This window comes from Mesorhizobium sp. CA7 (assembly GCF_020165015.1).
Taxonomy (GTDB): domain Bacteria; phylum Pseudomonadota; class Alphaproteobacteria; order Rhizobiales; family Rhizobiaceae; genus Mesorhizobium.
This window is the reverse complement of the sequence record NZ_JAIUHH010000024.1, coordinates 1-55,826: the sequence shown is the minus strand read 5'-3', so window position 1 is coordinate 55,826 and position 55,826 is coordinate 1. Positions and strand designations below refer to the sequence as shown.

Here is a 55,826-nt window from a genome sequence, read left to right as displayed (position 1 = left end):
GCCCAGTATTTGTCGGTGATGCCGAGCCAGCCATTGGTCGACTTGCTGGGCGTGTATTCCTTGTCCTTCTCGATCTTGGCGTATTTGTATTCCTGCAGCCCCTCGCTGCCGGTCACGCCGATCAGGCCCTCATGCAGCACATAGGTGCTGGCGACGGCCGGCTTGTCGAAACGGGTGACGCGCCCGTAATTGTACAGCGAGACGGCGGCCGTTCCGGAATTCTGCACCGTGTCGGAAACGGTGAACATGTATTCGTTATCGATCGAGATGGTGCGCTTGAACGTCAGGCCCTTGTCGTTGGTGAAGGTCAGCGTCACCGGCGTCGAGGGCGTCAGCGTCGGATTGCCGTCGACGCTCCACACCGTATCCGCGCCGGGCACAGTGCCGGTGGTGTCGTTGCCGACGAAGCCGATCTCGGCGAAATAGCCATTGGGCAGCGACGACGGGTTGAGCAGCTCGATCTCGGGCGAGTTCTTGTCGACCGTCTCGGTGTAGTGCTTGAGCCTCAGGTCGTCGAGGCGCGTGCCGGTCAGGTTGATCGAGCCCTCGAGGCTGGGCGTGTCGATCTTGACGCGCTTGGTGGCGGCAATCGCCTGGTCGCGGCTGGCCGCGGTCACGCTGTCGCTGCCGGGCGCGCTGGGGATGGCGCCGGCGGTCGGGGCCGGCGTTCCGGCCGCGCCTGGATTGGTGCCCTGCGCTTCCTTCTTCTGCGCCTCGACGCGCTGTTGCTCGACGCGTGCCTGCTCGCGCTGCTGTTCCATGCGCGGGTTCATGTAGAACACCTGCCAGAGCGTCAGGATCAGCACCGACAGCGCGATGGTGATGAAGAAATTGCGGTTGTTTTCCATCGAAGCCCTTGGCCTATCGTGTTCCGCGCAGCCGGCGGGAGAGCTCGGCCTTCAACTGGCCGAACGGAATGGCAAGCACGTCTTCACGCCCGACGATGACATAGTCATTGCCGGGCGCCATGTCATCGGCGGCATGAACGCGCACGGCTTCCCTCAGCCGCCGCCGGACGCGGTTGCGCACCACGGCGTTGCCGACCTTCTTGGTGACTGTGTAGCCGACGCGCGGCGCAAGGTCATCGCCGCGGTCGAGAACTTCAACGAGAAAAAGCCGCCCGCGGCGTTTCTCGCCGCCGCGCACAGCCAAGAAATCCGCGCGTTTCAGAAGCCGCCCGGGAGTTTTCCCCTGTGGCTTGCCGGGTGCGGGCAACGATCTCGTCTTTCGTTCAGGCGCTGAGCCGCTTGCGGCCGCGGTTGCGACGGGCGGCAACGACGCCACGGCCACCCTTGGTGGCCATGCGGGCACGGAAACCATGCCGGCGCTTACGGACGAGCTTGGACGGTTGGTAGGTACGCTTCATTTGTTTTAATACCGCGGGGTGCGGCCCTTCTTGATTCTGTCACTGTGCAACAGGAGCTTTGCCGGGCCGGCCTAGGCGCGATCGAAACCGCGCCGGGACGAATGGCCCGAGCGTGAGCGGGCTTATAGAAAGAAGGTCTTTGGAAGTCAATCCGCCCCGCCGCGAGGCATTTTTCGCGGAGCCGACGATGAAATTGGCAAAAAAGCCGCAAATCGCATAGTCTTGGCCGATCAAGCCTTTGTGAATGCGCGTCAATGACGAGTGAAACTCTGCCCACGAACGAAAAGGCACAGCCGGCGGCGGCGAATTCGTCGCGCCGGGTGCCGTTGTCGCGCGGTCTGTCGACCAAGCTGCTTTTACTCACCATCGCCTTCGTGCTGCTGGCTGAAATCCTGATCTTCCTGCCCTGGATCGCCAGCTACCGGGTCAACTGGCTGAAGGAGCGCCTGAGCACAGCCGCCGCGGTGTCGATCGTGCTGTTGCAGGGCGAGCCCAACTCGCTGTCGCACAACGCCCAGAACGATGTGCTGATGGCGATCGGCGCCAAGGCGATCGCCGTGCGTGACGGCGGTGTCTCGCGGCTTCTGGTGGTCGCCGACATGCCGCCACAGGTCGACGCGCACATCGATATCGCCAATGTCGGCCTGATCAACGGCATGACCGGCGCGCTCGACACGCTGTTCTTCGGCGGCAAGCGCATGCTGCGCGTCTTCGGCCCGGTCGGCGACAGCGACAAGGAATTCGAGCTGATCATGCCGGACTACCGTTTGCGCGACGCTATGCTGAGATACTCGCGCAACGTCGCCGTCGTCTCGCTGCTCATCTCGCTGTTCACCGCCATGCTGGTCTATGCGGCGATCGACCTGATCATGATCGGGCCGATCCGCACCATGACGCGTTCGATCCTGGCCTTCTCCGAGGCGCCCGACGATCCCGGCCGCGTCATCCGCCCCGCCGACCGCGCCGACGAGATCGGGGTCGCCGAACGCGAGCTGTCGCAGATGCAGGACCGGCTGCAGAAGATGCTGTCGGAGCAGAAGCATCTCGCGGATCTCGGCCTGGCCGTCTCCAAGATAAACCACGACATGCGCAACATCCTGGCGTCCGCGCAGCTGATGTCGGATCGCCTGCGCCAGGTGAAGGACCCGACGGTGCAGGCCTTCGCGCCGAAGCTTCTGCGCGCCCTCGACCGCGCCGTCTCCTATTCCGAAGGTGTGCTTCACTATGGCCGCACGCAGGAGCCGGCGCCGTCGCGCCGCCGCGTGCGGCTGCGCCAGCTGGTCGACGACGTGCACGGCCTGCTCGACATCGAGGACGGCATCGAGTTCATCAACGCCATCGAGCATGCCTTCGAGGTCGATGCCGATTCCGACCAGCTGTTCCGGGTGCTCACCAATCTCTGCCGCAACTCCGTGCAGGCGATGGCAGCCGACACCGAAAGCGCGGTGGTGCGCCGGCTGGCCGTCGCGGCCGAGCGCCAGGGCAGCGTCAGCCGCATCACCGTCACCGACACCGGTCCCGGCCTGCCGCCCAAGGCGCGCGAGAACCTGTTCGCCGCCTTCCGCGGCTCGGCGCGCACCGGCGGCACCGGGCTTGGCCTGGCGATCGCGCACGAGCTGATCCGCGCTCATGGCGGCACGGTCGAGCTGGTCGAATCGATCGGCGGCCGCACCGTCTTCGCCGTCACCATTCCCGACCAGCCGGTGCGGCTCGACCAGGCGCGCAATGGTTTGCGCCGCCCGGCTTGAGCCCACCACCGCCTGCGGAGCCGCTTGTCGGTAGCGGCGCGCCTCGATCGGCATCGGCAAAACCACCTGCGACAAAACTTTTGCCGGATCGGCTTGCTTTTCGCAAATTCAGTCGTTAGGGAACACTCCACATCGCGGCCGGCCTTCTCGACCGGATCGCGGGGCCTGTGTCATGCACGGCCTGTTGCGCGCCCGTAGCTCAGCTGGATAGAGCACCAGACTACGAATCTGGGGGTCAGGAGTTCGAATCTCTTCGGGCGCGCCACTTCGCAATACGCTATTGGCGCCAAAATCGGCCGGCGCTTCGATTAACCAGTCAGGTTGTCGAGTTAAGTGCACTGGACTGCACCCGTGCGTGAGACACGCTAACTTCTGTGACAGGTTGTCCCTGAGGATGACCGATGACGGAATGGCGATCCGGACGTTTCCGACGGCGTACAATTGAAGGCGATCAAGCGTGCGGAAGGCGGCGAAGGCGTTCTGCCTGTGGCACGCAAGCTCGGGATATCGCGCAAGCTCCTGCATGATTGGATCAAGGCGTGGAAGGCCCTTGGGCCTGAGGGGAGTCTAAGCAAAAAACGGATGCGGAGCGTCTCCCGTCCCTTTCGCCTTCATAACCGCCACGCACTCATCGATCTGCTGATCGGACATGTTCAGCCCGAATTCGCCACGCAGCACGTCCCTGAATTCGATCTCGGTTGCGAGCCAGCGCTTCTCCGCGTGCCCCTCCGCGTCGCGGACCGTGACACGCGCATTGTACATGGTGATCCGACTCCTGTTCGGTCCCGGCTTCGCCACGATGATGTTGCCCTGGTATGGCGCGTCCGGGTGGGTCGCGGTGTACCAGTTGGTGATCTCGTATTCGCCATCATAGCGCGGGTAAGGAATGACCCGGTAAATGTGCTGCCAGCCACGGTTGAGCAGCGCCTGGAGCGTCAGCTCGCCGCCGACATCGATAAAGCGCATGACCTCGTGCGGCGTCTCTTGTTCGATCTGCGGCGCAAGCAAGAGCGCGCAGGTCGGCGCGAGGTTGCCGAAGCCGACATCCGCAAGATAAATTCCCTCCGGCAACTCCACTTTTAACAGCATGTGGATGGCCGGGCGCGGCGCATCGATCGCCAGCCCGCGTACGACACGCCCTTGCAGGCTTGTGATCCTGTAGCCGAGCGACCAAAGTCCGGCCCGGAACAGCATGTTCTGTTCAAAGCAGTATCCGCCGCGCTTGCTGGCGATCATCTTGTGCTGAAGCGAAGGCACATCGAGCTTGGGCGGAAGCCCGAGCATGATATCCAGCGTTTCGTAGGCGATTGAATGCGAGTGCGCGAAAATAAGTCGATTCAAGGTCTCAAGCGTTGGTGTGACGGGCCCGGAATAGCCGATGCGCGCAAGCCAAGCGTTCTGATCGAATTGCGTGTCGGACATCTCGCGCACCTCCGCCGTTTCGCAACGCCGATATTACCAGTCTGGGTCCGACCGCGAAACATGCCAGAAGTCTAGCATGTCGATGAGGGTGGCTCGGTCCGAGTTGAGTTCGAGAACAGCTTGGCACCTTTGAGACATGCCGACGGGCTCTGAGAAAGTCTCTTCCATCGAGCTCGAGCGGAAGCGGCCAGCCGACCGTAAAACGTCGCTATGGCCCATCGCGCCGTTCCCCGGATTGATCGAAATGGCCGCACTTGAAGGGTAAGCGGACCGCGAAATCGGGAAGACAGCTGGCCATGAGGCGTAGTGCAAGATCGCAGTCCGTCGCTGGTTATTCGGCCGGATCGTTTGGGCGGCGGCCGCATCATAGCGCCACGGCGAAGCAATAGTGCCCATCTTCATCGGCCGCGGCGCGCCAACAATTTCAGATATTTAGCTGAATCCCACCGTTTTCAAATGGCCGTTTTGAAACGGCTTTGCATCGTCGGAGCGCGGTTGGGAGAACCGCAACAAAGGATCGGGCGATCATCCGGCCCGAAACGTGTTGCGTTTATGTATGCGGCAGAACCAATTGCAAAATAAAATCAGTCGGCCTAATCTGAACCGATTGCACAATGCAATTAGATTTGTGATGCCGTGTGAGGAACAGACAATGGCCAAGCTCGTGTTCGGAATGAACCAGTCGCTGGACGGCTACGTCGATCACACGGCCTTCGGGCCGAGCCCCGCGCTTTTCCGCCACTTCATCGAGGAGGCCGAGCGTCAGGCGGGCAGCATCTACGGTCGCCGCATGTATGAGATCATGCGCTACTGGGACGACGAGCATCCTGAATGGGATGCCGAGCGACTTGCCTACGCAGCGGCGTGGCGGCGCCAGCCGAAATGGGTCGTCTCACGCTCGATGAAGTCCGTCGGTCCCAACGCAAGGCTTGTCGAGGGCGATCTCGGGGACGCTATCCGAAAGCTGAAGGCCGAGCGCGACGGCGAGATCGAGGTCGCCGGCCCGGATTTGGCGCGAAGCCTCACCCAGCTGGGCCTGATCGACGAGTATCGGATCTACCTGCACCCGGTGGTGCTTGGCCACGGCAAGCCTTATTTCGCCGGACCCCGACCGCCGCTCCGCCTGATGGCTCATGACCGGATCGAGGATGTGATCAGGTTAGCCTACGCTCCCGCCTGATCTCCGTCGTCCGACGCGCCCTCCGCCAGACCGCTTATTCGAGGCTCGCAGTTCGAATCTTCGGACGCTATTCGTCGTTCAAACGCCCACCCTGAAATGTCGGGGCAGGGCCCGGCGCGCCTATGCCGGGTAAGCCAGCGCCAGGATTCTGGGCGAGATGGTGAAGCGCACGGTCAAACGATTGCCGGATGAAGTGACCGCCTCGCTCGAGGTGAGATCGACGGCGATGTCCTCAAAGCCCAGCACCCGGCCGTCGAGCGGAAACGAGGCCTTGTAGACCGCCTCCTTGATCGCAAACAGAATGCGGCTGCCCAGGCGGGAATCAAGATCGCCCAGGCGATCTTGCGGCGTTGCCACCATGCCTCGGAGCTCGTGTGGCAAGGGCAGGGCAGGTTCGATGTCGACGCCTACGCTTCTCACCGCATCGGATCGCGCGGCGACCGCCATGGCAAGTTCATCGTCATGCGCGATTGAACCGACGATCCCTGCAGGCCAGATCGGGTTTCCCAGTTGGCCCCGCAAGACGGCGAGATCCGCACAGCTCAGGCGCCGCAGCAATTCATGCGCGACCCGACGGCCCGCTCCAGTGGCGGCGCGCGCCCTCTGTTCGCGCGTGGCGATGGAAGCGCCTTCCGCCGGCAGGAGGTATTGTTCGTCGCCGGCACGAACAAGACGGCAGCCGGTGACGAGGCCGGGCGGCGTGAGGTAGGCCAGCGCCTCCTCGACGGCGCTTTCGATGTCCGGTTGCGCGTCGTCCGGCCGTGAGCTCACTTGCTGCCCAATTCGAGCACGGCAATCATCTCGCCATCCTCGTCCAGTCCCGCCTCGACGAAACCGAAGCCGGCATAGAGCCGGCGCGCCGCCTCGTTGTCCGGTTCATAACAGACCGAGACGCGGCGTATGTGGCCGAGCTGCGCGATCTCCTCCAGCGCCCGGGCAACCGCGGCACGGCCAAGGCCCTTGCCCTGTTCGCGGCGGTCGATCATGAAACGGTAGATGATCGCCTCGTCATCGTCGTCCGGAGCGCTGTACATCAGGAATCCGACGACGCGCCCGGCCGCAACTACCGCGCGGGCGATGGCCTCATCATCCTCCCCGGCCTCTTCCAGCGAGTCGACATTCGAAGCGACGAAGCCTTGCTGCTCGGGCATCAGCTCGAGCGCCTGGATCGCCGCCCGGTTATCTTCGCCTACGGGCCGCAGGACAACCGGGCGGTCGCCTGTCCGCGCGTCGGCGGAACGCTTCACCGTTTCTGCCCGATCTTGATCGCGCTCGCGTCGATCGGCGTCACCACGCCATAGAGCTTCGCCGGGTTGCCGCGCCACACGGTGTTGGGCTCCAGCACTTCGCCCTTCATGACGAAGCAATCGAGGTCCGCCACGGATCCCTCGCCCATTGCCACGGCGTAGTGGACGAAGGCGGCGGGGGCGAGCGTGCAGCCATTGCCGATGCGGATGTAGTCGGACTTGAACGCGCCTTCCTCCAGCGAATGCGCCTGGATGACGCAGCCCTCGTTGAGCGTCGCGTCGTCGCCGATCTCCACCAGCGACCGCTCGGTGATGATGCTTCCCCCGTCATAGACGCGCCGCCCGACCTTAACGCCCACCAGACGCAGGAGCAGCGGCCTGAAGGGGGTGCCGGTGAACAGGCCCATGATCGGCGAATCGGACAGTTTCCAATGGCGTTCGTGCCGCCAGAAGACCGGGTCGTAGATCGTCGCCATCCTGGGCTTCAGCCGGCGAAAACCGAGGCTGACGCGTTCCAGGAAGACATAGAACGGAATGCCGATCGCCGTGGTCAGCACCACCGCCACGAACAGCGCCGTCTGCTCCCATTCGTTGTAGTAGTTGAGCGCCCTGTCCCAAATGGCGAGCGTCAGGAACAGGATCAGCCACTGCGCGGCCAGGAACAGCAGCGCGGTGACCAGATTGTGGAGGTTCTTCAGCGGCAGCCGGCGGCGGCGCTCCTCGTCGGAGATCAATCCGAGCAGCTCCTTGTCGCGATTGACCATGCGCGGGATTTCAAAGGGCGGCGACCCAAGCAGCCCGACATTCTCGCGCACGGGACCATCGACCGGTACATGCACCTTGGTTCCGAGCAGGCAATTGTCGCCGGTGCGGGAATCCGGCGAATAGATGATGTTGTTGCCGAAGAAGTTGCGCTCGCCGATCCGCGTGTGCTCGAGGCGGAAGGAATTGGCGGACTTCTGCATGTTGACCATGAACAGGCCGTCGGACACCATGGTTTCCGAGCCGATCTCGCTGAGCTGCGGGTTTTCATGCCGCTGGTTGGTGCCGAAATTCGACCCGGTCTGGTTCACCTTGTTCAGCCGCCAGCCGATGGCGCGCAAATAGTAGACGATGGCTGAGCTGTCGCCGAACAGCACGTTCAGCAGTCGCACGTTGCTTACCAGCTCCAGCATCGATTGCAGCCAGTAGTGGAAGCCGTAGAGCGAATAGTTTCGGCCGGGCTTCAGCATGAGGTTGAACAGCCGCGGCACGATGGCCGCCAGCAGCACGCCGCCGATGACGAAGCCCGCCACCGTCACCGTGGTGCCGATCGCCACGATGCCGATGGTCTCCTGATAGTCGTCGCCGACATTCTCCCAGTAGGTGTGGAACAGAAGCGGGAACGGCGTGACGATGGCGAAGAGGATGAAAAGCTGGATCGCTTCGTAGATGATCCGGCGCGCGTGCGACAGCGGCACGTTGGGAACCGTGCAATAGTTCGCCTCGGTCGGGATTGCCGGCGATCCGTGCCAACGCTCGCCGGCAGGAATCGCCTGTCCGCGATGCAGCGACGAAGCGTGGCCCAGCTGGGCGCCGTCGCCGATGCGGGTGTCGATGTCCAATGTTGAGCCGACGCCGACGAAAGCGTTGTGGCCGATGTCGAGCGGGCCGGTGTGGATGTAGCCCGCCTGGGCCCGGAAGCCCAGGATCATGGTATCCTTGCGCAGGATCGAGTTGTCGCCGATGCTGATCAGGTCGGTGCAGACCGGAACGGAGCGGCACTCGATGACGGTGCGGTTGCCGAGCCGAGCGCCGAGCAGGCGCAAATAGAGGCTGTATAGCGGGCTGCCGCGGAACAGCACCACCGGCGCGCTGCGGACCAGCGTCTTGACGACCCAGAAGCGATAATAACGCCAGCCCCAGATCGGGAACGTCTCGGCCTTCCAGCGGCCGACCAGCAGCCATTTGGCGATGATGGCAAAGCCGCTGAGCCCGAAGAAGACGCTGGCGGACAACAGAACGCAGCGCAGATAGAGCTGCACCGGGTCGTCCAACGCGTCATAGACCCAGTTGAGCCCGTCATTGATCGCCCAGAGCGAGCCATAGCTGTAGAGCGCGTAGAACATGAGCTGCCCAAAGCCCGTGCTCCAATAGGCAAAGCTGGAAGCCCGATGCGTCAGCATCGGCTCGCTCGCCGCAACCGCGGCCATCTGCGGCGCGCGCAGGTGCTCGGCGAGCTTCGCGACCGTGGGATGCAGGTATACGTCGCGCATCGAGGTCGTCGACCAGGCCTTGCGGGAGCGGATGCGCGCGCAGAACCTCGCCATCAACAACGAGTTCGCGCCGAGGTCGTCGAAGAAGTGGTCTTCGATGGAGATGTCCTCGAATTTCAGCACATCCTGCAGCGTGTCGACCAGAAACCTCTCGTCCTCGTTGCGCGGGTCGATCATCGCATGGCCGGCCGCGACGCGCGCGCTGGTCGGCTTTGGCAGCTTTCTCAGGTCGACCTTGTTGGAGACGGTCATCGGGATCGCGGGCAGCTGCTCCAGATAGGCCGGAACCATGTAGTCGGGCAGCCGCTGCTTGAGTTCCCGCACGAGCATGGTGCGATCCACACTGTCGCCTCCGCTCCTGGGGGCGTAATAGGCGACCAGTTCCGTGCGCTCGGGCTCGATCTCCCACGTCGTGACCGCCGCCTGCGCGATGCCCGGCTGTTCCAGCAGCACGGCCTCGATCTCGCCCAGCTCGATGCGGTAGCCGCGGATTTTCACCTGCGTGTCGATGCGGCCGTGATATTCGATCTCGCCCTTGTCGTTGATGCGGCCGAGATCGCCCGTCCGGTAGATGCGGCCGCTGGGATTGTTCGGCAGACCGATGAAATCCTTGATGAATCGCTGCTCGGTGAGTTCCGGCCGGTTGAGATAGCCTACCGCCACGCCCATCCCGCCGATGCAGACCTCGCCCAGCTGATCCCCGGTCAGCACCTTCGGCTTTTCGGGGTCGAGAATGGCTATCGAATAGGTGGGCAGCGGCCTGCCGATGGTCACCGCTTCGTCCGGCGTCAGCAAGCCCATGGTGGCAGTGACCGTCGCCTCGGTCGGGCCATAGGTGTTCAGGATCTGGCGGCCGGGCTTCGCCCAGCGCACCACGAGCTTTTGCGAGCAGGCTTCGCCGCCGACCAGGATCGTGCGCAGGCTGGGCGCGTCGCTCTCGATCGACGACAAAAGCGTCGGACTGCAGGCCATGCAGGTAATGTGATGCTCGCGCAGGAAGCTGGCCAGCTCCTCGCCCACGAGGGGCTGCTGGCCGGGCGCCGGCACGACCGTGGCACCGGCGGCAAAGGGCACCCAGATCTCCTCCGAGGAGAAGTCGAAGGCGATGGTCATGCCTTGGTACACGCGGTCGCCCGGCTGGTAACCGTAGGATGCTGCGGCGACGCGGATGAAGTTGCAGAAGCTCTGATGCGTGATGACCACGCCTTTCGGCTTGCCCGTGGTGCCGGACGTGTAGAGAATGTAGCAGGTCTGGTCCTGGCTACCCTCCGGCAGGGGCGCCGTTTCTGGCTTGAGAGCGATTTCGGATTCCGCCGAGTCGATCGAGATATGCGGAACCGGCAGGCGCGCCACGCGCGCGGCATAACCGGAGACGCTGATCACCATCGTGACATTGGCGTCCTCGATGATCATCACCATGCGATCTTCGGGGAAGGCTGTGGCTAGAGGGACGAAGGCCGCCCCGGCCTTCATCACGGCAAGGATGGCGATATAGGTTTCGGCCGAGCGGTCCAGCAAAAGGCCCACCCTGTCGCCTGGCCTCACGCCGCGCTCGATCAGCAGATGCGCGAACTGGTTGGCGCGGCTGTTCAGCTCGCGGTATGACCAGGGCCGGCCGCCGGAAATCACCGCCGGTGCTGCGTCGAAGCGGCTCGCCAGATCGCCGAAGAAGCGGTCAAGCCTCTCGTGCGGCTCGCCCTTATGTATGAAATCAGGGCCGATCAGGATCTGATCGCGCGGTGGCGATTCCGTCACTGGTTTGGCTTTGGGCGCGTTTTTCTTGGCGGGCTTGGTTGCTTCATTCAGAGACATTGGAGGACCCGCGAGCTCGTATGGCTCGCACTATGCCGTGATTGGCGAAAAGACAATTGACTGACGATGACGGGCCAGTTGATTTGCCTTTGCGGCGGATTTGAGATGGCGTTCCGATCGGCAATTCATGCCACGCGACGTTCACGATGATGTGACGGAGCGCCGATCTCCCCCGCGAAGGCGTATCGTTTTGCGTGCGCTCTGCGGGATCATCTCCGCAGGCAGCGGCTCGATCAGCTCGCGGATGGGTCGCCGCTCAATCGGTAAGCAAGCAGATATCCGCCTCGGCGACGCAATAAGGCACGTGGCGGAAATCGCGGATGGCCATGACCTCTTCGCCGCGCCAGTCGATCAGCATGAAGCCGCGCACCGCATCGTGCGCCTGCGGGTTGCGGATCAGGATCGCCGGCCGGCCGTCGACGAAGCCGAGCGACAGGGCCCAGTCGCCGAGGCGGTCGTAATTGCCGAAATAGGTCGAGGCTTCCTTCTTGCCGTTGAGGCGGGCGCGATTGAGGACGTCGACCTGGATGTCCTCGGCGATCAGCGTCCTGACCCCGTCGAAGGCGCGCGCATTGAACAGGTCGATGTAGCGGCGCAGCCGGCGCTCTTCTTCGGGATCGAGCCTCGGCACCGCCACGTCGTCCGGTGCCGAGGCCAGTGCCTTCAGCTCCGCCCGCCCGCGATGCAGCGCCGCCTTGGTGGCGGCTAAAGTCGCGCCCGTAACCTCGCAGGTCTCATGCAGGCTGAGGCCGAGCACATCGACCAGGATCACGGCGCTGCGCTGCGCCAGCGTCAGCCGCATGAAGCTGCGCAGGCTCGCCGCGGTCGCGAGTCTCGTCTCGGCGCTGACGGAGAGGTCTGCTATTGCGGTCATGTCGGCCTCGCTCGTTCGGGAACGTTCCCGTTGGCGACGGCGCAGGTGATCCTGCGCCGCGTTGTGAGCGATGCGGAACAGCCACTGCTCGGGACGCTCGACGAGAGCGCCGCCATCATGGGCGGCCAGCGCCTTCACCACAGCCTCCTGCACGATGTCCTCGCCCTCGATCGCCGAGCCGGCCAAGCGGGCGGCATAGCGGTGCAGCTTCGGGCGCAGCCCGACAAGCATGGATTCGAGTTCCGCGCGGTCGAATTTCGCTGCGCTCATCGTCCTCATTCTCGCCTCGCCGATTACATGCCGTGCCCTGGTCAGGCCGGCACGGCTTCATTTGCCCCGGCCAGCATACGATAGTCGCCGACGATCTTCGCCGGCGACCTGGCAAGCGGCGTCGAACGTCGCGCGGCATGATCGGCGCCGAAGGCCTTGAACGCGTCGAGCTCGGTCAACGCCGAGCTATCCTTGTCGTAGCCGACGATGTGGACGAATTCGCCATTCTCCAGTTCGAGCACCAGATAGCGCAAGGTTTGCGGCTTCGTTTCATCCAGCGCCTCGAACACTTTTGCCACCAGCGCCCGGTTCTCGGCGATGCTTGCGTCTTTCACGCCGTAGCGGATGAGATTGTAAGTCATGGTCGTCTCCTGTTTGCGATCTGCGTGAGGAAGACGTTCCATGGCCTCCAAAGGATTCCCGGGCCGGGTCTTATCTTTTTGATCGTCTGCGGCGATCAGCCGGTTCCGCCGATCATGGAGACAATCGTGTCGTCGCCGGCCGATTGCGGCCGCATCCGGCCGCTGGCCAACTCGACCGACAGTTTGCATAGGGCTGAGTTGACGGGCGACGCCATGCCGTGCAGCCGCCCGAGAAGCACGATCTCGCCGTTGAGGAAGTCGGTTTCGAGGGAGCCGGTCCCGCGCACGATGCTCTGCAGCGTCGAGGAGCCGACACGCGTTCGGCCGGGGATGGCGGACATGGTCAATTCCTCGCGCGCCATGGCGTCGGTCTTGTCCCAGTCGATCCCGGCGGCGGTGAGCACCGCCTCGGCTTCGGCGCGCGCCTTGGCATACCATTTCCGCTGCAGCTCGGTCTCGCCCAGCGCCGCGTCGATGATGTTGCGAAGGTTGGCGAGCAGCTTGCGGTACTTGCTGCTCATCACATTGTCCCTGGGGTCGGCGATGAAACCGGAGGCGCTCAGAACCCCGCACAGTTTCTCGACTGTGTCGTCGATTCCGGAAGGATAGCGGCCGATATCGAAGGCGCCGATCTTGGGCGCGAAATAGGCCGCGACCTGACCGGGCGTGTCGTAATCGGCCGGCAGCATGACCGTCGCGCCATAGACATTGGCGAAGAAACGCAAGGCCAGCGCCTCGTTGGCGACGCCGTTCTGGAAGCAGCACACCGGCTGCGCCGTGACACCGGCGGCGTTGAGCCGTTGCAGCGCCCCGAGCGTATCAGGCGTTTTCATCGTCAGCAGCACGACATCGTCCGGCTCGAAGGAAATCTCCGACGGGTCGGCATGGACGGGAAAGCGCGCGGTCCTTGTGCCTTGCGGGGTGGAAAGCGACAGTCCCGAGGCGCGGATGGTATCGAGCTGCCTGCCGCGGGCGATGCCGAGCACCGTGTGGCCTGAAAAACTCAGCTGGGCCGCGATGGCGCCGCCGATGGCGCCGATCCCATAGACGATGATGCGCATGCTGTTCCCGTCATGATTGGAGTTGGGACTTCAGTCGAGTTGACCGAAAAAGCCTACAGCGTTGTCGCCGAGGCGGCGACCATCCGCGCCCTCCGTTCACGCAATCGTGGCCGCCGCCGCCCGCCCGGCGCTGCGCCCCGAAAAAATGCAGCCGCCGAGGAAGGTGCCTTCCAGCGCCGCGTAGCCATGCACGCCGCCGCCGCCGAAGCCGGCGACCTCGCCCACCGCATAAAGCGCCGGCACCGGCTGGCCGGCGGCATTGAGCACGCGGCTATCGAGGTCGGTCTGCAGCCCGCCCAGCGTCTTGCGGGTCAGGATGTTGAGGCGCACCGCGATCAGCGGGCCGTTCGCCGGATCGAGCATCTTGTGCGGCTTGGCGGTGCGGATCAGCCTGTCACCGAGATAGGAGCGCGCACCGCGCAGCGCGGTGACCTGGGCGTCCTTGGAGAACGGATTGTCGAGCTGCATGTCGCGGGCGCGGATCTCGCGCTCGACCTGGGCGCCGTCCAGCAGCGGCTCGCCGCCGGCCAGCGCGTTCATGCGCGCCACCAGCCTGGAAAGATCGGCCTCGACGATGAAATCCTCGCCCTTTTCCATGAACGCTTTCACCGGGCCGGGAATGCCTGATGTCGCGCGGCTCAGCACCTGCCGCCAGCTTTTGCCGGTGAGGTCCGGGTTCTGCTCGGAGCCCGACAGCGCGAACTCCTTCTGGATGATCTTTTTGGTCAGGATGAACCAGGAATAATCGAAGCCGGTGCTCATGATGTGGCTGAGCGTGCCCAGCGTGTCGAAGCCCGGATAGAGCGGCGCCGGCAGCCTTTTGCCGCGCGCGTCGAGCCAAAGCGAGGAGGGGCCGGGCAGGATGCGGATCGCGTGCTCGGTCCAGATCGGCGCCCAATTCCTGATGCCCTCGACATAGTGCCACATGCGGTCGCGATTTATGATCGAGCCGCCGACCGCCTCGGTGATCGCCAGCATGCGGCCGTCGACATGATCCGGCACGCCGGTGATCATCCGCTTCGGCGGCGCGCCTAGGCGTTGCGGCCAGTTCTGGCGCACCAGCTCGTGATTGCCGCCGATGCCGCCGGAGGCGACGATCACCGCTTGCGCATGGAGCTCGAAATCGCCGGCCATGTCACGAGAACTCTTGCGGCCGCGCTCAACCGTGCTTGGCTGCAAGATGTCGCCACGTACGCCGCTGACCGTGTTGCCGCTGCGGATAATCTCGGTGACCCGGTGACGAAACCTGAACTCGACCAGCCCGCGCTTCTGCGCCTCGCGCACGCGCAGCACGAAAGGCTCGAGCACGCCGGGCCCGGTGCCCCAGGTGATGTGGAAGCGCGGCACCGAATTGCCGTGGCCGACGGCATTGCCGCCGCCGCGCTCGGCCCAGCCGACGACGGGGAAGAATTTCATGCCCCGCTCGATCAGCCAGGAGCGCTTCTCGCCGGCGGCGAAGCCGACATAGGCCTCCGCCCATTTGCGCGGCCAGAAATCCTCCGGACGGTCGAAGGCGGCGGTGCCCATCCAGTCCTCGAGCGCGAGGTCGTGGGAATCGCGGATGCGCATGCGCCGCTGCTCCGGCGAATCGACCAGGAACAACCCGCCGAACGACCAGAAGGCCTGGCCGCCCAGCGACTGTTCCGGCTCCTGGTCGACGATGATGATTTTCTTGCCGGCCTCCGCCAACTCCGTCGCGGCGACGAAGCCGGCCAGCCCCGCGCCGACAATGATCACGTCCGCGTCAGCCATTTTCCCTCCCAGGATCAGCCGGCAAACTTATTGCAAAGCCTCAGACGGGCTCCCAGCCGTCTTTGTCACCGGCGCGGAAGATGGCGTCGATGACTTTCTGGTTGAGCACCGATTCCTCCAGCGTGAAGACGCGGTCCTTGCCGCCCTGGGCGGCGCGCACGAAGGCTTCGCACTCCAGCCTGTATTGCTGCGTGCCTGGGAAGCGGAACACCTGCGCCTCGCTGTGGTTCTGGTTGTGCAGCTCGATGCGGTGGTGATCGTAGAGCCCGGCATTGAACGGGGCGAAGACCTCGATGAAGCCCTTCTCGCCGTGGAATACCATCACCTGCCGCGCCGCCATCTGCGTCGACAGGTAGAAGGACAGCTCGAAATCGCCGAAATCGGCTCGGATCGAGGAATAGATGTCGGTGCCGAAAGTCTTGTCGCGCTCGATCGTCGCCTGCACCCGCAGCGGCTCCTTGCCGGTCGAAAAGCGCGTCGACACGGCCGGATAGACGCCGATGTCAGGCAGCGCGCCGCCGCCGAGATCGAGCTGGTTGCGCATGTTCTTGGGGTCGACATTGTAATAGGAAAACGCGCCCTGCACATGGCGCAGCCGGCCGATGGCGCCGCTTGCGATCAGGTCGCGCACCTTGATCCATTGCGGGTGATAGACGACCATGAAGGCCTCGCAGACCAGCACCTTCTTCTCATCGCGCAGCCTGATCAGCGGCGGAATGTCCTTGGCGTCGAGCGCCAGCGGCTTCTCAACCAGCACATGTTTTCCGGCCTCGATCGCTTTCGCCGTCCATTCGACATGCTGCGATGTCGGCAGCGGGATGTAGACGCCGTCGACCTCCTCGGAGGCGAGCAGTTCCTCATAGGAGCCGAAGGCATGACGGGCGCCGAAACGCTCGCCCAGCGCCTTGGCCTTCGACAGGTCGCGGCTGGCGATCGCCGACAGGACACCGTTCTCCGACTCCACGATTGCCGGCAAAAGCTGCTCGCGGCCGATCTTCGCCGTCGACAGAACACCCCATCGGAACATCACGCTTCTCCGTGTCGGTTTACAAGCGACGAGGTTTGCCTGAAATCGGCGGAAAAGCCAATGCGTGAGGCGGCCCGCCGTTCCTCGCCTCACGCAGTGGGCTACGGCATGCACACATTTCCAAGCGGCTGGTCTTGGCGACGGCGTGCATGGCAGCTTGGCGCATGCATTGTCTTATGCTGCGCTGGTCGACCCCCACTCCGTCTCGGCTTCGCCGAGCCACCTCTCCCCCGATCGACAGGGTAGAGGAAAGGCGCCAAGCTTTTTGCCATCAACGCTCGTCCAGCAAGGCTCCCTTCCTTTCCCTCCGGAGGGGGGAAAGGTGGCGCTGCGAAGCAGCGACGGATTGGGGGAACCACCTGGCAATCAAGCCTCGGCCTGATCAGTCGCGCCAGTCACAGAAGATGTGTGCATAGCGTAGACGAAGTGGTGAGAGTTGACCGCACAGCGGACGAGAGGGGCAGCGCTGCCCTTTGCGATGCAGCAGATCGTCGCTCGTTAACCGAATCGGAAGGAGATGTTTAACGCTTCGTCTCTATGTCCGGCCCCGGGAGGCACAACAGAGCGAGCATGATGAACGATAGCCCCGAAAAGCGAAACGAATGGCGCGCCATCTTCTATGTGCAGGCGCGCGTCGCCATCCTGTTTGTGCCGGTTGTGCTCAGCCTTCTCCTCATCGGCATCTTCGCCGGCAATGAGCGCAAATCCGTGCCCGATGCCGTTGATCCGACCGTGACGGGTTCGGTGCGCTGAACAAGGCGTCGGCCGGCCGGCTGCCGTGCACCGTCAAACAAACTTCGGGATCGGGCCGTTCTGCGGCGTCGTGTCGTCGCCGAGATCGATGAACACCTCGTCGACGAAGCACCAGCCCCAGCCTTCCGGCGGGTCGTAGCCCTCGATGATCGGATGCTGCGTGGCATGAAAATGCTTCGTCGCGTGGCGGTTGGGCGAGTCGTCGCAGCAGCCGACATGGCCGCAGGTCCGGCAGAGCCTCAGATGCACCCACCACGAGCCGCTCTTCAGGCATTCCTCGCAGCCGAGCGCGCTCGGCGTGACCTTTTTTATGTCCCTGGTGTGCCTGCATTCGTCCATCAGGATCTCCTCGTCGGTTCGGCTTATTGGCTTGAGGCGGCGCCGTCCCGCGCCAGATAAGCATGCAGCGCCGCAACCACCTGCGCGCCTTCGCCGACGGCGGCAGCGACCCTCTTGGTCGAGCCGCAGCGCACGTCGCCGATGGCGAACACGCCGCTGCGGCTGGTCTCCATCAGCCCGTGCCCCGGTGTCGTGTCCGGCCCGGTGCGCACGAAACCTTTGGCATCCAGCGCCACGTTGCAGTTCGCAAGCCAATCGGTGTTCGGGTCGGCGCCGATGAACAGGAAGAGGTGGCGGATTGCGCACGTCGTCTCCTCGCCAGTCGCCCGGTTGCGCCAGTGCAGCCGCTCGAGATTGCCGTCATGGCCCTCCAGCGCTGCCACCTCGGTCTCGGTCAGCACCTCGACGTTGGGCTGTGCCTTGATGCGCTCGACCAGATAGCGCGACATGGTGGCGTCGAGGCTGTCGCGGCGCGCCAGCAGCGTCACCTTGCGCACTTGGCTCGCCAGATAGACGGCCGCCTGGCCGGCCGAATTGCCGGCGCCCACCAGCGCCACCTCCTGATCCTGGCAAAGCCTGGCCTCGATCGGCGAGGCCCAGTAATGCACCGAGGTGCCCTCGAACTGCGCGAGGTTGGCGATATCGAGGCGGCGGTAGCGCGCGCCGCTGGCGATCACCACCGCGCGTGCGCGCACCGTTTCGCCATCGCCGATGGCAAGCTGGTAGCGGGCGCCGTCGGTAGCGTCGTCGAGCAGCTTCGCCTCGTCGGGGATCACCATCTCGACGCCGAATTTCTGCGCCTGGTTATAGGCGCGCGCCATCAGGGCCATGCCGGTGATGCCGGTCGGGAAGCCGAGATAGTTTTCGATGCGCGCCGAGGCGCCTGCCTGTCCGCCGAAGGCGCGGCAATCGAGCACGATGGTCGACAGTCCTTCCGAGGCGGCATAGACCGCGGCCGCCAGCCCCGCCGGCCCGGCGCCGACGATCGCCACGTCATAGATCTTGTCGGCATCGATCGGCCGCAGCAGGCCGACGCAGCGGGCAAGCTCGGTCTCGCCCGGATTGTGCATGAGCTTGCCGTTTGGACAGAGCACGATCGGCAGATGGTGCGGGTCGACATGAAAGCGCTCGATCAGCGTTTTGGCGCAAGGGTCGGTGTCGGAATCGAGAGCGCGATGGGGAAGTCCGCTGCGCCGCAGAAAGCCTTGCAGCCGCAGCACGTCGCCATTGCCGGGCGGGCCGATGATGACCGGCCCGCTGGCGCCGCTTTCGAGCAGGCCGACCCGGCGCAGGATCAGCGCCCGCATGACGCGCTCGCCGAGATTGGCCTCCTGCACCATCAGGTCGCGCAGGCGCTGCGAGGGGATGACAATCGCCTCGACCGGCTCGACCGCCTCGGCATTGACCAGCGACGGCCGGTTCGACAATTGCGCCAGCTCGCCGACGAAATTGCCGGCGCCGTAGCTGATGATCGGCTCGGGCCGGCCGAGCCCGCCGGCCTGGGTGATGTCGACCTTGCCCGACAGGATGAGGATCACGCCTGGCGAGACCGTGCCGGCCGTCACGATGTGATCGCCGGCTGCATAGGTGCGCGCCTCGCCGAAGCGCCGCATGCGCTCGATATCCGCGTCGGTGAGCACCGGAAACATCTGGTCGCGGCGAGCAGCGATGGTCGGGCTGACGGAAGGGGCCATGGTCGGACCGTAGCGCCCGGGGCGGCGGGTTTGAAGCGGTTTGTTGAAGGACTGGCCGGAAGGGGAGGTTGGCTACGTGGATCAACCCGACAGAGACACTGGCAGGCATTGAAGTTGCCGCCGATCCGTTGAAGTAGCAGAATGCGCTGAATTCTCGGATGAGTAAAAAATGGTGGCGATACTATTCTGGAACGTCGGGCAGGCCGATGACCCAAACCCAATTGCTGAGGCGTGTTATGAGAACGATATCGACATCCTCCTCCTCGCCGAGTGCCCGATTCCCTCAACTAAGTTGGTCACGGCGATCAACAACTCGCGGTCAAGCCAGATGTTTTTTGAGCACGTTGTCGGTTATCCGACAGTACGTTTCTTTACGCGATTGCCGTCTAGCTCCGTCACCTCGCTATCGGATGGTCGAAGGTTCTCAATCCGCGAAGTAACGCCTCCAATCGGCAATCCAATACTGATTGCTGCAGCGCATCTGCCGAGCAAGCTTCACGCTGGAGAGTTCGAGCAATATCTGGCCGCTCGGAACCTTAGACAGGAGATCGAAGAAGCTGAGGTCCGCGTAGGGCACAGAAATTCTATCGTCATAGGCGACCTCAATATGAACCCTTTCGAGCCTGGAATGGCTGCATTGGACGGCCTGCAAGGTATGATGACGAAAGACTTGGCTTCTAGACTTCCGCGCTCGGTTCAAGGCGTTCGATCCGACTATTTCTATAACCCAATGTGGAGTCGGATGGGAGATGCCTCTATTGGACCGCCCGGAACCTATTATTACGACAGCGGCAAGGTAGTGAACTACCGATGGAACACCTTCGATCAGGTTCTGATGCGTCCGGAGGTTTTTGCCTTCTACGATGATGATCGCTTGAGAGTATTGACAGAGGTTGGGGGAAAGAGCCTTTTGTCTGGCACGGGCCTAGGCTCTTTTTCCGACCACCTTCCTATCGCCGTTGATTTCAAGCTTTAGAGGCTATCGGGATGACAAACAGCTTTTGGGTGATTCCAGACGAAATCAAAATCAAGACGCCTCTAGCTTTGCTCAGGGAGCAGGCTTCCGCATTGACGACTATGACAAAAGGATTGTTAGTCGGTGAAGTAAAAACGGGTGAATTGGGCGGGCGCTATATCACAGTAAGGCTTGATATTACAGTTCCTTCATTGAACGCGTACAGATACACCGTTCTCGAGTACATACAACCGCCTCTAATTTTTCCAGGTACACTATATGATCGGATCCGAGATGAGCAGAGTGAGGCGTTTGATGAGTATGGATTCACTCAAGCGGTAAGAAATATTCTCTCATCGGAACAAGCTCAGCGGATAATCGAGGCGCTGTTAGCTCAAGCCCAAGACTCTAGTTGATACGGGCTGCCAAAATTGGAATCGGCCATTTGAGACGCCGTCTCATAAGAGCTTCTTTGCCCACTTCGGTCGCTCATTCACGGGTTTAACCAACCGGAAATGCACTGTTGCACACGTTTGTAACACACAAGGGCGAGCGCAATGAATTGGAAAGGCTTATCTTATCGATCCCGTTGGCAGTCGGGATGAGATGGTGCCCAGAAGAGGACTCGAACCTCCACTCCTTGCGGAACACGGACCTGAACCGTGCGCGTCTACCAATTCCGCCATCTGGGCTGGTGGGCGCTCATGTAAGCGGGCAAACGATATGTGTCAACGCGCTTTTTTCGTCGGCGGGGCGCTACCCCTCATCCGCCTGCCGGCACCTTCTCCCCGTGAACGGGCTACGCTATGCACATATCTTCTGTAACTGGCGTGACCGATCGGGCCGGGGCCTGATTGCCACGTGGTTCCCCCAATCCGTCGCTGCTTCGCAGCGCCACCTTTCCCCCCTCCGGAGGGAAAGGAAAAGGCGCCCTTCCTCTACCCCGTCGATCGGGGGAGAGGTGGCTCGGCGAAGCCGAGACGGAGTGGGGGTCGACCAGCGCTACATGAGACAATGCACGCGCCAAGCTGCCATGCACGCTATCGCCAAAGACCAGCTGCTCGGAAATGCGTGCATGCAGTACGTGAACGGGGAGAAGGAAGCTGCTCCTCACCCCTCAAGCACTTCTTTCTTCGCCACCGTCGAATCGGCGTTGAGCTTGTAGATGACCGGCACGCCGGTGCCGAGCTCGAGCTTGACGATCTCCTCGCCCGACTTGCCGTCCAGCGCCATGATCAGCGCGCGCAGCGAATTGCCGTGCGCGGCGACCAGCACGGTCTCGCCGCGCAGCACATGCGGCTGCACCTCGTGCAGGTAATAGGGCCACACGCGTGCGCCGGTATCCTTCAGGCTTTCGCCGCCGGGCGGCGCGATGTCGTAGGAGCGGCGCCAGATATGCACCTGCTCCTCGCCCCATTTCTTGCGCGCGTCGTCCTTGTTGAGGCCGGAGAGGTCGCCATAGTCGCGCTCGTTGAGCGCCTGGTCGCGGATCGTCTTCAGGTCGCTCTGGCCGACGATGTCGAGGATGTGCTGGCAGGTCACCTGCGCCCGCTTCAAGGCAGACGTGTAGGCGATGTCGAATTTCAGGCCGCGCGCCTTGAGCTTCTCGCCGGCGGCAAGCGCCTCTGCTGTGCCCTGGTCGGTCAACCCGACGTCGCGCCAGCCGGTGAACAGGTTCTTCAGGTTCCATTCGCTCTGGCCGTGGCGCACGAGCACGAGAGTTCCCGACATGTTTGCTCCTATGGAATGGTTTGGATAGGGATCAGCTCAGGCCGAGCACGTCCCGCATGGAATAAAGCCCCGGCTTCTTCGCGCGGGCCCAAAGCGCGGCTTTCACCGCGCCGCGCGCGAAGATCGCCCGGTCCTCGGCATGGTGGGAAAGCGTGATGCGCTCGCCGGTGCCGGCCAAGATCACGCTGTGGTCGCCGACGACGGAGCCGCCGCGCAGCGTTGCGAAGCCGATGGAACCGGCCTTGCGCACGCCGGTATGGCCGTCGCGCACCCGCACGCTGTTGTCGGCGAGATCGATGCCGCGCCCTTTCGCAGCAGCCTCGCCGAGCAGCAGCGCCGTGCCGGACGGCGCGTCGACCTTGTGCCGATGATGCATTTCCAGGATCTCGATGTCGAAATCGTCGGAATCGAGCGCCTTCGCAGCCTGCTCGACCAGCACCGCCAGCAGATTGACGCCGAGGCTCATATTGCCCGATTTGACGATCGTGGCATGGCGCGCGGCGGCGGCGATCTTCGCGTTATCGTCGGCCGAGCAGCCGGTGGTGCCGATGACATGGACGATGCGCGCCTGCGCGGCATAGCCGGCGAATTCGACGCTTGCCGCGGGCGCCGTGAAATCGAGCACGCCGTCGGCCTTGGCGAAGGCCGGCAGCGGGTCGTCGACGATCGGCACGTTGATAATGCCGATGCCGGCGAGCTCGCCCGCATCCTTGCCGAGATGGGCCGAGTCCGGCCGCTCGACCGCCGCGGCGACGCGCGCGCCGGGCATTGTGTGGATGGCGCGGATCAGCGTCTGGCCCATGCGGCCGGCGGCGCCCACCACCACCAGGCCCATATCGCCGGCTTCACTCATGCGCTTCTCCTGACGGTCTTCTTGGCGCGGCTGCGCGATGCGGGAGTTTGGGCCGAAGTCTGGCTTGCCTTGACGTCGTCGACAAGCCCCAGCCCCTTCTTGCCCTGTATCCGGTGGAAGCGGGCATAGATGCTGTGCGGGTCGGCCATCAGCGTCGCATGCGTGCCTTCCTCGACCAGCCGCCCCTCCTCCAGCACGATGATGCGGTCGGCATTGACCACTGTCGACAGCCGGTGCGCGATCACGATGGTGGTGCGCCCTTCCATGACATGGGTCAGCGCTTCCTGCACGCGCGCTTCTGCCTCGTTGTCGAGCGCCGAGGTCGCTTCGTCGAGCAGAAGGATGGGCGCCTGGCGCACGATGGCCCTCGCGATCGAGACGCGCTGGCGCTGGCCGCCCGACAGCGTCGCGCCGTTCTCGCCGACCGGCGTGTCGTAGCCTTGCGGCTGCTGGCGGATGAAATCGTCGGCGGCCGCCTGTTTCGCCGCCTGCTCGATCTCGGCGTCGGTGGCCGACAGCCGGCCGTAGCGGATGTTGTCGCGGATCGTGCCTTCGAATAGATAGGGCGCCTGCGAGACATAGGCGATCGATTGGCGCAACGACCGCTTCGTCACCTTCGAGATGTCCTGGCCGTCGACTTCGATCGAGCCCTGGTCGACGTCGTAGAAGCGCTGCAGCAGCGCCACCAGCGTCGACTTGCCGGCGCCCGAGGCGCCGACGATCGCCGTCACCTTGCCGGCGGCAGCGGTGAAGCTCAGGTTTCGCAGCACCGGCATGCCGGCGCTGTAGCCGAACGTCACATTGTTGAAGCGCACCTCGCCGGTGGTGATCTTCGCCTCAACCGCGTCGGGCGCGTCGCCCTGCTTCGGCTCGAGGTCGAGCAGCTCGTAGATCATGCGCGCATTGACCAGCGCGCGTTCCATCGTGACCTGCATGCGCGCCAGGCGCCGCGCCGGATCATAGGCAAGAATCAGCGCGGTGATGAAGGAAAACACCGCGCCCGGCGGTTGGCCGAGATACAATGCCCGATAGCCGGAATAGGCGATGACGGCGGTAACGGCGAGACCGGCCAGCATGTCGGAAATCGGCGACAGCCGCTCGGAGACGCGGGCGATCTTGTTGCTGCGCTGCTCGGCCGTATCGGCCATGATGCCGATGCGGCGGGCCAGCTCGTCCTCCATGGTGAAGGCCTTGACGATGGCGATGCCTTGAACTGCCTCCTGCACCGAGCCGCTCAGCCGCGAGTTGATCAGCACGGATTCGCGGTTGATCTTGCGCACCCGGCGCGTGATGTAGACGACCGCCCAGATCAGCGGCGGCCCGATCAGCAGCGAGCTGAGCGACAGCACTGGATCCTGATAGACCATCAGGCCGACGAGGCCGACCAGGGTCACCGCGTCGCGGGTGATCGAGATCAAGGTCAGCGACAGCAGGTCGCGAATGCCGCCGACATTCTCGTCCAGCTGCGCCGCCAGGCGCCCGGAACGCGTATCGTTGAAGAAATTGACGCCGAGCTTCATCAGTTGGTCGAAACAGCGTTTCTGGTACCGGGCGACGAGATTGTTGCCGATCGTGGCTAACATCACCGCCTGGCCGTAACCGGCAAAGCCGCGCACGAGGAAGGCGCCCATGAAGCCGGCGCAAATCCACCAGACGGCGCCGCTGCTCCGTTCGTAGAAGATTTGATTGACCATCGGCGCCATGACCCAGGCCGAGAAGGCGGTCGCGCCCGAAACCAGCAGCGAGCAGACGATGACGACCGCATAGGACCAGCGATGGTCATAGCCGTTTTCAGCGACGATACGGCGCAGTACCGCCGTGACCTCGGCGGGCCGGCTTTTTGCCTTGTTTGGATTTTGAAGTGTCAAATCGAAGCGCTTCGTGGGTTCTCGTAAACGTCAGGACGCCTTTTTCGCACGCTCTTAGCGTCCCGGCTACGGCTTGCCTATGGCGAAACTTCGTCGCGCCGCCCCGAGCGCCGGAGCGATCACGCCCGCCAGTGCCGCCCCGCCGTCCGCACGCCAAACAGCGAAGGCGTCCTGGCATAGGCGGCAAGCCCGAGCAGCGCCGCCAGCGGATGGGTGATGACGTAGACCGGCATTTCGCGCATCAGCGCGCGGTGCGGCGCCTTGTCCTCGAAGGCGGCGCGGAAATTGCCCGCTTTGAGCGCCGGCACGATCTTTTGCGCGATGCCGCCGGTCAGGAACACGCCGCCGCGACCCATGAACACCAGCGCCAGGTCGCCCGCGGTGCGGCCAAGGCAGGTGACGAACAGCGCCAACGCCTCCTCGGCCACCGGATCGGACTTCGAAAGCGCCGCCGCGGTCACCTCGGCCGGGGTGGTCAAGGGCGTCGGCCTGCCGTCCGTGCTGGCCACGGCGCGGTAGACGTTGACGAGCCCACGTCCGCACAGGATCTGCTCGCCGGATATGCGGCCCTCAAGCTTGTCGATATGCGGGAACACTTCGAAGTCGCGCGGCGTGCGCGGGCCGATGTCCATATGCCCGCCCTCGCCTGGCACCGGTATCCAATGGTCGAGCGCATAGATCAGCCCGGCGACGCCGAGTCCCGTTCCGGGACCGAGCACGACCCGGCTCGCATTGGGTTCCGGCGTGCCGCCGCCGATCTTTTCCATATGCTCTTCGCCGAGCGCCACCACGGCCAGCGCCTGCGCCTCGAAATCGTTGAGCACGACGACCTCGCCCAGACCCAGATTGGCAAGCATCTGCCGGGGCCTCACGACCCAGGGGCAGTTGGTGAGCGGGATCTCGTCGCCGTCAACCGGCCCGGCGACCGCCAGCACCGCCGAGTTCGGCTGGATGGACGAGCGGTCGAGCACCGCCGCCTGGATCGCCTCGTCGATGGTCTTGAAATTCGCCGTCTGGACGATCTGCGGCTCGGTTGCTTCCGAATTGGCGTCGAGCACGATCGAGAAGCGCGCATTGGTGCCGCCAATATCGCCGATCAGGACCGGAAACCGCAGTCCCTTCTCGTCTTCGCCTGCCATGCTCTTGGTCGTCCTCGCTGCGGCGCCGGTTCAATCGCCCATTTCAATCGATTGACTAGCGCATGACCCCGCAAAGGGGAAGCCCGCTTGCGCCTTAGAGCAATTCCAGGAAAAGTGTGAGCGGTTTTCCGTCTGGAATTGCATCAAAGCAAAAAGATAGGGCGTTTCGCCGTTTCCGTGGAATGAAATCAACGCAAACGCCGGAGATTGGTTGAAGCCACCCCAACTTCGTCATTCTATGGCGGAGCAAGGAGCGAAGCGACGCGGCGCAGACCATAGAATCCATGCCGTTACGACGAGGCGCCGCCACGGTGCAGAATTCTGCTCCGTTGCACGCCTTGGCGAAGGTAACGGCATGGATTCCAGGGTCTTCGCGACGGAGCTTCGCTCCTGCTCCGCCCTGGAATGACGATCGCGATGGGCGTTTTCAGCCAATCTCCAGGGCATGCCGCCTGCCAACGCAAACAGAGCCGACCGGTCAAAATCCTTGTGCAGGGCCGCTAGTTCCCGGGCCTTGGCCTTGGCAGCGGGATGCCGATCTTTGGCGTCGGCGCGAAAGCGCTTGCCGCCGCCGGGATCGCGGCGTTGCCGCTGGAGATCGTTTCCGCCGGCTCGGTCGGCTGCGGTTCGGCCACGGCCACCGCGGCATCGCCGCCGCCATGATAGGTCACGGCCTCCAGCGAGGGCGCGTCCGGGGCATTGACCACGTCCTGGCATTGCTTGGGCAGGTTGGCCATCGTCATCAGGTCGCGCGCCTTGGGCGCATCCGGATTCTTGTTCGGCCGCCACGGCTCCTCGGTGAACCACCAGGCCAGCGGCTTGCCGCAGCCATCGTCGTCCGGCGTCGTCTCTTGCCCCTTGCAGAAGGGCGAACCCGGCTGGCAGCCGATGCGCATATGGAAATGATAGTCGTGGCCCCAGAACGGCCGGATCTTGCGCAGCCAGGAGCGGTCGCCGGTGACGGTGTCGCAGAGCTTCTTCTTGATGCCGGGATTGACCAGGATGCGCTCGACCTCAGGATAGCTCGCCGCGCGCTTCAAAAGCCGCGTATGCGCCGGCGTCCACAGCGCGTCCTTCACCAGATGCGTTTTTTCGTCGACCATCAGCGTCGCGCTCATAGTCTCGCGCTGCGCGATGGTCAGCGGCCGCTTCGGCATCGGTGTCAGCCAGATATCGGCGTCGAGCCCGATCTGGTGCGAGGCGTGGCCGGTCATCATCGGTCCGCCGCGCGGCTGCGAGACATCGCCGACCAGAAGCCCCGGCCAGCCATCCGCCTGGGCATCGCGCGAAAGCTTCTCGATCAGCGCGATCATCGCCGGATGGCCCCAGCGCCGGTTGCGCGACGGGCGCATCACTTCCCAGGTCGGGCCGTCCATCGGCAGCGCGACGCCGCCGGTGAAGCAGCCTTTCGAGTAGAAGCCGAAGGATTGCGCGGGCGCCACGGCCGGCAGCTTTCGGGCGCCGAACAACTCCTTGGCACGGGGTTCGGCCGAAATAGCGACAGCCGCCAGCGCGGCCAGCGCCACCAGCGCCAGCGCGGCGGTCAGGAACGGCTTGCGGTCAGGCAGCGATCGCAAATTCATCAGGCTGGGTCCCTCTCCAGTCTATCCCTTTGCCGCGCGTCAAGCGATCTGATCAGGAACGAATCATACCACGCCGCGCGTCCCACAGCGATCAAAGCAGCAGAAGATGATCGTCCTTCACCCTTTCGGCATCATCCTCGCATCGGGCTGCGCGGCTCTCCGTCCCGCCAGTTGCCCTCAGTCCACATCCGCTCCAGCGCCACCCGGTAGTTGGGAAACCGGAGCCGGTAGCCGGCCGCCTTGATCGCCTGATTCGCGACGCGCTTGTTCTCGCCATAGAAAGACCGCGCCATGGGCGAAAGTTGGGCGGTCTCGAAAGGAATTTCGGGCGGCGGCTCGATCCCCATCAGCCCGGCGGCGTAAGCCACGACGTCCTGCGGCGGCGCCGGCTCGTCATCGGTGACGTTGAAAATGCCGCCGAGATTGTTTTCCGACAGAAGCCAGAGCGCCCCGGCGATGTCGTCGCAATGGATGCGGTTGAACACCTGTCCCGGCTTGACCAGCCGCCGCGCCGTCCCGTCCTCGAGATTGGCCAGCGCGTTGCGGCCGGGTCCATAGATCCCGGAAAGCCGCAGGATCGCCACCGGTTTGCCGATCGCCCGGCCAAGCTTCAGCCATTCCTGTTCGGCCGCCATCCGCATCGTCGAGCGCTTCGACACCGGCCGGCACGCGCTGGTCTCGTCCACCCAGGCACCGCCATGGTCGCCATAGACGCCGACGGTCGAGAGATAGCCGATCCATTCCAGCGCCGGCATCTTTGCCCGGATCGTCTCGCTGGCGGCGTTGAGCACCGGGTCGCCGGCCTCGTCGGGAGCGATCGAGACGATGAGATGCGTGGTCCTTGCGAGCGCCTCATCCAGTTCAGTCGATAGTGCGCCGTCGAATCGCAAGGGCTCGATGCCGGCCGACCGTAGCGCCTCGAACTTTTCCGGCGCCCGGGTCGTGCCGGCGACCGGCGCGTGGTGCGCGTTGGCCTGCGCGAAAGCCTTGGCCGAATAGCCGGCGCCGAAGATGAAGAAGCGTCTTTCGCCCATCGATGAACCCCTTCAATCGGCCTTCGCCGGATGTGCCTGCACCGCCAGCCATTCTTCGCGGACCGTCGCATCCGTCTCGGCTTTCGCAGCTGTGGCGGCAAGATCGCCAAATTCGCGGTCGGAGAGCAGTCGCGACAGGGCCCAGATTGCCGCACCCCGCACCAGCGGCGAGGGGTCGCCCAGCAGGCGACGCACAATCGGCATTAGCGAAGCGTCGTCCGAATTGCCGGCGGCAATCAGCACGTTGCGGACAAAGCGGTCGCGGCCGATGCGCTTGACCGGCGAGCCGGAGAAGAGTGAGCGAAATCCTGCGTCGTCGAGCGCGAGCAGCTCCGAGAGCGGCGGCTCGCGAAGATCGGCGCGCGCGGCCAGCTTTGCCTCGGACGCCGCGCTGGCGAACTTGTTCCACGGACAGGCGGCCAGGCAATCGTCGCAGCCATAGATGCGGTTGCCGATCTTGTCGCGGAACTCGCGCGGGATCGGCCCCTTGTTCTCGATGGTCAGGTAGGAGATGCAGCGCCGCGCATCGAGCCGGTAGGGCGCGGGAAACGCACCGGTCGGGCATACGTCGAGACAAGCGCGGCAGGAGCCGCAATGGTCGATTTCGGGCTGGTCCGGCTCCAGCTCGGCCGTGGTGAAGATCGTGCCGAGGAACAGCCACGAGCCATGCGCGCGGCTGACCAGGTTGGTGTGCTTGCCTTGCCAGCCGAGCCCCGCCGCTTCGGCAAGAGGCTTTTCCATCACTGGTGCTGTATCGACAAACACCTTCACGTCGCCGCCGGCCTTCGCCACGATCTTGCCGGCGATCTCCTTCAGCCGGCCCTTCATCACGTCATGATAGTCGCGGTTCTGCGCATAGACCGAGATCGCGCCGCGGTCGCGCTTTTCGAGGACATCGCGCGGGTCGCGGTCCGGGCCGTAATTCATGGCGAGAACGATGATGGAGCGCACCTCCGGCCACAGCGCCGAGGGTTCGGCGCGGCGCTGAACAGTGTCGGCGATCCACTCCATCGAGCCGTGGAAACCATCGGATACGAATTCGGCGAGCCTTGCTGGCGCCAGCGGGATCGCGTCCGGCCGGGTCATCGCGACAGCCTCGAAGCCGGCGCGGCGCGCCTCCGCCTCGATCAGCGCGCGCAAGGTTTCAGAAGTCGAGGTCCGCATAATGCGATACCGGCGAAAGGCCGCGCACCCGGTCTGAAAGCAGCGGCCGGAACGACGGCCGCGATTTCACCCGCGTGTACCATTCGCGCGCGGCGCCATGTTCGCGCCAGTCGATCTCGCCGAGATAATCGAGCACCGAAAGCGTCGCCGCCGCCGCGAGATCGGCGTAGGTTACCTTGTTGCCGGCCAGCCAATGGCGCGTGCCGGCGAGCCAATTGGTGTATTTCATGTGCTGGCGGATGTTGGCGCGCGCGGCGCGGATGGCGGCCGAGTCCGGCGAGCCGCCGCCGGCGGTTTCCGGCATGACCGGCTTCAGCACGCGCTCCCGCACCAGATGCCGCGTCACTTCGCTTTCGGCCTTCGCCAGATACCAGTCGGTCAGCCGGCGGATTTCGGCGCGCTGCATCGGATCTTCGGCGAACAGCCGCCTGTCGCGCTTGAGCACACCGCGCGTCTCGTCGAGATATTCGGCGATCACCATGGCGCCGACGATCGGCACGTCGCCTTCGGCGAGCAGGATCGGCAGCGTGCCGGCCGGGTTCAGCGCCAGGAACTCCTTGCGCCGCGTCCACGGCTTTTCCTCGATCAGCGCCAACTCCTCGCCATACTCGCCGAAAGCGAGGCGCACGAAGCGGCAGGTGGCAAACATGGGATGATGGAAAAGCGTCAGCATGGTTCCGCGATGAAAAGGCGCACTGGCGAATCGGTGTCAGCGCCGATAAGTCTTGGCCGCCCGATTCCAGGGACTGTCATGGTGTTGCGACCTATAGGGGGACTTCCGCCCCATGACAAGCAAGCCCTTCCCTTAGCCGTCATTCAAAAGCAGAGGTTGCCATGGAAAGCCAGACCATCGTCGAAGCGCTGCTGCTTGGGTTGCTGGAGGGCCTGACCGAGTTCATCCCGGTGTCCTCGACCGGCCACATCCTGCTTGCCGGGCATTTCCTCGGCTTCCACTCCACCGGCAAGGCCTTCGAGATCCTGATCCAGCTCGGCGCGATCCTGGCGATCCTCAGCGTCTATTTCAGCAAGCTGTGGCAGATGCTGATCAAGCTGCCCAGCGATCCGCAGACCCGGCATTTCGTCGTCGGTATCCTGATCGCCTTCCTGCCGGCCGCCGTCATCGGCGCGCTGGCGCATGATTTCATCAAGACCATATTGTTCGAATCGCCCCGGCTGATCTGCATCATGCTGATCATCGGCGGCGTGATTCTGCTCATCGTCGACCGCATCAACCTCAAGCCGGTCCACCATGATGTCGAGGACTTCCCGTTGAGCGTTTATCTCAAGATCGGCCTGTTCCAGTGCCTGTCGCTGATCCCCGGCACCTCGCGCTCCGGCTCGACCATCGTCGGCGCGCTGCTGATGGGCGTCGACAAGCGCGCGGCGGCCGAATTCTCCTTCTTCCTCGCCATGCCGACCATGGTCGGCGCCTTCGCCTTCGATCTTTTCAAGAACCGCAACGTGCTGACCTCGGCCGATTTGCCGATCATCGCCGTCGGCTTCATCGCCGCCTTCGTCACCGCGCTCATCGTGGTGCGCTTCCTGCTCGATTACGTCTCGCGCAACGGTTATTCGCTGTTCGGCTGGTGGCGGCTGGTGGTTGGAGGACTCGGGTTGGCGGCGCTGATGGTCTGGGGGTGAACTGAGGTCGCTCTCTTATACTGCTTCGTCGAGTTCCTTCGCGCCCCCCTCTGCCCTGCCGGGCATCTCCCCCACGAGGGGGAAGATTAGCAGTTCCGCCAGCGGCACCACCTCTTGCAACGTTGGCGATTGGCGAAGCGAGAGCGACATCTGATCTCCCCCCTAGTGGGGGAGATGGCCGGCAGGCCAGAGGGGGGCTGTCCCGCCAGCCCATCGCCGTTGGGCAGACCCTCAACTCTTCCCGTAAAACGCGTTCTCGACATGCACCGGCCAGCGCCAGGGCAACACCGCCACCATGTCGAAGCGCATCGACAGCCGGCCGTAATCCGGCTGGCGCGACAGCCACAAATCCGCGGCGCCCTCGATGCGGCGCTCCGATTCGCGGCCGATCGCTTCCATCGCCTCGACCAATGTCCGCCGCGCCTTGACCTCGACGAACAGCACGAGGTCGCCGCGCCGGGCGATGAGGTCGATCTCGCCGAGCCTGGTGCGGTGGCGCCGGGCAAGGATGCGATAGCCTTTCAGCATCAGCGCCAGCGCCGCCAGCCACTCGCCGCGATGGCCGCGCCGATAGGCCTTTCGGCGATGGCCGACCGTGCGTTCAGCCATCCCCGTCCGCCTTCAGCTCCAGCAGTCGCCGATAAAGCGCCTGCTTCTGCCCGCCGGTCATTTTTGCCGCTTCCGCTGCAGCCTTCGATGCCGGCATTTCGGCCGCAAGCGAGAGCAGGAGGCGGTCGATGTCGGCCGGCTGGTCCTCCGCCGCTTCGGGCGGACCGACACAGATAACGATCTCGCCCTTCGGCGTGTCGGCCGCCGCATAGTGGTCTGCCAACTCGGCAAGCGTTCCGGTGCGCATCTCCTCGAACGTCTTGGTCAGCTCGCGCCCGATGGCGGCTTTCCGCGCGCCGCCCAGCGCCTCGACCATGGCGCCGAGCGTCTCTGCCAGACGGCGCGGCGATTCGAAGAAAATCAGCGTCGCCGGCACCTGCTTGAACGTCTCCAGCTTGGTCAGCCGCTGCCCGGTCTTCACGGGCAGAAATCCGGCGAACAGGAAAGCATCGGAAGGAAGGCCGGAAGCGGTCAGCGCCGCAAGCGGAGCCGAAGGTCCAGGGATGGGCACGACGCGAATGCCGCGCTCCAGCGCCTCGCCGACCAGCCGGTAGCCGGGATCGGAGACCAAAGGCGTGCCGGCGTCGGAAATCAGCGCGACGCTCTGTCCGGCGGCCAGCGCCTCGATCAGCTTCGGCCCGGCCTCGCCCGCATTGTGCTCGTGATAGGCGGTGGTGCGGCGGCGGATGCCGTAGCGCTCGAGCAGCACCCGCGAGACGCGCGTGTCCTCGCAGGCGACGATGTCCGCTGCGGCCAGAGTCTCCAGCGCGCGCAGCGTGATGTCGGCCAGATTGCCGATCGGCGTCGCCACCAGATAAAGCGCCGGCTGAAGCGGCCGCGCCGCGATCTCGCTTTGTCCGATCAGATAGCTGCGTTTGTCGCCGGTCACCGAATGCCCCTCATTCCGAGCAATTCCCAGGAAAAGTGCGTCGCGGTTTTCCGTCCGGAATTGCGTAAGAACCAAGGCTGTTTCGCATGGCTGACGCCCCGTTGCAAAACGTGAGGTCAACGCAACGAAATCGCCTTGCCTTTGCCACAGTGCGGAACGAAACCCACATCGGCGAATTTAACCCCTGATTCCCCGGGAGGAGGCAGGACCGAACGATGCCCAATCGCTTCGATATTTTTATCAGCCGACTTGAAAGCAAGACCGCCCGCGAGGGCATCCCTCCACACCCCATCGCCGCCGAGTCCGGCGCGCGCCGCGACAAGGCCGACCAGAAGCCTGTCCGTCACGGCGAGGCGCATGGCGAGAAGCACCGCGGCAAGCACCGCCAGAAGCACGACGCTTAAGGCGTCGCGTCCATCGTCATTGGCCGCGAGCGGCCCCACTTCGTCATTCCAGGGCGAAGCAAGGAGCGAAGCGACGCGCGCAGACCCTGGAGTCCAGGCCGTTACATAGACGTTCCGCCAGCGGTGCAGAATTCTGTTCCGCAGCGTCCTGCGCGTTGGTCACGGAATGGATTCTCGGGTCAAGCCCGAGAATGACGAACGCGCGGGAAACGCCACATCTCAGAGAGGGAAAACCAGCGCTACTCGTCCATAATCTCGCGTATTGATTTCGTAAGCGGTATGTACTGATCCAGAGTAAGTCCGTTCAAGTCGAATTCTATCGAATCGTCTTTTGCGATTGTCCTTAAATTTATCCCGACATAAGTCATGAAGCTACGCACGACGTCAAACTCGCTCAAGCCCGATGTTTTGTGTTTCTGCGATTTCCGGTTTCTGATGAACACGGTCACTGCTTCATAGAGGTCGGGATGCTCATGGGATTTCGAAACCTCGGTCAATCCAAATTCAAAAACATCATCCGTGTTTAAAGTTCGCAGCGTCTCATGGATCAGGAACTTCATTGCAGGTCCCATTGGATGCATGGAAATGGCATTCGGCTAGGCAAGCCAAATATCTAACATCATCGCGCAGACTGACAAATCAGTTGGCTGCCGCGCTACCTGGCCAAATCCGCCACCACCGCATCCAGCACGATCATCCCCGCCGTCGTGGCGCGCAGGCGGGCGTTGCCGACAGGCGCCACCAGGCCTTCTTCCTGCAGCACCGAGAGCCGCGCGCTTGAAAGGCCGCGACCAGAAAGCGCCTCGTAGCGCTGCAGGTCGATGCCTTCGGCCAGCCGCAGTCCCATCAGCAGGAACTCGTCCGCCTCCTCGGAACGCGTCAGGATCTCGCCGCCGGTGACGCCGTGGCCTTTGGCCTCGACCAGATTGGCCCAGGTCTCCGGCATTCTTTCCGCGATCGTCACCGTGCGGCGGCCGTTCTCGACGAAGCGGCCATGCGCGCCGGGGCCGACGCCGACATATTCGCCATAGCGCCAATAGGTGAGGTTGTGCCGGCTCTCGGCGCCCGGCCGCGCGTGGTTGGAAATCTCATAGGCCGGCAGGCCTTGCGCCGCCGTTGCCTCCTGCGTCAGCGCGTAGAGGTCGGCAGCATGATCATTGTCGGGCAGCGTGAATTTGCGTGCCGCGTAAAGCGCGTGGAAAGGCGTGCCTTCCTCGATGGTCAGCTGATAGAGCGAAAGATGGTCGACAGCATAGCCGATCGCCTGTTCCAGCTCCGCCCCCCACGCCTCCGGCGTCTGGCCTGGCCGCGCGTAGATCAGGTCGAAGGACAGCCGCGGGAAGATTTCGCGCGCGAGGCCAATGGCGTGCAGCGCCTCCTCGACATTGTGCAGTCGGCCGAGAAAGCGCAGATCCTTGTCGTTCAGCGCCTGCACGCCGAGCGAGACGCGGTTGACGCCGGCGGCGCGATAGCCGCGGAAACGCTCGGCTTCGACCGAGGACGGGTTGGCTTCCAGCGTCACCTCGATGCCGGCCGGCACCGTCCAGTTCTTCGCCACGGCCTCCAGGACGGCGGCCACCGTTTCCGGCTTCATCAGCGACGGCGTGCCGCCGCCGAGAAAGATGCTGGTCACCTCGCGTGGCCCGGTGCGGGCGCGCATGGTCTTTAGCTCCGTCTCGAAGGCGCGGGCAAAACGCTCCTGGTCGACCGGCTGGTGGCGGACATGGCTGTTGAAGTCGCAATAAGGGCACTTGGCCGCGCAGAACGGCCAGTGGATATAGACGCCGAAGCCGGGGCTGCGGTCGAGCGGTAGGGGCACTGCGCTCATGCGGGTCCTGATCGCGCCAAATCCAATCTGGCCAAATTCAATCGCACTTCGGCGAATTTCTGAAAGGCGCGGGCGCGGTGCGAAAGCGCCGTCGCCTGGCCGGGCCTCCAGCCATGCTTTTCTTGTGCGCTCATCTCGCCAAAAGTCTTGTCGAAACCGTTGGGCAGGAACACCGGATCGTAGCCGAAGCCGAGCGTGCCGCGCGGCGGCCACACCAGCCTGCCTTCGGCCTCGCCGCGATAATATTCGGCCTCGCCGTCGGGAAAGGCCAGGCAGATGACGGCGACGAAGCGGCCGGTGCGCTGCGAAGGGTCCGTAGCGCCAACCTCCTGCAGCGCCACCTCGGTGCGCTGCATGGCCATGCCGAAATCCCTGCTGCCGTCCGGCGTCTCGGCCCAGTTGGCGGTATAGACACCGGGCGCGCCGTCGAGCGCGTCGACGCAGAGCCCGGAATCATCGGAAAGCGCCGGCAGACCGGTCGCCTTGGCGGCGGCATATGCCTTGATATAGGCGTTCTCCTCGAAGGTGGTGCCGGTCTCGTCCGGCTCGGGCAGGCCATATTCCTTGGCCGATTTCGCCTCGAATCCGAACGGCGCCATCAGGTCGGCGAATTCGCGCAGCTTGCCTTCATTGTGGCTGGCGACGACGATCTTTTTTTCCCCAAGGGAATGAAAAGGTTGCGAGTGCATCAGAAACCCCAGATCCTTGGCTCGGCGAATTCGATCGAATTGCCCGACGGGTCGCGGATATAGATCGAGTGCCCGCCCTGCGGCCATTCGAAATCGCTTTCGATGGCGATGTCGTTGGCGGCGAGATGCCTGCGCCATGCGGCGATTTCATCGGCGGTTGCCGCAAAGCAGAGGTGCCCTTCGCCGGCCGTGCCGTGCGGCGGCACCTTCAGCCGAGCGTCCGGCGTCGGCGGGATTTTCGTCGCCTCGGCGTTGAAGAGAAGCAGCACGCCGTCGCCGCAGCGGAAGAAGACGTGGCGCCCTTCGACCTTGCCCAAGGCTTCGAGGCCGATGATGTCGCGGTAGAAGGCTTCGGCGGCGTGTAGGTCTGTGACGTAGAGGGCGGATTCGAGAATTGCGGAGGGTATCACGAGGCCCCCCTCTCTGCCCTGCCGGGCATCTCCCCCTCAAGGGGGGAGATTAGCTGTGGCCGCGCCGGCACCTCTTCTGCAGCATTGGTGATTGGCGAAAGCCGGCGTGACATACAATCTCCCCCCTTGAGCGGGAGATGGCCGGCAGGCCAGAGAGGGGGGCCTAGGCTCGGCATTCGAAAACCTAAGCCACCGCCATCTGCTGCAGGCTCACCAGCCGCGAAATGCCCTTCTTCGCCAAGCCCATCAGCGCCGCGAACTGCTCCTCGGAGAAAGGCTCGCCCTCGGCCGTGCCCTGGATCTCGACGATACCGCCCTTGCCGGTCATGACGAAATTGGCGTCGGTGCCGGCCGAGGAATCCTCCAGGTAATCGAGATCGATGACCGGCTGGCCGTCATGAATGCCGCAGGAAATCGCCGCGACATGGTCCTTAAGCACCTTGGCGACGCTCACCATCTGGCGCGCTTCCATCCAGCGCAGGCAATCGTAGAGCGCCACCCAGCCGCCGGTGATCGAGGCCGTGCGGGTGCCGCCATCGGCCTGGATCACGTCGCAATCGACGGTGATCTGCTGCTCGCCCAGCGCCTGCAGGTCGACCACGGCGCGCAGCGAGCGGCCGATCAGCCGCTGGATCTCCAGCGTGCGGCCGCCCTGCTTGCCGGCGGAGGCTTCGCGCCGCATGCGCTCGCCGGTCGAGCGCGGCAGCATGCCGTATTCGGCCGTCACCCAGCCCTTGCCGGAATTGCGCATCCAGGCCGGCACCTTTTCCTCCAGGCTCGCCGTGCACAGGACATGCGTGTCGCCGAACTTCACCAGGCACGAGCCTTCGGCATGCTTGGAGACGCCGCGTTCGAAGGAGATGGCGCGCATTTCGTCGGCTTGGCGTTTGGAGGGGCGCATTCGGCCTTCTTTCTTGTCGTTTCCGGAATCGTGGCCGGCTTGTAGACGTATGCGCAGCATGGCGCAAAGGAAAACGAGGTCGCAACGGAAAACGGGCTGCGCGACCGCAAACGCGCCACCGGTGACCGCAAACGCGGCACCGTGTGACCGCGAGCGCGGCACCGGGTTGCGCCGCCGTAGCTTAAGTCTATATCTTTTCGGAAGGAGGTTTCTCGCCGGAATGAACAAACCAGTCGATCCGACGTCGCAGTCGCCGGTACTTCAGTCACTCGACATGCGCTCGCGCGATATCTTCCGGCGGATTGTCGATTCCTATCTGCGCGACGGCGAGCCGGTCGGCTCGCGCAGCCTGTCGCGCATCCTGCCCTCCTCGCTGTCGCCGGCCACCATCCGCAATGTGATGAGCGACCTCGAGCATCTGGGGCTGATCTACGCGCCGCATGTTTCCGCCGGGCGGCTGCCGACCCAGACCGGGCTGCGCTTTTTCGTCGACGCCTTCATGGAGCTGGGCGACCTTTCCGACGACGAGCGCCGCACCATCGAGGCGCAGGTGCGCGCCTCCGGCTCGGGCGCGACGCTGGAGCATATGCTGACCGAGGCCAGCCAGATGCTGTCGGGCATGTCGCGCGGCGCCGGCCTCGTGCTCGCCTCCAAGCACGAGGTGGCGCTGAAGCACATCGAATTCATCCAGCTCGAGCCCGCAAAGGCGCTCGCCGTGCTGGTGTCGCAGAACGGCGATGTCGAGAACCGCGTCGTCGACCTGCCGGCCGGCACCACCGTGTCGCAGCTGCACGAGGCGTCCAATTTCCTCAATGCGCATATCCGTGGCCGGACGCTGGCCGAGGCGCGGGCGGAAATCGCCCGCATCAAGGACGAGACCAGGGCGGCCCTCGACACGCTGTCGCAGGATCTGGTCGAGAAAGGCCTCGCGGTCTGGGCCGGCGCCGAAAGCGGCCTGCCGGCGCGCCTTATCGTGCGCGGCCGCGCCAACCTCCTGGAAAACGTCACCGCTCAGGCGGACATAGAATTGCTTCGCCATCTGTTCGAGGATTTGGAAACCCAGGACGGACTGCTGCAGCTGCTCGATCTCGCCGAAGAGGGGCCGGGCGTGCGCATCTTCATCGGCTCGGAGAACAAGCTGTTTTCGCTGTCCGGCTCCTCGCTGGTCGTCGCTCCCTATCGCGACAAGGACGCCCGCGTCGTCGGCGCGCTTGGCGTCATCGGGCCGACCCGCCTGAACTACGCCCGCATCGTGCCGATGGTCGATTACACTGCACAACTGATTTCCCGCATGCTTCGTTAGGTGTATCGATATTCAGGTGAGGCCGGCCTGACCTGAACCTCGACACAGCTGAGGGTGCTAAGGAGAAGAACATGGCGCTAGAATCGCTCAAGGCCCAGATCAGCCTGCTGCTCGAGGAGATGGTGAACCAGCCCGAGGACGAGCACGAGATCCAGGAGCAGCTGCGCGAGAAATTGAGGGAGATGCGCGCCATGGGCCTGCCCCTGCCGGCTGATCTCGTCGAATTGGAAAAGCGCCTAGACGACGATCTAGATGCCGAGGAGGCCTGAGGCCGGCGCTCTGTCAAATCGGCTTGCGCACGCTTCTCTTTTCGATCGTTAGCCCAATATGTTCTGTCTCCGGGGCCTTATCGACTGAGGCACCCGAAGGCAGGACATAGTGGCAGAGACGGAGAACAGCATGATGCGGATCGCCGGCCTTGCGGGCCTCGCGCTGGTTTTTGCCACGGCTGCCTTTGCGCAGCAGGCCGGTCAGCCCTTGCTCAGCGGCGAAAAAGCTTTCGGCGACTGGAAAGCCGACCGTCCGGGCGTGCGCCGGCTGCTGAAACCTGAGGATTTGCCGAAACCCGACATGACGGAGTCCGCTTCGAACGGCGGCGGCGTCACCGAGCGCCCCGAGGATGCGAAGCCAAAGCTTCCGCCTGGCTTTTCCGCCGAACTGATCGCATCCGGCATCGACAGTCCCCGCGTCGTGCGGGTGGCGCCGAACGGCGACCTCTTCGTTGCCGACAGCCGGGCGAACCAGGTGCGCGTCTATCGCCTGGCGGAAGGCAGCGCCAAGCCTACACAGGAGTCGATCTTCGCCAAGGGCATGACCCGGCCCTACGGCATCGCCTTTTATCCGCTGGGCGACAAGCCGCAATGGGTCTATGTTGCCAACAGCAACAGCGTCGTCCGCTTCCCCTATCGCGAGGGCGACCTGGAAGCGTCGGGCAAGCCGGAAACCATCGTCGCCAAAGTCCCCGCCAGCCACCACTGGACGCGCGACATCGCCTTCTCGCCCGACGGCAAGACGCTCTATCTGTCGGTCGGCTCCGGCTCCAATATCGCCGAGGACATGGGCGCGAAGCCGAAGGGCGGTGTCGAGGCGTGGACGAAATCGCAGCCGCTGGGCGAGGCCTGGGGTCCGGAACAGGGCCGCGCCGACGTGCTGGCCTTCGACCCCGACGGCAACAACCGCAGAACCGTCGCCACCGGCCTGCGCAACTGTTCCGGCATGACCATGCAGCCGGCGACGGGCGCGCTCTGGTGCGTCGTCAACGAGCGCGACGAGCTTGGCGACAACACCCCCTTCGAATACGCAACCGCGGTGAAGGAAGGCGCCTTCTATGGCTGGCCCTGGTATTATATCGGCGACAATGAGGACCCGCGCCACGAGGGCGCCCGCCCCGATCTCGCCGGCAAGGTCACGGTTCCGGACGTGCTGATGCAGGCGCATTCGGCGCCGCTCAACATCGCCTTCTATGATGGCGCCAACTTCCCGGCCGATTTTAAGGGCGACGCCTTCGTCACGCTGCACGGCTCGTGGAACCGCAATGTCCGCACCGGCTACAAGGTGGTGCGGCTGAGGTTCAAGGACGGCAAGCCGACCGGCGAATACGAGGACTTCGCCACCGGCTTCGTCATATCCGACGACGCGGTCTGGGGCCGGCCGGTCGGCGTCGCCGTTGCCAAGGACGGCGCGCTGATCGTCACGGAGGACGGCAATGGCACGATCTGGCGTGTTGCGTATGGTGGGTAGCTGTTCGACATAGGGGTTTTTAGAAGGTGCCGTCTTCGATGGACAAGGCTTTACCCGTTCATTTCTATGAAATCAGCGCAAACGTTGGCAACTAGCGGAAGCCGCCCCAACCTCGTCATTCCAGGGCGTAGCAGCCGCGCAGCGGCGTCGCGGAGACCCTGGAATCCATTCCGTGACCCTGATCATAGAACGCAGCGGAGCAGAATTCTGCACCGTTGCTACGCTTCGAGGTCACGGAATGGATCCTCGGGTCTGCGCGCGTCGCTTCGCTCCTTGCTCCGCCCGTGGATGACGAGGCCGGGCCGTTTCGGCCAATCTCCAAAGTGTACGGACTGCCAACAAGGGAACGCGCACTCCGTCGAGCTGGCGCAACGAATCCGCCGCGAGGGAATTACCAGTGGCCGGGCGTCATGATAAAAGCCCCGCTCCTCATCGATCCCTTCGGGGAATCATGCGCCAGGCCAGAACCATGACACTTACCGGATTCCTCACCTACAGCGCCGCGCTCGGCGTCGCCGCCGCCATTCCGGGCCCCGGCGTCACGGCGCTTGTCGCCCGCGCGCTCGGCTCCGGCTTCCGTTCCTCGCTTGCCATGTCGTTCGGCCTGATGCTCGGCGACCTCACCTATCTCACCGCCGTCGTGCTCGGGCTCGCCTTCGTCGCCCAGACCTTCGGCATGGTCTTCCTCGCCATCAAATGGGCCGGCGTTGCCTATCTCGCCTTCCTCGCCTGGCGCTTCTGGACCAGCGGCATCACGCCCGAGACCGTCGAGGCGCGGAAGGCCAAGGGCGGGCTGGTGTCGAGCTTCATCGCCGGGCTGACGGTGACGCTCGGCAATCCCAAGACGATGATCTTCTATCTCGCCATCACGCCGACCATCGTCGACCTGAAGACGATCACGCTCGCCGACTACGCCATCCTTGCGACGCTCACCGTGGCGGTTCTGTTCGTGGTGCTGGTGCCTTATTTGGCGCTCGCGGCCAAAGCGCGCTGGTTCCTGAAATCGCCGCGCGCGCTGAAGGTGCTGAACCGCACCGCCGCCGGCTTCATGATAGGCGCGGCTGCCGCCATAGCGGCGCGTCAATAGGTTCCAATCTCAACCGATCCCGGATTCGGCCAAACTATTCCTGAAACCCGGCGTGGCGGAAAATGCATTTCCGGTCCCGGGCGCTTTTGAGCAACCGCCCCACTCGGATATTTTCCAGCCTCAGCCTATCTTGCGCGGCTGAAAGCCTTATTCTGTCTGCCTGTGCCATTGCCTTGGGAGCGAAACCAATGAACAAGCCCGTCACCTCCGCGCGCGTGCCCGGCCGCGGCCGCGTCTTCAACTCGATCACGGAGACGATTGGCGACACGCCGCTGGTCAGGCTGGACAAGTTCGCCAAGGAAAAGGGCATCGTCGCCAACCTTCTGGCCAAGCTCGAATTCTTCAATCCGATCGCCTCCGTCAAGGACCGCATCGGCGTCGCCATGATCGAGGCGCTGGAGGAGGCCGGCAAGATTTCGCCCGGAAAGACCACGCTGATCGAGCCGACTTCCGGCAACACCGGCATCGCGCTCGCCTTCGCCGCCGCCGCCAAGGGCTACAAGCTGATCCTCACCATGCCGGAGACGATGTCGGTCGAGCGCCGCAAGATGCTGGCGCTGCTCGGCGCCGAGTTGGTGCTGACCGAAGGCCCGAAAGGCATGAAGGGCGCAATCGCCAAGGCCGACGAGCTCGCCGCGACGCTGCCCAACGCCATCATCCCGCAGCAGTTCGAAAATCCGGCCAACCCCGAAATCCACCGCCGCACCACGGCCGAGGAAATCTGGAACGACACCAATGGCGAAGTCGACATCTTCGTCGCCGGCATCGGCACAGGCGGCACTATCACCGGCGTCGGCCAGGTGCTGAAGAAGCGCAAGCCTTCGCTGCACGTCGTGGCGGTCGAGCCGGAAGCCTCGCCGGTTCTGTCGGGCGGCCAGCCCGGCCCACACAAGATCCAGGGCATCGGCGCAGGCTTTGCGCCCAAAATCCTCGACACCTCGATCTATGACGAGGTCGTCAGGGTCTCGAACGAGGATTCGGTCGCCAATGCGCGTCTCGTCGCCCGGCTCGAAGGCGTTCCGGTCGGCATCTCGTCGGGCGCGGCACTCCAGGCGGCAATCGTCGTCGGCTCTCGGCCGGAGAACAAGGGCAAGACCCTCGTCGTCGTCATCCCCTCCTTCGCCGAGCGCTATCTCTCGACCATCCTGTTCGACGGGCTGGGGGCCTGAACGGACTGGACCGCTGAAAAGGCGCCGGTGGCATTCGTCGGCGGCTTGAGGCAGGCGCCGCTTCCGGCTCATATCGCCGCCGGCCCAATCGGCCGGCGGGAGGATTTTCATGTACAAGCTCTATACGCGCCCAAACAGCGGCGGCTTCGTCGTCGAGGCGGCGCTTGCCATGGCCGGCGTGCCCTTCGAGCAGATCGACGTGCCCAAGAAGGATCCGCCGGATCCGGCCTTCCTCGCCATCAGCCCTTTGAACCAGGTGCCCGTGCTGATGCTGCCGGACGGTCATTCGTTGACCGAATCGGCGGCAATCTGCATCCTGCTTGCCGAACGCCACCCTGAAGCCTGTCTCGCGCCGCAAGCGGGCTCGCCCGCCCGCGCCGATTTCCTGCGCTGGCTGGCTTTCATGTCGTCGGTGCTCTACCCGGCGGTGCTGCGGCTCTATTATGCCCATCGCTACACCGCCGATGGCGACGGCCTGCAGCCGGTTAAGCAGGCGGCGGTCGCCGAGATGGATCGCGGCTTTGCCATTCTCGATCAGGCTTTGGCCGGCCGCGACTGGCTGGCCGGCAAGACGCTGTCGCTGGCGGACATCTACCTCGTCATGCTGGTGGCCTGGCATCCCGAGGTCCAGAAGGCGCGCGGCGCCTGGCCGAACATCGAACGCCTGTGGGCGAGGCTGCGCGAGAATGAGCTGATGCGCAAGCTGAACGCATCGCACGAGATGTGGGCCTAGGGCAATTCCAGGCAAGTGCGCAGCGGTTGCGCTGGCAGATCGCACGCCTTGGAGATTGGCCGAAACGGTCCGGCATCGTCATCCACGGGCGAAGCAAGGAGCGAAGCGACGCGCGCAGACCCGAGGATCCATTCCGTGACTTCGACGCGCCGCAACGGTGCAGAATTCTGCGCCGTTTGCATCCTTCGGCCAAGGTAACGGCATGGATTCTAGGGTCTGCGCGCGTCGCTTCGCTCCTTGCTCCGCCCTAGAATGACGAGGTCGGGAGGCTGCAGCCAATCTCCCTGGCATTGCCCTAATTCCTGACGAGCTTCGCCTTCTCGCCCTGCAGGAAACGCCGCAGCGCGGCGTCGCGCTCGAGGCCGATCGCGCGGTCGTAGGATTCTGCCGCCTGCTTGGTGTTGCCGAGCCTGGCCAACAGCCCGGCGCGGGCGGCCCAATAGGGCTGGTAGTCCTGCAGCCGCTTGTCGTCGCCCAGCACGTAAAGCGCCGCTAGGCCGGCCGTAGCGCCCTCGGTTTCGGCGATCGCCACCGCGCGGTTGATCGCCACCACGGGCGAGCCGGCCACGGCCTGCAGCGCGTCATACAGCTGGCGGATCGCCGCCCAGTCGGTGCCGCTGCCGCGCCGGCGCGCCGTATGGGCGGACTGCACGGCGGCCTCCAGCTGGTAGCGGCCGATGATGCCCCTTTGCGCGGCGCGCACCAGCAAGACCTCCGCCTCGTCGATCAGGCGGTCGTCCCAGAGCGCGATGTCCTGCTCGGCTAAAGGCACGAAATCCCCCTCCGGGCCGCGTCTCGCCGAGCGGCGCGCCTCGGCGAACAGCATCAGCGCCAGCAGCCCGAGCGCCTCCGGCTCGTCGGGCATCAACGAGGCGACCAGCCGTCCAAGCCAGATGCCTTCGGCGGCGAGATTGCGCCGGCGGCTGTCCGTGCCGGTCGGATCCGACCAGCCCTCGGCGAAGGTGGCGTAGATCGCTTCGAGCACCGCGCCCAGCCGCTCGCCCAGTTCCGCCTGCTCCGGCACGCGAAACGGAATCCCGGTCTCGCGGATGCGGGCTTTGGCCCGCACCAGCCGCTGGCCCATCGTCGCCGGCGAAACCAGGAAGGCCGAGGCGATCGTCGCGGCGTCGAAACCGAGGATCGTCTGCAGGATCAGCGGCGCGCGCACGCTGGCCTCGATCGCCGGATGGGCGCAGGCGAACATCAGCCGCAGTCGATCGTCGGGCAGGTCTTCGCCGCGCACGCGCTCCTCCATCTCCTCGGCGATCAGCTGCAGATGATCGCGCGCCGCCTCGCCGGTCAGGCGACGCCGCACGGCGTCCACGTCGCGCCGCCGCGCCACGGCGAGCAGCCAGGCTTCGGGCTGCGCCGGCACGCCGGTTCGCGGCCAGCGTTCGAGCGCGGCGGCGAAGGCATCGGCCAGCGCGTCCTCGGCGCCGGCGACATCGCGCGTGCGCGCCGCCAGCCAGGCGACCAGCTTGCCGTAGCTGCGCCGGGCGGCCGCTTCGGCGGCCGCCCGCGCGATCTGCGAGCGATCATGCATCGTAGGATGGCTATGCGGCTGCTACGTATTCAGCCATTTCCCAGATCGGCCGCAGCTCGACCGTGCCGGTGCTGGACGCGGGGCAGCGCGCGGCCCATTCGATGGCCGTGTCGATGTCGGCCGCCTCGATCATATAGAAGCCGGCCAGTTGCTCCTTGGTGTCGGCATAGGGGCCGTCGAGCACGTTGGTCTTGCCGTTCGCCATCCGTACCGCGGTGGCCGCCTGCGTCGGGCGCAGCCGCTCGCCGGCGATGTACGCGCCGGATTTCTTCAGCGCCTCGGTATAGGCGCCATAGGCCGCGAGCACCTGCTGGGTCTGCTCCTTCGACACGTTCGCCATCGCGGCCTCGTCATTGTAGATCAAAAGCATGTAACGCATGGAAGTTCTCCCGTTTTCTTGAAGGCCGCATCGTCGCGTGCCGACCTATGTCGTGCGGCATCGACCGATTTCGACAGGCGCCGGAAAAATCTTTCGCCCCCAAAGCCATCGAGCGCAAGCCGTCGTTCGCCGCTACTCAACCATTGGTCTAACGCACGCAATTGCGGGTTGGCATTTGCCTTGCGCCGTCTAAACTCGTCGCAGGCTCGCCAGGAGGGGCGGATTGCGGGCCGACATTTTCAGGGAGGAAATCGCGATGTTCAATTTCAGGACCAAATCTATTGCCGCCGGCGCGCTGGCCTTGTCGCTCGGCCTTGGCGCCGTGTCGGCCGGGGCGCAGGAATTCATCAATGTGCTCACCGGCGGCACGTCCGGCGTCTACTATCCGCTCGGCGTCGCCCTGTCGGAGATCTACGGCAAGGGCATCGAGGGCTCGCGCACCCAGGTTCAGGCGACCAAGGCTTCGGTCGAGAACCTCAACCTGCTGCAGCAGGGCAAGGGCGAGATCGCCTTTGCGCTCGGCGATTCCGTCAAGATGGCCGCCGAGGGCAATACGGAGGCCGGCTTCCCGGGCAAGCTCGACAAGCTGCGCGGCATTGCCGCGATCTATCCCAACTACATCCAGATCGTCGCCAGCCAGGACTCCGGCATCAAGACGCTCGCCGACCTCAAGGGCAAGAGCCTGTCGGTCGGCGCGCCCGCCTCCGGCACCGAGCTCAACGCGCGCGCCATCTTCGCCGCCGCCGGCCTAAAATACGAGGATCTCGGGCGGGTCGAGTATCTGCCCTTCGCCGAGTCGGTCGAGTTGATCAAGAATCGCCAGCTCGATGCCACCTTGCAGTCTGCCGGCCTCGGCGTCGCTTCCATCCGCGATCTCGCGACCTCGGTTCCCATCAATGTCGTCGCCGTGCCGGCCGAGGACGTCGCCAAGATCGGCGCGCCCTATCTGTCGGTGGTCATCCCGAAAGGCACCTATGAAGGCCAGGCGGAAGATGTCGCGACCGCCGCGGTCGGCAATTTCCTGATTACCCGCGCCGACGTCTCCGACGAGACCGCCTACCAGATGACCAAGCTGCTGTTCGAACATCTCGACCAACTGGTGGCCGCCCATGCCGCCGCCAAGGCGATCGATCCGGCCAAGGCGCTGGACGGCATGCCGGTGGCGCTGCATCCCGGCGCGGAGCGCTATTACAAGGAAAAAGGGCTGCTGAAGTAGAAAGAGTGGTGCGACTAGCTGAGATGTCTTCGCCAAGCACCCCCCTCTGGCCTGCCGGCCATCTCCCCCTCAAGGGGGGAGATTGGCTGTCGCCGCGCGCTTCGCCAATCGCCGATGTAGCAGGAAGAGCGCCGTCATTGACGCTTCCGATCTCCCCCCTTGCGGGGGAGATGCCCGGCAGGGCAGAGGGGGGTGCCTCGCACTGTCATTCGTTCGTCTTGGAGCCCGTCGGATGAGCGAAGCCAAGCCCGCAACAACAAGCGACGGCAACCCGCCCACGTTCCATCTTCCCGTCGCCGAGGAACAAGTCGAAGGTCTGCCGTCCGGTTTTGGCGAAGGCCTCGCCGGCAAGGCGGCCTTCCTGATTGCGGTCGCCTTTTCCGCCTTCCAGATCTACATCGCCGCTTATGGCAGCCTGCCCAGCCAGGTGGTGCGGGCCATGCATGTCGGCTTCCTGCTGCTGCTCGGTTTCGGCCTGATCGCCAATCTGCGCGCCAGGAGCGCCGCGGCGAAGGTGGGCTTCTGGGTGCTTGGCGTGCTGGGATTCGCCACCGGCCTCTACAATTGGGTCTTCTATGCCGACCTCATCCGCCGCTCCGGCTTCCTCACCACGCCGGACCTGATCGTCGGCGCACTGCTGGTGGTGCTGGTCTTCGAGGCGGCGCGGCGGCTGATGGGCCTGCCGCTGGCGGTCATCGCCTTCATCTTCCTCGCCTATTGCTTCGTCGGCAATCATTTGCCGCCGCCCTTCATCCATCGCGGCTATGATTTCGCGCAGCTTGTCGACACCTTCGCCTATGGCACAGAAGGCATATACGGCACGCCGGTCTATGTTTCGGCCGCCTATATCTTCATCTTCGTCGTCTTCGCCGCCTTCCTTGAACGGGCCGGCATGATCGCGCTGTTCAACGATTTCGCGCTCGGTCTCGTCGGTTCGTGGCGCGGCGGCCCGGCCCAGGTCTGCGTGCTGTCCTCGGCGCTGATGGGCACCATCTCCGGTTCGGGCGTCGCCAATGTCGTCGCCAGCGGCCAGTTCACCATCCCGCTGATGAAGCGCTACGGCTTCCGCTCCGCCTTCGCCGGCGCGGTCGAGGCGACCTCCTCGATGGGCGGCCAGATCATGCCGCCGGTGATGGGAGCCGTCGCCTTCATCATGGCCGAGACCCTGAACATCCCTTACGCCGAGGTGGTCAAGGCGGCGGTCATCCCGGCGCTGCTCTATTTCGGCGCCTGCTTCTGGCAGGTGCATCTGGAGGCCGGCAAGGCCGGCCTGCACGGCATGGCCAAGGCGGAGTTGCCCAATCCCTGGGAAGCGGTCAGGAAGCACTGGCCGCTCGTGCTGCCGCTCGCGGTGCTGGTCTATCTGCTGTTTGCCGGTTACACGCCGATCTTCGCCGGCACGATGGGCCTTGCGCTGACCGTCGTGCTCATCCTCGGCACGCCGCTGGCAGCCTTGATCGGGCCGCTCGCCTTTCGCTTCGTCTTCTGGCTGGCGATCGGTCTTGCGGCGGCATCCTTCATGCGCTTCGGCGTCAATGTGCTGAGCCTCGTCATCGCGGCGCTCGTTATCGCCTGCCTCGCCTTCAAGGGCGGGCGCGAGACGCTGCGCATTTGCGTCGATTCGCTTGCCGAAGGGGCGAAGAACGCCCTGCCCGTCGGCATCGCCTGCGCCATCGTCGGCATCGTCATCGGCACGCTGACGCTCACCGGCATCGCCTCCACCTTCATCGGTTGGATCATCTCCATCGGCGAGAACAATCTGTTCCTGTCGCTGGTGTTGACCATGCTCACCTGCTTGGTTCTCGGCATGGGCATTCCGACCATCCCGAATTACATCATCACCTCCTCGCTTGCCGGCCCGGCGCTGCTTTCGCTCGGCGTGCCGCTGGTGGTCAGCCACATGTTCGTCTTCTATTTCGGCATCATGGCGGACCTGACCCCGCCGGTGGCGCTCGCCGCCTTTGCCGCAGCACCCATGGCCAAGGAAAGCGGCCTCAAGATCGGCATCCAGGCAACCAAGCTCGCCATTGCCGGCTTCGTCGTGCCGTTCATGGCCGTCTACACGCCGGCGCTGATGCTGCAGGACGCCGGTCCCATCGCGGCGTCGTTCGGCTACCCCGTCGAGGTCGGCTATGTCCTCATCAAAGCCTGCATGGGCATCGTGCTCTGGGGCGCCGCCGCCGTCGGCTTCCTCGCCCGCCGCATGGCCTGGTGGGAGCGTCTCGTCGCGTTCTGCGCCGGCCTGCTGCTGGTGGCCGCATTGCCGCTCACCGACGAGACCGGCTGGGCGCTGGCGTTTGTCTGGATCGGCTGGCACTGGTGGCGCGCCCGCCGGCTGTCCACGGCCGGGACCGCATGAGCCTGTGCATCCTCGCCGCCGGCAAGACGGTGACGCTTGCCGTCGCGGCCTTCACGCTGTCCTGGACGCATTCGGTGGAACGGACGCGCTGGCAGGAGGATTGGAAAGTGTTGCCGGCCGGGCTGCAGGTCGTCGAGGCGCGGGTCAAGGGCTCCGGCGCCGGCATGGAGCCGCCGGAGGGCTCGATGCTGCGCAGCGGCTGGTGGGTCTATGCGCCGCGGATAGGACCCCAGCCGCGCCTGGTGCTCGCGGCGTCCGGCGCCACCGGGAAGGGTTGGACGCTGTGCACGGCCGCCGGCTGCCGCGAATTGGGCGAGACGGCCGGCGAACCCACCGTGCTCGAACCGTGCGACGGCTCGAGCCAGCCGCGGTAGCGCACGATCAGCCCGGCGACCGGGTGCGATATCTCGACATGGAAGCGGAAGCGGCCGTCCTCGACGGTTTCGTACGCGGTCGAGCGCGGACAAAGCCACATCGGCAGCGGCAGGCCGAGAAAGCTCCAGCGGCGCAGCACGAGCGACAGGCGGTTCTTGCCCGCCACCAATGCCATGGCGAAGGTGAGCGGGCCGAAGCGCTCGCAAAGCAGCCGCTCCGATCGGCCACGCCCGGCAAACTGCCGGCTCGAAAAACCGTGCGCTGCGAAAGTCCGCGTCCAGGTCTCACCGTGCCCGTCGGCAGCGAAACGCACCTTGACGGGGACATCGGCCGCGCCAGGTGGGAAGCCGGCCATGCGGGCGGCAAGCCGGCTAAGAATACCGCTACCGCGCTCCACGCTGGCGCGTCCGTCCGCCATCGCAGCTCCCTCATGCATGGCGCGGATTTCGGCCGGAAGGCTTTTCCATCCATCGCCGAGCAGATCGGGATAGAGCGCCTTCCCCTTGCCGGCGTCGTCCCTGAAGCCGGTGTAGATCGCCTTGCCGGCGAACAGCGCTTCATAGTCCGTGAGCTCGACGTCGTGCACCGCCGCCCGCGCGCCCGGCCCGGGCATGCGGTCGTCGAGCGCCTTGCAGATGATCGCCGCGACCGCCATGGACGGGATCAGCGGCCCGTCATCGCCCTCGGCCAACAGGTGCCAGGACCGCTTGTTTGGTCTGCCCTCTGCATCTGCGCCGTCGACCTCGACGAACATACCGCCGCGATGCTCGCCCCATGACAGCCGGTTGGTCGCCCAATGCATCAGCGGCGCCAGCGGCGACAACGACCGCACCAGGCCAGCGCGGACCAGCCAAGCCAGGCCGATCAGCGCCCGGTGCAGCAGCTCGGGCACCGGGCCGGCGCCCATCCAGATCATCTTCGTTTCCGGCCACAACGCCTGCAGCGCGCGCAAATCCGGCACGTCGACCAGCGAGAACAGCGTGTTTCCCAACGGCACGCGCCCTGGCGGCGCGATCGTATAGCGCATCTGCCCGGTGAGCGGATAACCTTCGGCCGGTCTGCCGCCCCGCAGCATCTGCACCGGCCGGCCGGCATAGCTTGCAATGGCGCGGATGACGTTCTCGCCGACGCCGGCGAAGGGCGACGGTGCGATGCTGTCGACGCGCGCCATGCCGGCCGAAAGGCGCCGCACGACCGCCGCCGTCAGCACAGGAAAGCTCGACACGCCGGAGAGCACCATCACGCCGGCCGCCTTAGCCGCCGCGTCGAAGGCTGATACCCCGGCGACGAAGTCCGAACCGTCGGCAAGGTCGAGATAGTGGATGCGCGCACCGATACAGGCTTGGACCAGCCGGTAGCGCCCCTCGCCATAGGCCTGGAACGGACCGCTGGCGTCGACCACGATGTCGGGCAGCATGCCGGCGAGTTGCGCGGCAAGGTCGCCGTCGCGGTCGAATGCCGTCGGCACAAGCCTGGCCTCGGTCGCGCCCCGTCCTTTGCAGTAAGCCTCGGCCCTGGCGAGCGACCGGCCGGCGATGATGAGCTCGAGGCGTGGCTCGTTCTCCAGCAATCGGACGATGCGTCCGCCGAAGGTGCCGTAGCCGCCGACGATGAGAAGCTTCATGCCTTGCCCCCAAGCCTGCCGTAACCGCCGTCAGCCGATCAATCGCTCCCGCAACTCGGCCGAGGGTATCTCGCAACTGTCTTTCCGGCCGAACAGCGCGTAGCGGTTCTTGGCGACGCGGTCATAGAGCCAGTCGCGCAGCGGCCGCGGCAGGATGAGCAGCGCCTTCGCGGCGCGCCATGGCCAGCCGAGCGCGTCCATGACGGCGACGAAACTGTCGAGCTTGGTGAAGGCCGCGCCGTCGATGATGGCAAGGTTGCTGTCGTAGTCGTCGGTCGGCAGGCCGTGCTCGCGAAACAGCGCCTCGCCGAGCGGCGACTGCGCGGTGGCGAAGCGGAAACGTCTTTTCCGGTCGAGCTTGAGGATGAGCTGAACGAAGCCCGAGCAGAACACGCAGACGCCGTCGAACACGATCAGCGGCTGGCGGGCGTCATAGGCCCGGCGCGGCAAGATGGGACGTTCGGGCAGGTCGGTCATGGCGGCCCCGGCTGCTTGTGACCCTAGACTCTGAGCTAGGGGAGACACTAAGGCAGCCGCCGGCGGCGTCAAAGTCGCGGCGTTGTCGCACGCCAGTTGCCGGCGAGCGTCAACCGCTCGGCGCGATAGGTGGTGGCGCGCTGGTCGGCGGCCGGCCGGCAGATGCGGCCATGGTGGGCTCGTTCGCGGGTCATGATCAGTTCACGCCGACGCCCAGCGAGTTGCCGCGGCGCGCGCAGGCCGGGCCTGGGCCGCGCATGTAATAGCGCTCCGGCCGATAGGTCGGCGCGACGAATTCACGAATGGCTGCGGCATAGCCGGCGATGTGACTCCAGAAGTTCATTTTACCTGGTCCCTGTCCCGCTTTCGGATGTCCCGTCCGAATTGTTCGAGAGCATAGCGTCGAGGCGTGAATAGTCGGTGAACGTGATGTTAATTTCTGGTCCGAAACACGTTGCTTCGTGGCGGGATTGCGGCTGATTCGGGGTCTTTCGGCGCCTTTCGTCGCGATTCCGCTCCGTGTGACTTTTGCATCACATATGTTTCGTTCCGATGTCGCTTGCGCGCGCATCTGTTTCACGTCCGGCCGGTGACAGGGAATTTCCTTTCGTGCGCCTGGTCGGGCAGGAACCTGTCCCGGAACACGACGTTGACCCCTCAAGGCCGGGGGCGAACCGGCCGTGTTGGCGGCCCTCTGCCGCGCAACTTCCCGACAATGCGAAACATGGAAAGGCAACCGCCATGGGCTTCTTTTCGAAAGACATCAAGACGCTGGACGACCTCTTCATCCACACGCTGCGCGACATCTATTATGCCGAGAAGCAGATCGAGAAATCGCTGCCGAAAATGATCGACAAGGCGACCGATCCGCAATTGAAGGGCGGCTTCGAGAAGCATCTCGCGCAGACCAAAGGTCACATCGAGCGGGTCGAGCAGGTGTTCGAGCTGCACGGCGTCAAGGCCAAGACCGTCAATTGCCCGGCCATCGACGGCATCCTCGCGGAGGCTGACGAAGTTAGCGGCGATGTCGACGACAAGGAGGTTCTGGACGCTGCGCTGATCGCCTCCGCCCAGGCCGTCGAGCACTATGAGATAACGCGCTACGGCACGCTGATCGCCTGGGCCAAGCAGCTCGGCCGCAGCGACTGCGCCAACGTGCTGGCCAAGAACCTCAAGGAAGAAGAGGCGACGGACCGCAAGCTCACCGAGATCGCGGAAAGCAAGGTCAACCTGCAGGCCGCCGAATAGCAGGCTGCGTGGCCAGCCCTCCCGGAACCCAAGCGAACCCCTGTCCGTTGCGATTGAAACCGCATCGCGCAGGAGTTCGCAATGGCACCACGCCCGGCTTGGAAGGGCTATCTCAAACTGTCGCTGGTCACATGCGCCATCGAGCTCACCAACGTCGTGACCCATGCCGAGAAAGTCTCTTTCCGCATCCTCAACCGCAAGACCGGTAATACCGTGAAGCGCATCTATGTCGATGCGGGCACCGGCAAGCCGCTTGAAGAGGGCGACGAGGTCAAGGGCTATGAGGTGAGCGACGGCGACTTCGTCCATATCGAGGAGGACGAGATCGAGGCGGTGCAGATCGAATCCTCGCACACGATGAGCCTCGACGGCTTCGTCGAGAAATCCTCGATCGAGCAGATCTACCTCGACACGCCCTACTATGTTTCCCCGGCCGACGAAGTGTCGCAAGAAGCCTTCGCTGTCATCCGCGACGCGATGGCGGCCAGGAAGATGGCGGGGCTTGCGCGCATCGTGCTTTATCGGCGCGAGCGGCCGGTGGCGATCGAGCCGCTCGGCAAGGGCATGGTGCTGACGACCTTGCGCTACGACGACACGGTGCGCCGGCCGGCGACGGTGTTCGAGGATATCGCGGCGGCGAAGACCGACAAGGAGATAATCGACCTGGCCCAGCACATCATCGACGGCAAGAAGACGAAGTTCGACCCGTCGAAATTCGACGACCGCTACGAGGAGGCGCTGCTTGAGCTGATCCGCGCCAAAAAGGCGGGCAAGAAGGCGCCCAAGGCCAAGGCGCAGCCAAAGCCGTCCAACGTGGTCAACCTGTTCGATGCGCTGAAGAAGAGCCTGAACGCGGAAGGCGGCGGCAAAGCCGGCAAGGCCACATCGAAAGCGGCGGCCGGGAAAAGCAAGAGCAAGGCCGCGCCAAAACGCAGATCCGCATAGGAGGATGGCGGCATGGCTGGCCTCGAGCAGTATCACGCCAAGCGCGACTTCAAGAAGACCGCCGAGCCGGCCGGCAAGGTCGGCAGGCAAAAGCAAGGCGGCGGCATCTTTGTCGTCCAGAAGCATGCCGCCACGCGGCTCCATTATGATTTCCGGCTTGAGCATGACGGCGTCTTGTGGAGCTGGGCGGTGACGCGCGGCCCGAGCCTCGATCCGCATGAGAAGCGGCTGGCCGTGCATGTCGAAGATCACCCGATCGACTACGCGTCTTTCGAAGGCACCATTCCGAAGGGCCAATATGGCGGCGGCTCGGTGATCGTCTGGGACGAAGGCAAGTGGACGCCGGATGGCGATCCGGCCAAGGGCATGAAGAAGGGCCATATCGACTTCGAGCTTGAGGGCCACAAGCTCAACGGCCGCTGGCATCTGGTCAGGCTGCGGCCCCGCCCGGGCGAGAAGCGCGACAACTGGCTGCTGATCAAATCCGACGATGCCGCCGCCCGGCCCGGCGAGGATGTTCTCGAGGAGGAACCGAAATCGGTGAAGTCGGGCCTGACCATTGAGGAGGTGGGCGAAGGCAAGACCGCCAGGGGGCAGACACCGAAAGTCTGGCAATCCAACAGGCCGGCTGCCGCCAAGACCAAGGCCGGGCCTGGCAAGCGTCTCGAATTCATCGAGCCGCAGCTGGCGACGCTGGAAAAGGATGCGCCCGCCGGCGAGGACTGGCTGCATGAAGTCAAATTCGACGGCTACCGCATGCAGGCGCAGATCGCCGGCAGCGAGGTCAGACTGCTCACCCGCGCCGGCCTCGACTGGACCGGGAAATTCGAGGGGCCGGTCACCGCCGCGCTGGCCAAATTGAAATGCCGCGACGCCATCATCGATGGCGAGATCGTGGTGCTGGCAGACAGTGGCGTGTCGTCCTTCCCGATGCTGCAGGCGGATCTGTCGGCGCGCCGCGCCGACCGCTTCATCTATTACGTCTTCGACTTGATGAGGCTCAATGGCGAGGATCTGCGCCGAGAGCCGCTGGTCGAGCGCAAGCAAGCCCTGGCTGAGCTGCTCGGCGAGCAGCCCGAAAATTCGGCGCTGCGCTTCAGCGACCATTTCCACGAGCCCGGCAAGGTGATGCTGCAACATGTTTGCCGCATGGGCCTGGAAGGCGTGGTCTCGAAGCGCGCCGACGCGCCCTATCGCAGCGGGCGCGGCCTCACATGGATCAAGTCGAAATGCACGCTCAGGCAAGAGTTCGTCATCGGCGGCTATCTGCCTTCCGACAAGACGGGCCGCGGCCTGCGCTCGCTGCTGGTCGGCTTCAACGAAGGCGGCAAGCTGCATTACGCCGGCCGTGTCGGTACCGGCTTTTCCGGCAAGGTGATGACGGATCTGAAAAAGAAGCTCGATAGCCTTGAGACGAAGACCTCGCCTTTCTCGACGGCGGTGCCCAAGGGCAAGGACCTCACCTTCGTCAAGCCGGAACTTGTCGGCGAGGTGGAGTTCCGCAGCTGGACTTCCGACCGTATAATCCGGCACGCCTCGTTCCAGGGGTTGCGCGAGGACAAGCCGGCGGAGGAAGTCGTGCAGGAACAGCCGAAGAAGGCCGAAACCGGGGCGAAGCCGGGTGCAAAGACCGCGCCGAAACCCTCGGCCGGAACGGCGAAGACCTCGATCAAGCTCTCGCATCCCGACAAGCTGCTATGGCCCGACGAAAAGGTTTCCAAGCGGGACCTGCTCGATCATTACGCGCTGGTCTGGCCGCGCATGGCAGAATTCGTCGTCAACCGGCCGCTGAGCCTGGTGCGCGCGCCGGACGGCATCCACGGCCAGCGCTTCTTCCAGAAACACGCCTCGCCCGGCATGAGCGACAAGATCGCCAGGATGAACGATCCGACCGACGGCGAGGAGATACTGTTCATCAAGGATTTCGACGGGCTGGCGGCGCTTGTCCAGTACGGCGTGGTCGAGGTGCATATCTGGGGCTCGACGATCGATAAGCTGGAAAAGCCGGACCAGATCATCTTCGATCTCGATCCCGATGAAGGCGTCGATGTCGGCCGCGTGCGCGAGGCGGCGCTCGACATCCACGAGCAGCTCAACGAGCTGTCGCTGCCGAACCTGGTCAAGACCTCAGGCGGCAAGGGCTATCACGTGCTGGTGCCGCTGAAGCCGTCGGCGGAGTGGGACGAGGTCAAGGATTTCGCGCATGATTTCGCCCGCGCGCTCGAGCAGGCCGCGCCCGACCGCTACACGGCGACGCTGTCGAAGAAGGCGCGCGCCGGCAAGATCTTCGTCGACTATCTGCGCAACGGCAGGGGCTCGACCACCGTCGCGCCCTATTCCTCGCGCGCCAAGAAGGGCGCGACGATATCGATGCCGGCGACCTGGCCGGAGATAAAGAAGGGCCTGGCGCCGAATGCGTTCCCGCTTGGGGATGCTTCCACGCTGGCACAGCTGAAGAAGGCCGATCCGTGGAAGGAGTTCTTCAAGCTGGGGAAGCCACTGAAGCGGGGGTAGGTTTGCGTGGACGGCAGAGCCGGCAAAGCCGCGATCCTTCGCGCCCCCCTCTGGCCTGCCGGCCATCTCCCCCTCTAGGGGGGAGATTAATCGCTCAGCCGGTTTCGCCAATCTCCAACGTTGCAAGAATGGCGGAGCGCCAGAACTGCCAATCTCCCCCCTTGAGGGGGAGATGGCCGGCAGGCCAGAGGGGGGCGCCTCGCGCCGACATTGCGAAGGTATCGCTTGCGCGTGACCCTACGCCAGAAACACCC

At 64.6% G+C, this 55,826-nt stretch carries 53 protein-coding genes, 2 tRNA genes and 1 pseudogene (1 of these 56 running past the window's edge); 19 read left to right on the top strand and 37 right to left on the bottom strand.

Features of this window, described 5'->3' with window-relative positions:
• The 3 genes in view from yidC to rpmH are tightly spaced (at most 16 nt apart) and all read right to left on the bottom strand, a layout consistent with a single transcriptional unit that may run on beyond the window.
• A protein-coding gene (gene yidC, locus LB552_RS27565) for a membrane protein insertase YidC (protein ID WP_224611277.1) crosses the window boundary here: on the bottom strand, positions 1 to 848 show its beginning. Its footprint begins 982 nt before the window's first position; 848 of the gene's 1,830 nt are visible here — the first part of the coding sequence; the start codon lies at positions 846 to 848; the stop codon falls past the left edge of the window.
• A gap of 13 nt (positions 849 to 861) precedes the next feature.
• Positions 862 to 1,215 carry a ribonuclease P protein component gene (gene rnpA, locus LB552_RS27560; protein WP_095767954.1) on the bottom strand — a complete coding sequence of 118 codons (354 nt, stop codon included), beginning with the start codon at positions 1,213 to 1,215 and terminating at the stop codon, positions 862 to 864.
• A gap of 16 nt (positions 1,216 to 1,231) precedes the next feature.
• Entirely contained in the window at positions 1,232 to 1,366 is a 135-nt protein-coding gene (gene rpmH / locus LB552_RS27555; protein WP_008833937.1) for a 50S ribosomal protein L34, read from the bottom strand.
• A 254-nt stretch (positions 1,367 to 1,620) separates the two neighbouring features.
• On the opposite strand from rpmH, the gene LB552_RS27550 reads away from it, so the two are divergent.
• Together LB552_RS27550 and LB552_RS27545 are read left to right on the top strand one after the other, a co-directional pair.
• On the top strand, positions 1,621 to 3,114 hold the full coding sequence (locus LB552_RS27550; protein ID WP_224611275.1) for a sensor histidine kinase: 1,494 nt from the start codon (positions 1,621 to 1,623) through the stop codon (positions 3,112 to 3,114).
• Between the two features lie 188 nt (positions 3,115 to 3,302).
• Positions 3,303 to 3,379 (top strand) — tRNA-Arg (locus tag LB552_RS27545).
• A gap of 302 nt (positions 3,380 to 3,681) precedes the next feature.
• Here LB552_RS27545 and LB552_RS27535 read toward each other — a convergent pair.
• Positions 3,682 to 4,536, bottom strand: coding sequence for an arylamine N-acetyltransferase family protein (locus tag LB552_RS27535; RefSeq protein ID WP_224611273.1), 855 nt, complete (start codon positions 4,534 to 4,536; stop codon positions 3,682 to 3,684).
• A gap of 652 nt (positions 4,537 to 5,188) precedes the next feature.
• Here LB552_RS27535 and LB552_RS27530 point away from each other — a divergent pair.
• Positions 5,189 to 5,716, top strand: a complete 528-nt coding sequence (locus LB552_RS27530) for a dihydrofolate reductase family protein (RefSeq protein WP_224611272.1) — start codon at positions 5,189 to 5,191, stop codon at positions 5,714 to 5,716.
• 120 nt (positions 5,717 to 5,836) lie between these two features.
• Here LB552_RS27530 and LB552_RS27525 read toward each other — a convergent pair whose 3' ends face one another.
• The 8 genes from LB552_RS27525 to LB552_RS27490 form a co-directional block, all read right to left on the bottom strand.
• The gene (locus LB552_RS27525) at positions 5,837 to 6,487 is read right to left on the bottom strand and encodes a 4'-phosphopantetheinyl transferase (protein WP_224611271.1); all 651 of its coding nucleotides are present in this window, start codon (positions 6,485 to 6,487) and stop codon (positions 5,837 to 5,839) included.
• Positions 6,484 to 6,963: a GNAT family N-acetyltransferase gene (locus tag LB552_RS27520; protein ID WP_224611270.1), complete on the bottom strand. Its 480-nt coding sequence runs from the start codon at positions 6,961 to 6,963 to the stop codon at positions 6,484 to 6,486. The genes LB552_RS27525 and LB552_RS27520 overlap by 4 nt, the downstream gene beginning before the upstream one ends.
• Positions 6,960 to 10,973, bottom strand: coding sequence for a Pls/PosA family non-ribosomal peptide synthetase (locus LB552_RS27515; RefSeq protein ID WP_224611269.1), 4,014 nt, complete (start codon positions 10,971 to 10,973; stop codon positions 6,960 to 6,962). The genes LB552_RS27520 and LB552_RS27515 overlap by 4 nt, the downstream gene beginning before the upstream one ends.
• A gap of 313 nt (positions 10,974 to 11,286) precedes the next feature.
• A complete protein-coding gene (locus LB552_RS27510; protein ID WP_224611268.1) occupies positions 11,287 to 12,174 on the bottom strand; it encodes an RNA polymerase sigma factor in 888 nt (295 codons plus the stop codon).
• A 41-nt stretch (positions 12,175 to 12,215) separates the two neighbouring features.
• Positions 12,216 to 12,536, bottom strand: coding sequence for a hypothetical protein (locus LB552_RS27505; RefSeq protein WP_224526103.1), 321 nt, complete (start codon positions 12,534 to 12,536; stop codon positions 12,216 to 12,218).
• Between the two features lie 95 nt (positions 12,537 to 12,631).
• A complete protein-coding gene (locus LB552_RS27500) occupies positions 12,632 to 13,597 on the bottom strand; it encodes a ketopantoate reductase family protein (RefSeq protein WP_224611267.1) in 966 nt (321 codons plus the stop codon).
• Between the two features lie 96 nt (positions 13,598 to 13,693).
• Positions 13,694 to 15,349 (bottom strand): FAD-binding dehydrogenase, encoded by a 1,656-nt coding sequence (locus LB552_RS27495; RefSeq protein WP_224611266.1) that lies wholly within the window; start codon positions 15,347 to 15,349, stop codon positions 13,694 to 13,696.
• A 40-nt stretch (positions 15,350 to 15,389) separates the two neighbouring features.
• Complete coding sequence (locus LB552_RS27490; RefSeq protein WP_224607213.1) at positions 15,390 to 16,376, bottom strand: Gfo/Idh/MocA family protein; 987 nt, start codon at positions 16,374 to 16,376, stop codon at positions 15,390 to 15,392.
• A gap of 573 nt (positions 16,377 to 16,949) precedes the next feature.
• On the opposite strand from LB552_RS27490, the gene LB552_RS27485 reads away from it, so the two are divergent.
• Entirely contained in the window at positions 16,950 to 17,129 is a 180-nt protein-coding gene (locus LB552_RS27485; protein WP_224611264.1) for a hypothetical protein, read from the top strand.
• A 33-nt stretch (positions 17,130 to 17,162) separates the two neighbouring features.
• Here the strand turns inward: LB552_RS27485 and LB552_RS27480 are convergent, their stop codons facing one another.
• On the bottom strand, positions 17,163 to 17,468 hold the full coding sequence (locus LB552_RS27480) for a UBP-type zinc finger domain-containing protein (RefSeq protein ID WP_224611262.1): 306 nt from the start codon (positions 17,466 to 17,468) through the stop codon (positions 17,163 to 17,165).
• 23 nt (positions 17,469 to 17,491) lie between these two features.
• On the bottom strand, positions 17,492 to 19,162 hold the full coding sequence (locus tag LB552_RS27475; RefSeq protein WP_224611261.1) for an FAD-dependent oxidoreductase: 1,671 nt from the start codon (positions 19,160 to 19,162) through the stop codon (positions 17,492 to 17,494).
• Positions 19,163 to 19,331: 169 nt separating this feature from the next.
• Between LB552_RS27475 and LB552_RS27470 the strand changes: the two genes are divergently transcribed.
• Together LB552_RS27470 and LB552_RS27465 are read left to right on the top strand one after the other, a co-directional pair.
• Positions 19,332 to 20,138, top strand: a complete 807-nt coding sequence (locus LB552_RS27470; protein ID WP_224611260.1) for an endonuclease/exonuclease/phosphatase family protein — start codon at positions 19,332 to 19,334, stop codon at positions 20,136 to 20,138.
• An 11-nt stretch (positions 20,139 to 20,149) separates the two neighbouring features.
• Positions 20,150 to 20,533: a hypothetical protein gene (locus LB552_RS27465; RefSeq protein ID WP_224611259.1), complete on the top strand. Its 384-nt coding sequence runs from the start codon at positions 20,150 to 20,152 to the stop codon at positions 20,531 to 20,533.
• A 191-nt stretch (positions 20,534 to 20,724) separates the two neighbouring features.
• Here LB552_RS27465 and LB552_RS27460 read toward each other — a convergent pair.
• The 9 genes from LB552_RS27460 to LB552_RS27420 form a co-directional block, all read right to left on the bottom strand.
• A tRNA-Leu gene (locus LB552_RS27460) sits at positions 20,725 to 20,809 on the bottom strand.
• Between the two features lie 418 nt (positions 20,810 to 21,227).
• Positions 21,228 to 21,848 (bottom strand): 2,3-bisphosphoglycerate-dependent phosphoglycerate mutase, encoded by a 621-nt coding sequence (locus LB552_RS27455; RefSeq protein ID WP_224611258.1) that lies wholly within the window; start codon positions 21,846 to 21,848, stop codon positions 21,228 to 21,230.
• Between the two features lie 31 nt (positions 21,849 to 21,879).
• A complete protein-coding gene (gene dapB / locus LB552_RS27450) occupies positions 21,880 to 22,701 on the bottom strand; it encodes a 4-hydroxy-tetrahydrodipicolinate reductase (protein ID WP_224611257.1) in 822 nt (273 codons plus the stop codon).
• Positions 22,698 to 24,569, bottom strand: a complete 1,872-nt coding sequence (locus tag LB552_RS27445; RefSeq protein WP_224611256.1) for an ABC transporter ATP-binding protein — start codon at positions 24,567 to 24,569, stop codon at positions 22,698 to 22,700. Before LB552_RS27445 ends, dapB begins: the two co-directional genes overlap by 4 nt.
• Before the next feature lie 119 nt (positions 24,570 to 24,688).
• The gene (locus tag LB552_RS27440; protein ID WP_224611255.1) at positions 24,689 to 25,708 is read right to left on the bottom strand and encodes a glucokinase; all 1,020 of its coding nucleotides are present in this window, start codon (positions 25,706 to 25,708) and stop codon (positions 24,689 to 24,691) included.
• Positions 25,709 to 26,208: 500 nt separating this feature from the next.
• Positions 26,209 to 27,291: a penicillin-insensitive murein endopeptidase gene (gene mepA / locus LB552_RS27435; protein ID WP_224611254.1), complete on the bottom strand. Its 1,083-nt coding sequence runs from the start codon at positions 27,289 to 27,291 to the stop codon at positions 26,209 to 26,211.
• 131 nt (positions 27,292 to 27,422) lie between these two features.
• Complete coding sequence (locus tag LB552_RS27430; RefSeq protein WP_224611253.1) at positions 27,423 to 28,325, bottom strand: SDR family oxidoreductase; 903 nt, start codon at positions 28,323 to 28,325, stop codon at positions 27,423 to 27,425.
• A gap of 12 nt (positions 28,326 to 28,337) precedes the next feature.
• A complete protein-coding gene (gene queG, locus LB552_RS27425) occupies positions 28,338 to 29,489 on the bottom strand; it encodes a tRNA epoxyqueuosine(34) reductase QueG (RefSeq protein WP_224611252.1) in 1,152 nt (383 codons plus the stop codon).
• Positions 29,470 to 30,162: a glutathione S-transferase family protein gene (locus LB552_RS27420; RefSeq protein WP_095767936.1), complete on the bottom strand. Its 693-nt coding sequence runs from the start codon at positions 30,160 to 30,162 to the stop codon at positions 29,470 to 29,472. Before LB552_RS27420 ends, queG begins: the two co-directional genes overlap by 20 nt.
• Before the next feature lie 161 nt (positions 30,163 to 30,323).
• Between LB552_RS27420 and LB552_RS27415 the strand changes: the two genes are divergently transcribed.
• Positions 30,324 to 31,130, top strand: coding sequence for an undecaprenyl-diphosphate phosphatase (locus LB552_RS27415; protein ID WP_224611251.1), 807 nt, complete (start codon positions 30,324 to 30,326; stop codon positions 31,128 to 31,130).
• Between the two features lie 231 nt (positions 31,131 to 31,361).
• On the opposite strand, the gene LB552_RS27410 is transcribed toward LB552_RS27415, so the two are convergent.
• The 8 genes from LB552_RS27410 to rph all read right to left on the bottom strand — a co-directional run bounded on the left by LB552_RS27410 (position 31,362) and on the right by rph (position 36,860).
• Positions 31,362 to 31,739, bottom strand: a complete 378-nt coding sequence (locus LB552_RS27410; protein ID WP_140847882.1) for a YraN family protein — start codon at positions 31,737 to 31,739, stop codon at positions 31,362 to 31,364.
• Positions 31,732 to 32,628, bottom strand: coding sequence for a 16S rRNA (cytidine(1402)-2'-O)-methyltransferase (gene rsmI / locus LB552_RS27405; protein WP_176477050.1), 897 nt, complete (start codon positions 32,626 to 32,628; stop codon positions 31,732 to 31,734). The genes LB552_RS27410 and rsmI overlap by 8 nt, the downstream gene beginning before the upstream one ends.
• A 116-nt stretch (positions 32,629 to 32,744) precedes the next feature.
• On the bottom strand, positions 32,745 to 33,071 hold the full coding sequence (locus LB552_RS27400) for a hypothetical protein (protein WP_224611250.1): 327 nt from the start codon (positions 33,069 to 33,071) through the stop codon (positions 32,745 to 32,747).
• 200 nt (positions 33,072 to 33,271) lie between these two features.
• Entirely contained in the window at positions 33,272 to 33,592 is a 321-nt protein-coding gene (locus LB552_RS27395) for a hypothetical protein (protein WP_224611249.1), read from the bottom strand.
• Between the two features lie 95 nt (positions 33,593 to 33,687).
• Positions 33,688 to 34,860: a radical SAM family heme chaperone HemW gene (gene hemW, locus LB552_RS27390; protein WP_224611248.1), complete on the bottom strand. Its 1,173-nt coding sequence runs from the start codon at positions 34,858 to 34,860 to the stop codon at positions 33,688 to 33,690.
• The gene (rdgB, locus tag LB552_RS27385) at positions 34,857 to 35,549 is read right to left on the bottom strand and encodes an RdgB/HAM1 family non-canonical purine NTP pyrophosphatase (RefSeq protein ID WP_224549333.1); all 693 of its coding nucleotides are present in this window, start codon (positions 35,547 to 35,549) and stop codon (positions 34,857 to 34,859) included. The genes hemW and rdgB overlap by 4 nt, the downstream gene beginning before the upstream one ends.
• Positions 35,549 to 35,959, bottom strand: a complete 411-nt coding sequence (locus LB552_RS27380; RefSeq protein WP_224611247.1) for a VOC family protein — start codon at positions 35,957 to 35,959, stop codon at positions 35,549 to 35,551. Before LB552_RS27380 ends, rdgB begins: the two co-directional genes overlap by 1 nt.
• 184 nt (positions 35,960 to 36,143) lie before the next feature.
• A complete protein-coding gene (rph, locus tag LB552_RS27375) occupies positions 36,144 to 36,860 on the bottom strand; it encodes a ribonuclease PH (RefSeq protein ID WP_027169620.1) in 717 nt (238 codons plus the stop codon).
• Positions 36,861 to 37,080: 220 nt separating this feature from the next.
• Here rph and hrcA point away from each other — a divergent pair, with 220 nt between their 5' ends.
• The 6 genes from hrcA (at position 37,081) to LB552_RS27345 (ending at position 42,892) form a co-directional block, all read left to right on the top strand.
• The gene (gene hrcA, locus LB552_RS27370) at positions 37,081 to 38,163 is read left to right on the top strand and encodes a heat-inducible transcriptional repressor HrcA (RefSeq protein ID WP_095767927.1); all 1,083 of its coding nucleotides are present in this window, start codon (positions 37,081 to 37,083) and stop codon (positions 38,161 to 38,163) included.
• 71 nt (positions 38,164 to 38,234) lie between these two features.
• The gene (locus LB552_RS27365) at positions 38,235 to 38,432 is read left to right on the top strand and encodes a hypothetical protein (protein WP_095767926.1); all 198 of its coding nucleotides are present in this window, start codon (positions 38,235 to 38,237) and stop codon (positions 38,430 to 38,432) included.
• A gap of 130 nt (positions 38,433 to 38,562) precedes the next feature.
• Positions 38,563 to 39,903 (top strand): PQQ-dependent sugar dehydrogenase, encoded by a 1,341-nt coding sequence (locus tag LB552_RS27360; RefSeq protein ID WP_224611245.1) that lies wholly within the window; start codon positions 38,563 to 38,565, stop codon positions 39,901 to 39,903.
• 469 nt (positions 39,904 to 40,372) lie between these two features.
• A complete protein-coding gene (locus LB552_RS27355; RefSeq protein ID WP_224611244.1) occupies positions 40,373 to 40,990 on the top strand; it encodes a LysE family translocator in 618 nt (205 codons plus the stop codon).
• Positions 40,991 to 41,178: 188 nt separating this feature from the next.
• Positions 41,179 to 42,159, top strand: a complete 981-nt coding sequence (gene cysK / locus LB552_RS27350; protein WP_140847075.1) for a cysteine synthase A — start codon at positions 41,179 to 41,181, stop codon at positions 42,157 to 42,159.
• 109 nt (positions 42,160 to 42,268) lie between these two features.
• On the top strand, positions 42,269 to 42,892 hold the full coding sequence (locus LB552_RS27345) for a glutathione S-transferase family protein (protein WP_224611243.1): 624 nt from the start codon (positions 42,269 to 42,271) through the stop codon (positions 42,890 to 42,892).
• A gap of 295 nt (positions 42,893 to 43,187) precedes the next feature.
• On the opposite strand, the gene LB552_RS27340 is transcribed toward LB552_RS27345, so the two are convergent.
• A complete protein-coding gene (locus tag LB552_RS27340) occupies positions 43,188 to 44,435 on the bottom strand; it encodes an RNA polymerase sigma factor (protein ID WP_224611242.1) in 1,248 nt (415 codons plus the stop codon).
• Between the two features lie 10 nt (positions 44,436 to 44,445).
• Positions 44,446 to 44,814 (bottom strand): YciI family protein, encoded by a 369-nt coding sequence (locus LB552_RS27335; RefSeq protein WP_095770177.1) that lies wholly within the window; start codon positions 44,812 to 44,814, stop codon positions 44,446 to 44,448.
• Positions 44,815 to 45,070: 256 nt separating this feature from the next.
• Between LB552_RS27335 and LB552_RS27330 the strand changes: the two genes are divergently transcribed.
• The 3 genes from LB552_RS27330 to LB552_RS27320 all read left to right on the top strand — a co-directional run bounded on the left by LB552_RS27330 (position 45,071) and on the right by LB552_RS27320 (position 48,763).
• Positions 45,071 to 46,030 (top strand): TAXI family TRAP transporter solute-binding subunit, encoded by a 960-nt coding sequence (locus tag LB552_RS27330; RefSeq protein ID WP_224611241.1) that lies wholly within the window; start codon positions 45,071 to 45,073, stop codon positions 46,028 to 46,030.
• Positions 46,031 to 46,262: 232 nt separating this feature from the next.
• Positions 46,263 to 48,389, top strand: a complete 2,127-nt coding sequence (locus LB552_RS27325) for a TRAP transporter permease (protein ID WP_224611240.1) — start codon at positions 46,263 to 46,265, stop codon at positions 48,387 to 48,389.
• Positions 48,386 to 48,763, top strand: coding sequence for a DUF1850 domain-containing protein (locus LB552_RS27320; protein WP_224526172.1), 378 nt, complete (start codon positions 48,386 to 48,388; stop codon positions 48,761 to 48,763). The genes LB552_RS27325 and LB552_RS27320 overlap by 4 nt, the downstream gene beginning before the upstream one ends.
• Positions 48,764 to 48,807: 44 nt before the next feature.
• Here LB552_RS27320 and LB552_RS27315 read toward each other — a convergent pair.
• The 4 genes and pseudogenes from LB552_RS27315 to LB552_RS27305 all read right to left on the bottom strand — a co-directional run.
• Positions 48,808 to 50,388: pseudogene (locus LB552_RS27315) on the bottom strand (DUF4166 domain-containing protein); the annotation flags it as partial.
• Positions 50,389 to 50,418: 30 nt separating this feature from the next.
• Positions 50,419 to 50,865, bottom strand: coding sequence for a thiol-disulfide oxidoreductase DCC family protein (locus tag LB552_RS27310; protein WP_224611239.1), 447 nt, complete (start codon positions 50,863 to 50,865; stop codon positions 50,419 to 50,421).
• 68 nt (positions 50,866 to 50,933) lie between these two features.
• Complete coding sequence (locus tag LB552_RS29720; RefSeq protein WP_263481806.1) at positions 50,934 to 51,059, bottom strand: hypothetical protein; 126 nt, start codon at positions 51,057 to 51,059, stop codon at positions 50,934 to 50,936.
• A gap of 2 nt (positions 51,060 to 51,061) precedes the next feature.
• Positions 51,062 to 51,208 carry a hypothetical protein gene (locus LB552_RS27305; RefSeq protein WP_224611238.1) on the bottom strand — a complete coding sequence of 49 codons (147 nt, stop codon included), beginning with the start codon at positions 51,206 to 51,208 and terminating at the stop codon, positions 51,062 to 51,064.
• Between the two features lie 398 nt (positions 51,209 to 51,606).
• Between LB552_RS27305 and LB552_RS27300 the strand changes: the two genes are divergently transcribed.
• The 3 genes from LB552_RS27300 (at position 51,607) to ligD (ending at position 55,572) form a co-directional block, all read left to right on the top strand.
• Positions 51,607 to 52,113, top strand: coding sequence for a ferritin-like domain-containing protein (locus LB552_RS27300; protein ID WP_095770182.1), 507 nt, complete (start codon positions 51,607 to 51,609; stop codon positions 52,111 to 52,113).
• 81 nt (positions 52,114 to 52,194) lie between these two features.
• Complete coding sequence (locus tag LB552_RS27295) at positions 52,195 to 53,058, top strand: Ku protein (RefSeq protein WP_224611237.1); 864 nt, start codon at positions 52,195 to 52,197, stop codon at positions 53,056 to 53,058.
• Positions 53,059 to 53,070: 12 nt separating this feature from the next.
• Positions 53,071 to 55,572 (top strand): DNA ligase D, encoded by a 2,502-nt coding sequence (gene ligD, locus LB552_RS27290; RefSeq protein ID WP_224611236.1) that lies wholly within the window; start codon positions 53,071 to 53,073, stop codon positions 55,570 to 55,572.
• Positions 55,573 to 55,826 lie beyond the last annotated feature (254 nt).

Excerpts from the sequence above, each read along its gene's own strand:
- rpmH (WP_008833937.1), bottom strand. The coding sequence starts at position 1,366 with ATGAAGCGTACCTACCAACCGTCCAAGCTCGTCCGTAAGCGCCGGCAT.
- LB552_RS27550 (WP_224611275.1), top strand. The coding sequence starts at position 1,621 with ATGACGAGTGAAACTCTGCCCACGAACGAAAAGGCACAGCCGGCGGCG.
- LB552_RS27535 (WP_224611273.1), bottom strand. The coding sequence starts at position 4,536 with ATGTCCGACACGCAATTCGATCAGAACGCTTGGCTTGCGCGCATCGGC.
- LB552_RS27530 (WP_224611272.1), top strand. The coding sequence starts at position 5,189 with ATGGCCAAGCTCGTGTTCGGAATGAACCAGTCGCTGGACGGCTACGTC.
- LB552_RS27510 (WP_224611268.1), bottom strand. The coding sequence starts at position 12,174 with ATGAGCGCAGCGAAATTCGACCGCGCGGAACTCGAATCCATGCTTGTC.
- LB552_RS27505 (WP_224526103.1), bottom strand. The coding sequence starts at position 12,536 with ATGACTTACAATCTCATCCGCTACGGCGTGAAAGACGCAAGCATCGCC.
- LB552_RS27500 (WP_224611267.1), bottom strand. The coding sequence starts at position 13,597 with ATGCGCATCATCGTCTATGGGATCGGCGCCATCGGCGGCGCCATCGCG.
- LB552_RS27495 (WP_224611266.1), bottom strand. The coding sequence starts at position 15,349 with ATGGCTGACGCGGACGTGATCATTGTCGGCGCGGGGCTGGCCGGCTTC.
- LB552_RS27490 (WP_224607213.1), bottom strand. The coding sequence starts at position 16,376 with ATGTTCCGATGGGGTGTTCTGTCGACGGCGAAGATCGGCCGCGAGCAG.
- LB552_RS27485 (WP_224611264.1), top strand. The coding sequence starts at position 16,950 with ATGAACGATAGCCCCGAAAAGCGAAACGAATGGCGCGCCATCTTCTAT.
- LB552_RS27480 (WP_224611262.1), bottom strand. The coding sequence starts at position 17,468 with ATGGACGAATGCAGGCACACCAGGGACATAAAAAAGGTCACGCCGAGC.
- LB552_RS27475 (WP_224611261.1), bottom strand. The coding sequence starts at position 19,162 with ATGGCCCCTTCCGTCAGCCCGACCATCGCTGCTCGCCGCGACCAGATG.
- LB552_RS27470 (WP_224611260.1), top strand. The coding sequence starts at position 19,332 with ATGGTGGCGATACTATTCTGGAACGTCGGGCAGGCCGATGACCCAAAC.
- LB552_RS27465 (WP_224611259.1), top strand. The coding sequence starts at position 20,150 with ATGACAAACAGCTTTTGGGTGATTCCAGACGAAATCAAAATCAAGACG.
- LB552_RS27455 (WP_224611258.1), bottom strand. The coding sequence starts at position 21,848 with ATGTCGGGAACTCTCGTGCTCGTGCGCCACGGCCAGAGCGAATGGAAC.
- dapB (WP_224611257.1), bottom strand. The coding sequence starts at position 22,701 with ATGAGTGAAGCCGGCGATATGGGCCTGGTGGTGGTGGGCGCCGCCGGC.
- LB552_RS27440 (WP_224611255.1), bottom strand. The coding sequence starts at position 25,708 with ATGGCAGGCGAAGACGAGAAGGGACTGCGGTTTCCGGTCCTGATCGGC.
- mepA (WP_224611254.1), bottom strand. The coding sequence starts at position 27,291 with ATGAATTTGCGATCGCTGCCTGACCGCAAGCCGTTCCTGACCGCCGCG.
- LB552_RS27430 (WP_224611253.1), bottom strand. The coding sequence starts at position 28,325 with ATGGGCGAAAGACGCTTCTTCATCTTCGGCGCCGGCTATTCGGCCAAG.
- queG (WP_224611252.1), bottom strand. The coding sequence starts at position 29,489 with ATGCGGACCTCGACTTCTGAAACCTTGCGCGCGCTGATCGAGGCGGAG.
- LB552_RS27420 (WP_095767936.1), bottom strand. The coding sequence starts at position 30,162 with ATGCTGACGCTTTTCCATCATCCCATGTTTGCCACCTGCCGCTTCGTG.
- LB552_RS27415 (WP_224611251.1), top strand. The coding sequence starts at position 30,324 with ATGGAAAGCCAGACCATCGTCGAAGCGCTGCTGCTTGGGTTGCTGGAG.
- LB552_RS27410 (WP_140847882.1), bottom strand. The coding sequence starts at position 31,739 with ATGGCTGAACGCACGGTCGGCCATCGCCGAAAGGCCTATCGGCGCGGC.
- LB552_RS27395 (WP_224611249.1), bottom strand. The coding sequence starts at position 33,592 with ATGAAGTTCCTGATCCATGAGACGCTGCGAACTTTAAACACGGATGAT.
- hemW (WP_224611248.1), bottom strand. The coding sequence starts at position 34,860 with ATGAGCGCAGTGCCCCTACCGCTCGACCGCAGCCCCGGCTTCGGCGTC.
- rdgB (WP_224549333.1), bottom strand. The coding sequence starts at position 35,549 with ATGCACTCGCAACCTTTTCATTCCCTTGGGGAAAAAAAGATCGTCGTC.
- rph (WP_027169620.1), bottom strand. The coding sequence starts at position 36,860 with ATGCGCCCCTCCAAACGCCAAGCCGACGAAATGCGCGCCATCTCCTTC.
- hrcA (WP_095767927.1), top strand. The coding sequence starts at position 37,081 with ATGAACAAACCAGTCGATCCGACGTCGCAGTCGCCGGTACTTCAGTCA.
- LB552_RS27365 (WP_095767926.1), top strand. The coding sequence starts at position 38,235 with ATGGCGCTAGAATCGCTCAAGGCCCAGATCAGCCTGCTGCTCGAGGAG.
- LB552_RS27360 (WP_224611245.1), top strand. The coding sequence starts at position 38,563 with ATGATGCGGATCGCCGGCCTTGCGGGCCTCGCGCTGGTTTTTGCCACG.
- LB552_RS27355 (WP_224611244.1), top strand. The coding sequence starts at position 40,373 with ATGACACTTACCGGATTCCTCACCTACAGCGCCGCGCTCGGCGTCGCC.
- cysK (WP_140847075.1), top strand. The coding sequence starts at position 41,179 with ATGAACAAGCCCGTCACCTCCGCGCGCGTGCCCGGCCGCGGCCGCGTC.
- LB552_RS27345 (WP_224611243.1), top strand. The coding sequence starts at position 42,269 with ATGTACAAGCTCTATACGCGCCCAAACAGCGGCGGCTTCGTCGTCGAG.
- LB552_RS27340 (WP_224611242.1), bottom strand. The coding sequence starts at position 44,435 with ATGCATGATCGCTCGCAGATCGCGCGGGCGGCCGCCGAAGCGGCCGCC.
- LB552_RS27335 (WP_095770177.1), bottom strand. The coding sequence starts at position 44,814 with ATGCGTTACATGCTTTTGATCTACAATGACGAGGCCGCGATGGCGAAC.
- LB552_RS27330 (WP_224611241.1), top strand. The coding sequence starts at position 45,071 with ATGTTCAATTTCAGGACCAAATCTATTGCCGCCGGCGCGCTGGCCTTG.
- LB552_RS27325 (WP_224611240.1), top strand. The coding sequence starts at position 46,263 with ATGAGCGAAGCCAAGCCCGCAACAACAAGCGACGGCAACCCGCCCACG.
- LB552_RS27320 (WP_224526172.1), top strand. The coding sequence starts at position 48,386 with ATGAGCCTGTGCATCCTCGCCGCCGGCAAGACGGTGACGCTTGCCGTC.
- LB552_RS27310 (WP_224611239.1), bottom strand. The coding sequence starts at position 50,865 with ATGACCGACCTGCCCGAACGTCCCATCTTGCCGCGCCGGGCCTATGAC.
- LB552_RS29720 (WP_263481806.1), bottom strand. The coding sequence starts at position 51,059 with ATGACCCGCGAACGAGCCCACCATGGCCGCATCTGCCGGCCGGCCGCC.
- LB552_RS27305 (WP_224611238.1), bottom strand. The coding sequence starts at position 51,208 with ATGAACTTCTGGAGTCACATCGCCGGCTATGCCGCAGCCATTCGTGAA.
- LB552_RS27300 (WP_095770182.1), top strand. The coding sequence starts at position 51,607 with ATGGGCTTCTTTTCGAAAGACATCAAGACGCTGGACGACCTCTTCATC.
- LB552_RS27295 (WP_224611237.1), top strand. The coding sequence starts at position 52,195 with ATGGCACCACGCCCGGCTTGGAAGGGCTATCTCAAACTGTCGCTGGTC.
- ligD (WP_224611236.1), top strand. The coding sequence starts at position 53,071 with ATGGCTGGCCTCGAGCAGTATCACGCCAAGCGCGACTTCAAGAAGACC.